Origin of the sequence: Streptosporangium sp. NPDC049078 (assembly GCF_040648855.1) — a bacterium.
Taxonomy (GTDB): domain Bacteria; phylum Actinomycetota; class Actinomycetes; order Streptosporangiales; family Streptosporangiaceae; genus Streptosporangium.
In genome coordinates this window covers 1-44,669 of the sequence record NZ_JBEZEL010000014.1, presented here as the reverse complement: position 1 = coordinate 44,669, position 44,669 = coordinate 1, and the positions used below count along the sequence as shown (strand labels likewise).

The window sequence follows — 44,669 nt, the reverse complement described above, 5'->3', positions numbered from 1 at the left end:
ACGCCCCGCGCGCGGGGCGGAGGGGGCGCCGGCGAGTCCGCCCCCGCCCCCGCCCCGGGCCGGGCGGGCCGCCCCTCCGGCCGGCCCCCCCCCGGGCTCCGGTTCCGCGCCGCCCGCGGCCCCGGCCCGGTGGCCGTGCCGGGCGGGGAGACCCCGCCCGGCGTTCACTTCGAGACGTAGAGGATCTTCCAGCTGCCCGCGTACAGGCAGTTCAGGGAGGGCTTGGAAGCCTTGCGCTCGGAGCAGACCTTGAGCTCGACCTGGTAGAGGTCGTGCTGGGTGAACGAGAACGACTTCGGGGTGCCGTAGGAGCAGTCGACGACGCTGCGGTGCTTGAACGGCAGGTTCTTGCCGTCGGGGGTGCGGTAGGTGAGGCGGAAGACCGCCCAGCCGCAGGAGGAGTCCCTGGTCAGGTCGTAGACCTTGCCGGAGATCTTGCCCCTCTCGGCGGCGGGGATGTCGGCGTGGTCCTCACCGTAGACGGTGATCGAGCCGTGCGTCTTGGCCCTCCTGCCGGGGGCGTAGTAGGTGCCCCACGGGCCGGCGCCCTGCTCCGCCGTCGTGTCGGCGGCCGCCGGGCCGCTCCGCGTCGGCGCGGTCGCCGCCTGGGCGGTCGCCGGGGCGATGGAGACGAGTGCGGTGGCGAGGGCGAGTCCGGTGAGAAGGCGGCTGATCGTCATGGGAGGGATTCCTTTCCTGCTGGTGTGACCACAGTGTGTGATGGGCCGCTTTCAACCGGGTTGACCGCTCACTGCAAACGAGTATCAGCCACTTATAAGGGGGAATGTGGAGTCAACAGGAGGTAAGTGCATGGAAGCGCTGGGAATAGACATCGGCGGGTCGGGGATCAAGGGTGCGCCGGTGGACGTCACGAGAGGGCGGCTGACGCGGGAGAGGCGGCGCATCCCCACACCGAGCCCTGCCAAGCCCGAGGCCGTGGCCGAGGTGGTGGCGGAGATCGTCAAGCATTTCGCCTGGGAGGGGCCGGTGGGGGTCACCTTCCCCGGGATCGTGCTCGACGGGGTCGCCAGGTCGGCCGCCAACGTGGACAAGGACTGGATCGGCACGGACGCGCGGAGGCTGTTCTCCCAGGTCACGGGGTTGCCCGTCACCGTGCTCAACGACGCGGACGCGGCCGGTCTGGCCGAGGTGGCGGCGGGGGCCGCGAGGGGCAGGCCGGGGGTGGTGATGATGCTGACCTTCGGCACGGGGATCGGCAGCGCCCTGCTCATCGACGGCCGCCTGGTGCCCAACACCGAGCTCGGGCATCTGGAGATCAGGGGCAAGGAGGCCGAGAAGCGCGCCTCCGACCACGCGCGCGAGGCGCACGACCTCGACTGGGCAGAGTGGGCCGAGAGGGTGCAGGAGTATCTGGAGCACGTCGAGGCGTTGTTCTCCCCTTCGCTGTTCATCATCGGGGGAGGGGTCAGTAAGAAGGCGGACAGGTTCCTGCCCCTGATCAAGCTGCGCACCCCGATCGTCCCCGCCGGCCTCCAGAACGAGGCGGGCATCGTGGGCGCCGCCATGGCGGCCCTGGCGTAGCGGCGACCTTCCCCCAAGCCGCCCGCCCGGGTGCGCGCTTCGCGCGGGCGGCTCGCGAGACGGCCCTCGCCGGGACACGCGTTTCTCGTGAGAGCTCGAAGGTCGTCCTCAAGACTCGAAGGTCGTCCTCAAGAAAGGCTCCCGGCGGTGCTCACCGGCGGCTATCACGCACGGTCCGGGAGCGGTTTCCGAGAGGAGTCTGAAACTTTCATTTCTCCAGAAAACTGTTCGGTGAGGTCAGAGGCTGGGACGGTCCCATTCAGGGGCCTCCGACGTGCAACAAGCTGTACACATCCTCGAAACATCCGGACTATGGGAGCGCTCCCACCATCGTCCTGGAGATGATTACGAATGACAGTCAATCCGCGCCGCCATACCTGGCGCAACCGGGTGGCGACCATGGCGGCCATGTTCGTGGCCGCCGCCGGTCTTGCCACCGGGCAGGCCGCCACGGCGCACGCCGCGGTCGCCTGCGACGTCGCCTACACCACCAATGACTGGCAGGGCGGATTCACCGCCAACATCACTCTGAAGAACCTCGGTGACCCGCTCACGAGCTGGACCCTGGGCTTCACCTTCGGCGCCGGGCAGACGATCCAGCAGGGCTGGTCGGCCACCTGGGCACAGTCGGGCGCTCAGGTCACCGCGAAGAACCTCGCCTGGAACGGCGCCCTCGCCACCGGTGCCTCCACCAGCATCGGCTTCAACGGATCGTGGAACGGGAGTAACCCCAAGCCCACCTCCTTCACGGTCAACGGCGTGACCTGCGGCGGGCAGACCCCGGTCAACCAGCCCCCCACGGTCAGCCTGACCAGCCCCGCCTCCGGAGCCACCTACCAGGCCGGTGCCGCCGTGCCGCTCGCGGCGACCGCGAGCGACGACGGCTCCATCAGCAAGGTGGAGTTCTACGTCGACGGCACGCTGGTCAACACCGACACCACCGCCCCCTACTCCTACTCCGCCACCGGTCTGGCGAGCGGCTCCCACACCGCGAGTGCCAAGGCGTACGACAACGCCTCCCCGGCGCTCTCCACCCAGACCGCCGCGGTGCCCTTCACCGTGGGCGGCGGCAACACGACGCCGTCGATCGTCGCCTCCCCGACCTCCCTCAGCGTCCCCGAGGGCTCGTCGAGGACGGTTGGTTTCCGGCTCAGCCAGGCGCCGAGTGGCAACGTCACGGTCAGCCTCGCCAAGACGGGTGACAGCGACATCACCATCGCGCCCAGCACGCTGACCTTCACCACCGCCAACTGGAACACGGCGCAGAACGTGACGGTCTCGGCGGCCCAGGACGCCGACCAGACCAACGGCACCGCCACCATCACGGCCACCGCCCCCGGACACACCGCCGCCACCGTGGCCGTGACCGAGGCCGACGACGACGGCCCCACCACGCCGGTGGAGCACGTCGACAACCCCTACGCCGACGCCGACGGCTACGTGAACCCCGACTGGTCGGCCAAGGCCGCCGCCGAGCCCGGTGGCACCGCGGTCTCCAAGATCTCCACCGCCGTGTGGCTGGACCGGATCGCCGCCATCGAGGGCACCTCCTCGGGCAGGGGCCTGCGCGCCCACCTGGACGAGGCCCTGCTGCAGGACGCGGCCAACGGCAGCAAGCCGCTGACGATCCAGGTCGTCATCTACAACCTGCCCAACCGCGACTGCTCGGCGCTCGCCTCCAACGGTGAGCTGCGCGTCTCCGAGAACGGCATGAACCGCTACAAGACCGAATACATCGACCCGATCGCCGCGATCATGGCCGAGTCGAAGTACGCCGGCCTGCGGATCTCGACGATCATCGAGATCGACTCGCTGCCGAACCTGGTGACCAACCTCAACCTGGCGGCGTGCCAGGAGGCGAAGGACAGCGGCGCCTACGTCAACGGCGTCCGCTACGCCCTGGACAAGCTGAGCGCGATCAAGAACGTCTACACCTACATCGACGCCGGTCACCACGGCTGGCTTGGCTGGGACTCCAACTTCGGCCCGTCCGCCGACCTGTTCGCGAGCACCGTCTCCGGCACCCTCAAGGGCTTCGACAGCGTGGACGGCTTCATCACCAACACCGCCAACTACTCGGCGCTGCGTGAGCCGCACTTCACCATCAACACCAACGTCAACGGCCAGAGTGTCCGCCAGTCCAAGTGGGTCGACTGGAACTACTACGTCGACGAGCTCTCCTTCGCTCAGGCGTTCAGGAACACGCTGATCCAGAAGGGCTTCAAGTCCAACATCGGCATGCTGATCGACACCTCCCGCAACGGCTGGGGAGGCTCGGCCCGCCCGGCCGCTCCCAGCACCTCGACGAACGTGGACACCTTCGTCAACCAGTCGCGCGTCGACCGCAGGGTCCACGCCGGCAACTGGTGCAACCAGAACGGTGCCGGACTGGGCGAGCGCCCGCAGGCCAGCCCCGCCGCCGGTCTGGACGCCTACGTCTGGGTCAAGCCTCCGGGTGAGTCCGACGGCTCCAGCAAGGAGATCCCGAACAACGAGGGCAAGGGCTTCGACCGGATGTGCGACCCGACCTACGGCGGTAACGAGCGCAACGGCAACAACCCCACCGGCGCCCTGGGTGACGCCCCGGTCTCCGGCCAGTGGTTCTCCGCCCAGTTCCGCCAGCTGCTGCAGAACGCCTACCCTCCCCTCCCGTAACCCGCTGACCCCGGATCCCGCCCCGGCGGGATCCGGGTGAGGCCCGATGCGACGGCCCCGTCACCCCCTACAGGGGGAGGCGGGGCCGTCCCCTTCCGGGGAAGGGGACGGCGTACGGTCCGATATTGGGATGCGGTGGCGCGGTGTCTCGGGCAGCATGGGCGGTTGGGCCTTCGCACAGGGGCCTTCAGGTGTGGAGCCCCACACGCGTCTCACGACCGCGGGTGAGCCTTCACACGTGGGCCGAAAGTATCCTGGGTTCAGTATGGGAACGCCTCCTTTGACATCGTCTCTCTCCGACCTGCACGCGCGCCTGCCCGAGCTCACGCTGCGTGACCAGCGGCGGCTTCGCCGCAGGCTCGACGGGGCACGCAGGGTCAGAAACCGCGCCGCGCAGCAGAAGATCGCCACGGAGATCACCTCCGACATCGAGCGAGCAGAACGGCGCGTCGCCCGGCGCCGCGCCGGTGTCCCCGCGATCACCTATCCGGAGGCGCTGCCGGTCAGTCAACGCAAGGACGACATCCTGGAGGCGATCCGCGACAACCAGGTCGTGATCGTCGCCGGAGAGACCGGTTCCGGCAAGACCACCCAGCTGCCGAAGATCTGCCTTGAGCTGGGCAGGGGCGTGAGGGGCCTGATCGGGCACACCCAGCCCCGCCGCATCGCGGCCCGCACCGTGGCCGAGCGCGTCGCCGAGGAGCTCGACACCCCGCTCGGCGACGCCGTGGGCTACAAGGTGCGCTTCACCGACCAGGTGGGCGACGGCACCCTCGTCAAGGTCATGACGGACGGCATCCTGCTGGCCGAGCTGCAGAACGACCGCGACCTCGACCAGTACGACACGCTCATCGTCGACGAGGCGCACGAGCGCAGCCTCAACATCGACTTCATCCTGGGCTACCTCAAGCAGCTGCTCCCGCGCCGCCCCGACCTGAAGGTGATCATCACCTCGGCGACGATCGACCCCGAGCGATTCTCCCGGCACTTCGGCGACGCGCCGATCGTGGAGGTCTCCGGCCGGACCTACCCCGTCGAGGTGCGCTACCGGCCGATCGCCGAGGACGACGACCAGATCCAGGCGATCGGCAAGGCGGTCGACGAGCTGTGCGCGGAGGGACCCGGCGACATCCTCGTCTTCCTCAGCGGCGAGCGCGAGATCCGCGACACCGCCGAGGCGCTGTCGAAGCGCAAGGACGCGGAGATCCTGCCGCTGTACGCCAGGCTGTCCGCCGCCGAGCAGCACCGGGTCTTCCAGTCGCACACCAACCGCCGGGTCGTGCTCGCCACCAACGTGGCCGAGACCTCGCTGACCGTGCCGGGCATCAAGTACGTGGTCGACCCCGGATTCGCCAGGATCTCCCGATACAGCCACCGCACCAAGGTCCAGCGCCTGCCCATCGAGGCGATCTCCCAGGCCTCGGCCAACCAGCGCAAGGGCCGCTGCGGCCGCGTCTCCGAGGGCGTCTGCATCCGGCTGTACGAGGAGGACGACTTCGTCACCCGGCCGGAGTTCACCGACCCGGAGATCCTGCGTACCAACCTCGCCTCGGTCATCCTGCAGATGACCTCGATCGGCCTGGGCGACATCGGCGCCTTCCCGTTCGTCGAGCCGCCCGACCAGCGCCAGGTCAAGGACGGCTACGACCTGCTGCTTGAGCTGGGCGCCTTCGACCAGGGGCGGCGGATGACCCCGCTCGGCCGCAAGCTGGCGGGCCTGCCGGTCGACCCGCGACTGGCCCGCATGGTGCTGGAGGCCGACCACAACGGCTGCGTCCGCGAGGTCATGGTCATCGCCTCCGCCCTGTCGATCCAGGACCCGCGCGAGCGACCGGCCGACAAGCAGCAGGCCGCCGACGAGAAACACCGCCGCTTCGCGGACAAGGAGTCCGACTTCGTCTCGTACCTGAACCTGTGGGAATACCTGCAGGAGCAGCAGAAGGAGCTCTCCTCCAGCGCGTTCCGGCGGCTGTGCAAGGCCGAGTTCCTCAACTACCTGCGCGTCCGCGAGTGGCAGGACGTCTACGGCCAGCTCCGCCAGATGTCGAAGACCCTGGGCGTCACCCTCAACAGCACCCCCGGCGACGAGCAGAAGATCCACATCTCCCTGCTGTCGGGTCTGCTGTCGCACGTCGGCGTCAAGGACATCGACAAGAAGACCGCCGACGCCGCCGGCGGCGGTCGCCGCCCCCCGAACGAGCCGCGCAGGCCGTTCACGGAGTATGTCGGCGCGCGCAACGCCCGGTTCGCGATCTTCCCCGGCTCCGCGCTCGCCAAGAAGCAGCCGCTCTGGGTGATGTCGGCCGAGCTGGTGGAGACCTCCAGGCTCTGGGCCCGGGTGAACGCCAAGATCGAGCCCGAGTGGGTCGAGCCGCTCGCCCAGCACCTGATCAAGCGCACCTACTCCGAGCCGCACTGGGAGAAGAAGCAGGGCTCGGTGATGGCCTACGAGAAGGTGACGCTGTACGGCGTCCCGATCGTGGTCCAGCGCAAGGTCAACTACGGCCGCATCGACCCCGAGCTGAGCCGGGAGCTGTTCATCCGGCACGCCCTGGTCGAGGGCGACTGGGAGACCCACCACGCCTTCTTCACCGAGAACCGCAGGCTGCTCGAAGAGGTCGAGGAGCTGGAGGAACGGGCACGGCGCCGCGACATCCTCGTCGACGACGAGACGCTGTTCGACTTCTACGACCAGCGCGTCCCCGCCGACGTCGTCTCCGGACGCCACTTCGACTCCTGGTGGAAGAAGGTTCGCGCCGACCAGCCCGACCTGCTCAACTTCGAGAAGTCGATGCTGATCAGCGAGACGGCGGGCGACGTCAGCAGACGCGACTACCCCGACGTGTGGCGTCAGGGCGGCCTGCGCTTCCCCCTCACCTACCAGTTCGAGCCCGGCACCGACGCCGACGGCGTCACCGCGCACATCCCGCTCGCGCTGCTCAACCAGGTCAACGTCGAGGGTTTCGACTGGCAGATCCCCGGGCTGCGCGAGGAGTTGCTCACCGCGCTCATCCGGAGCCTGCCCAAGCACATCCGGCGCAACTTCGTCCCCGCCCCCAACTACGCCAAGAAGGCGCTCCAGCGGGCCGAGCCCACCCAGGAGCCGCTGCTCGCGGTGCTGGAGCGCGAGCTGCTGAACCTGACCGGTGTCCAGGTGCCGCGCGAGGCATGGCAGCCCGACCTCGTCCCCGACCACCTCAGGATCACCTTCCGGGTGATCGACGGGCGCAGGCACAAGCTGGCGGAGAGCAAGGACCTGGCCGAGCTGAAACGGCGGCTCGCCCCCAAGCTCCGCCAGACCCTGTCCAAGGCCGCAGGGCTGGAGAAGACCGGCCTGACGGGATGGACCGTGGGCGCGCTGCCCAAGACGTTCGAAGAGCGCAGGATGAAGGCGTACCCGGCACTCGCCGACGAGGGCGCCACCGTGGCCGTACGGATGTACGAGACCGAGACCGAGCAGCGCCGGGCGATGTGGGAGGGCACCCGCAGGCTGCTGCTGCTCAACACCCCGTCACCGGCCAAATGGGTGCTCGGCCGCCTCGGCAACCAGTCCAAGCTCGCCCTGAGCCGCAGCCCGCACGCCGGCGCCACCGCGCTGTTCGACGACTGCATCGCCTGCGCCGCCGATCACCTCATGGCCGAGCACGGCGGCCCGGTCTGGGACGAGACGGCCTTCACCGCACTGCACGACAGGGTCAGGGCCGAGCTGTTCGACACCACCGCCGAGGTGGTCGCTCGCGTCGAGAGCGTCCTCAAGGTCTGGCACACCGTCTCGACCCTGCTGCCCGAGTCTCGCTCCACCCCCGCTATCGAGGACATCCGCGACCAGGTGGCCAACCTCGTTTACCCGGGTTTCGTCACCGACACCGGTTACAAGCGACTGCCCGACCTGCTCCGCTATCTCAAGGGGGCCGAACGGCGGCTGGAGAAGGTGCACGAGGACGCGTTCCGCGACGGAGAGCGGATGGACAGGGTGCACGACATCGAGGACGAGTATCACGAACTGGTCGAGAAGCTCCCACCGGCCCGCCGCTCCGACGACGACGTCCGCCAGATCCGCTGGATGATCGAGGAGCTCAGGGTGAGCTACTTCGCGCAGACCCTCGGGACTCCGTACTCGATCTCCGACAAGCGCATCCGCAAGGCGATGGAGAAACTCTGAGGGGCTGTCCCAGGAGGGGCCGTTCGGCTCCGGAGTGATTCCCGCGGAACCGTTGCCGCACGCCGAGGCCCCGTCAAGGGGCGGGAGTCACAGGAAGATCGAGGTGTCGAGGTCGAAGTCGACGGGGGAGGGGATGCGGAGCGGCTTGCCCATCTCGGTGTGGGTCATGGTCCGGTAGGTGCCCTCTTCGGGATCACTCAGGACCGTGACCGCCGGCGGGGAGGCGACCGGATCGACGATCAGCATGATCGGGACGCCGCAGCCCGCGTAGATCCTGGGCTTCGTGGCGCGGTCCATCTCCATGCTCCCGGGTGAGACGATCTCCGCCACCAGAATGAGCCCCGAGGAGAGGATCTCACGCTCACCCCAGAGTGGAGCGTCCACCGGGACCAGACAGTAGTCGGGCACGATGGTGTCACGAGGGCCTTCGACACAGATGTCGACATCGCCGGAGAAGCTTTCCCAGCCGTTCTCGTCCTCCACGGGAATCAGGGCTCTGCTGAGAGATCTGGCTACGCGCGCGTGCCGGGGGGTCGCGGAAGGACTCACGATCAGGTTCCCGTCGATGACTTCGGCCCGAAGGCCGCGGATAGGGGGAAGGGACTCGAAGATCTCCCTCGGGGTGCGAGGGAATGGTTGCTCTTCTGGGACGGAGGGCTGAGCGGGTGGCTGGGGTGCGGTGCGCGGGACGGATCGCTGAGACGCTGTCATAACCATCGGATTTGTATCCCTCCGTGTCCGAACATGCACTCTGAGTGTGTCACAAGGCTTTCCGGGGTGAGAGAAAAATGATCCCTGCGTGCGGGCCGCGGCGGAGTTTCCGGCGCCGGATGTGGAGGCTTTCCGTGAACAGAGAGTCCGCAACGAGCGGAACGGCCGAAGGTGCCGCGGCTGGGCGAGCCGGATGCGGGGGCCTTCCTTGAATGGGGCGCTGAGGTCGCCGTCCGGTGGGTGGCCGGCCGGTCGGGTTAAAGGAGGATCGAGGTGTCGAGGTCGAAGTCGACGGGGGAGAAGATGCGGAGCGGCTTGCCCATCTGGACGCGTGTGACGGTCTGGTAGGTCCCGTTCTCCGGGTCGCTCAGTACCGTGACCGTGGGAGGGGTGGCGATCGGGTCGACGAGCAGCATGACGGGCACCCCGCCCGTGGCGTAGATGCGAGGTTTGTCGTCACGGTCGACCCGCGTGCTCCCGGGGGAGACGATCTCGGTGACCATGATCAATCCAGAGGATCGTAGCTCCAGTGTGCCCCAGCGTGGACAGTCGGCGGGGGCGAGCACGAGGTCGGGGACGAGACTGTCTCGGGGGCCATCGATGCAGACGTTCACCCCACCCACGTGGGCGTGCCACTTCCGCTCCATGACGACCGGCTGCAGCGCGTACGAGAGAAGCGTCGCGCTCCAGCTGTGTTCGGGGGTGCCCACGGGGCTCACGATCAGGTTCCCGTCGATGACTTCGGCGCGAAATCCGGGGGTGGGGGGCAGGATTTCGAGAAGATCCCGCGCCGTATGGGTCGGCGACGGATTCTTCCGGGGAACATGGCGGGCGGGACGGCCGCGTGCCGTTGTCACCATGAAGTCTCTCCCTCCGTGTTCGAGTGATGACTCTAAGTCTCGCATGGTGGTGTGGTGTGGTGCGGCGCGACGCGTATGGTCCGTGGTCGCGGGTCGGCCTGGCGGCGACGTGGCGCGGGCGTGGAGGCGGGGCCGGGAGCATGGCCGGGTTGCGGGTGGCCCCGGTCCCGTTCGGTGAGGGAGGTGGGTGACGCGGTCCCGCTCGATGCGGTCCCGAGTCGCCGGACTACGATCGTGGGCCTGAAAGGGAAAGGGAGGCACCGTGGTCCGGGCGCTGGTGTTCGACGTGGGCGAGACGCTGATCGACGAGACGCGCATCTGGTCGCGCTGGGCCGACAGGCTGGGCGTCACCCGGTTCACCATGCTCGGCGTGCTCGGCGGCATGGCCGCGCTCGACCGGTCGTTCGAGGACGCGTTCCGGCTGCTGAGGCCCGGGTTCGAGGTCGAGGCCGAGCAGGAGGCGTGGAAGCGCGACGACCCCACCGGGCTCCGGGTGAACTTCGACGCCGACGACCTCTATCCGGACGTACGGCCCGCCCTCGCGGCGCTGCGCGACCTCGGATACGAGCTGATCATCGCGGGCAACCAGCCTCCGCAGGCGCGCGACGCGCTCGTCGCGATGGACCTGCCCGTCGACGCGATCCACACCTCCGACGGCTGGGGTGTCTCCAAACCGGCCCCGGAGTTCTTCGCCAGGGTCGTCGCGGTGTCGGGCCGCGAGCCCGGCGAGATCCTCTACGTGGGCGACCGGCTGGACAACGACGTCCTGCCCGCCCGAGCGGCGGGCATGCGGACCGCGCTGATCCGCCGGGGGCCCTGGGGGCATCTCCACGCGGAGCGCCCCCGCGCCGCCGAGGCGGACCACGTGGTCGACGACCTGCACGCCCTGGCCGCCGCCCTCGCCCGCTGACCGCCGGGGACGAGACCGAGCCGGCCCCGGGACCTGACCGCATCGCCGAGTCGCGGCTTCGCGGGGCCCCGGGGTCCTCATGTGTCGCGGTGCCCGAGCGGGTGGCGTGCTCCCGGTGCTCAGGTGTCGCGGTACTCGATGTCCGGCTCGATGTGGACGGCGCGCTCCTCGGCCGACAGGTCGCCGTCGTCGGGGCCCACGTCCGAGGCGTACTCCTCGGACGTCTCGTCGGGGCTCAACCCCTCGTCCGGCGCCACCAGGCGGGTATCGTCGCGCGGGGCCCTCTCGCGGTCCGGTGCCTCGCGCCGGAGGCGCTCGTCGAGGGTGTCACGGTGCTCGTCGTCGTGTTCGACGATCTCGTGGTTGAGGCCGAGGTCGTCGGTCCACTCCTCGACCTCGACCGCCTGCTCGTCGCTCAGACCCTCGCGGTCTGGGGGCATTTCACTCATACCGCGGCCCTACCCGTTTTATCGCCTTGAATCCCAGGTCAGGTGTTCGTCCCCTCCCTGGCGGGGCCCGTGACCGGGTGGCTCAGCCGCCGGTGTCCGAGAGGCCGTTCGGCAGGTAGACGGGACGTTGGTTCTCGCGGGCCAGGCGCCCCGCGGCGAGGCGTGGGGCGATCTCCCCCGGCAGGAGGGACATCGCGATGTCCCAGGGGAGGAACGCCGCCTCGTCGAGTTCCTCGGCCTGCAACCGGATATGGGCGGTGTCGTCCAGGACGCCACCGTCGAACATGAAGTGGATCACCGGGCGGGGACGGTCCCTCGCCGGCGGTGTCCACTGGACCACGAGCAGGTCGCCCGCCTTGACGGACACCCCGAGCTCCTCGGCGACCTCGCGCGTCGCGCCGTCGTGGGGCGCCTCGCCCTCCTCGACGATCCCGCCGGGGAAGTTCCAGCCGGGCCGGTAGTTGGGCTTGACCAGCAGGACGCGGTCCTCCGCGTCGGTGAGCAGCATGCAGGCCGAGACGAACACGGTGGGCAGGGACGCGTACCACTCGGCGGGGTCGAGATAAGGCTTGCTCATCCGCGTCACGTTACCTTCGCCGACGGCCGGTCGTGGCCGGAACCCGCCGACGCGCGGCGGTCGTCTGCCGGCCGCCGCGCACCGTATCGCGATCTCAACCGTGGACGGCCACCTCGGGGTCGGAGGTTTCGCGCCGGGCCAGCCAGATCATGATCATCAGGGGGATGAGCAGGCCGAGTGAGCCGAACAGCCGGCTTCCTGTCATCAGCCGGATGAGGAGTTCGTTGCCTACCGTGAGGAGCACCGGGACCGCGGCCAGCAGGATCGTGCGGCGACCGGTCGGGGTGCGGGCGGCGTATCCGGCGGCGACCGCCAGCACGGTCAGGGGCAACATGAGGAAGGCGGTCTCCGCCTCGTAGCTCAGGAAAGGGGTGAGGAAGGGGGGCAGCGTCTGCGCTATGGCCGCGACGGTGAGCAGCGCCGACCAGCCGATTATCGTCCGATGTGGCAAGGTGGGCCGCTGCGGTCGTAACGTGACAAGAAGCGCGGTCAGTGCGATGGGGGCGAGATAGAGGATGACGGGCAGCGGCTGGCCGGAGTCGAACATATAGGTGCCCGGGTTGTCGGTACCCGAGGCGAATGAGAACACCTGTGTCGGTAGATACCAGGCGATGTAGGCGGTGCCCCACAACCAGGCACTCCCCGCGGCGAGCCAGCGTGGCGCGCGCAGGATCAGCGCGATGACCATCGGCAGGGTGAGGGGGATGATGGCCGAGATGTCCCCGCGGTGTCCGTGCGCGACCCCGATGAGCCGTAGGGCCATGAGGTCGCAGGCCAGGACCAGGGCCGAGACCAGCCCGGCCAGGGCGAACGCGCTCCGCCAGGACGAGGCCGACTCCGGGCCGAAGGCGTTTCGCAGGTGGATCCGTGCCGCGCCCCGGATCAGGTCGGCCGAGTCCGCGAGGCGCGGACGTCGGCGGCCGGGCTCGGTTCGGGTCAGCAGGACGCCGAGCATCTCCTCCTCGTGCGTCGCGCGATGTGTGCGCGGATACCACCGCAGCAACCGCCGGTAGCGCGCTTCAAGTTCGCTCATGACAGTCCCCAAGCGGTGCTGAAGCCCTGGCGCAGGCGGCGGACGGCGGTGGTGGCGTGCCGGGCGAGGCGGTCGGCCTCGGCGGAGAGGCGAAGGGCGCCTTCGCCGGTGAGGCGGTAGTAGCGCCGGACGCGGCCGTTGACGATCTCCTCGCGATCGGACTCGATCAGGCCTTCGGCGCGTAGCCGATCGAGGGCGGCGTAGAGCGTCCCGGCGCGCAGCACGACCCTGCCGCCGGAGATCTCCTCGACGTCGGCGATCACGCCGTATCCGTGCTGTGGCCCGGCCGCGAGGGCGGTCAGGATCAGGAACGTCGGCTCCTGCATCTGTCTCATGTCATCAGCATATATCGATGATCTGTGTATTGTGGCAAACCTGCCCACCTGTTCGATGCGGCCTGCCATCGCCTGTCCCGGGCCGGGGTCGCCGAGCCGCGACCGGTCGTCCGCCTCGGGACAGGCGGGTCCGCCCGCGCCCGGGCGTTCGCTCAGCCGAGTTTCTTGACCAAGATCTCGAATTCCAGGTCGTCCCTGGTCGGCAGGCCGAAGCTCTCGTCGCCGTAGGGGAAGGGGGCCGTCTCGCCGGTGCGGGAGTAGCCGCGGCGTACGTACCAGGCCAGGAGCTCCTCGCGGACCGAGATCACAGTCATGCGCATCTCGCTCGCGTTCCAGGTCTCGCGGGCGAAGCGCTCGGCCTCGGCGAGGAGCGCCTTGCCGAAGCCGCCGTTCTGCAGGGTGGGGCGTACGGCGAACATCCCGAAATATGCGTATTCGCCGCGGTGCTCCACCTGGCAGCAGGCGACGAGTTCGCCGTCCACCTCCATGAGGATCATGTGGTTCTCCGGCTTCTCCAGCTCGGCGGTCACGCTCTCGACGTCCGTCCGCCTCCCGTCCAGCAGATCCGCCTCGGTCGTCCACCCGGCCCGGCTCGACTCCCCCCGGTAGGCGGAGTGGACCAGGCGCACCAGGGCGGGCACGTCCGCGACGGTGGCCGCGCGGAAGACCGGCCGTGTGGTCCGGGAGGGGGTGTTCATCCGAGGAATCCTTTCTGCGCAGGAGAACCCCGCCTTCCGGCGTGAAAGGGAAGGCGGGGGTGATCGTCTGGACAGGCGGTGACACGTGCGGTCATCGAGTCGCCCGATCCTGCGCATCATAGTCAAACGGGCTGCTCAGCTCACTTGGCCGCCTGGAAGGCGCGGCCCGCGGGGGTGGCGACGCCGTTGCTCAGGAACAGGCCGCTGTTCGGCTCCTTGTCCGAGGAGGGCAGGCCGAACCAGGCGTAGCGCTGCACGTACGGCAGGGAGGCCAGCATCGCGGTGGACGCGGTGACGAAGGCGGCCTGCTGGGCGTCGGTGGGGAAGCGGACACCGTTCGAGAAGTCGATCAGGGCGTACTCGGTGAGCCAGATCGGCTTGCGGTAGCGCTCGTACACGGTCTGGAGGTACGACCTGAGCTGGCCGACCGCCGCCTCGGTGCGGAAGTCCCCGCCGTACCAGTGCAGCGTGACGAAGTCGACGCGGTAGTTCCGCTGGGCCGCCCCGGACATGAAGCGGTCCAGCCAGCCGCCCGCCCGGTCACCGCCGTAGGCGACGGCGGGACTGCCGATCTTCTGGCCCGTCGCGGTGAGCCTCGGCCACAGCGACAGCGCCTTCTCCACGGTCATGTTGGACTGTTCGGCCATGTCCGGCTCGTTGAAACCGAGCAGATAGGGGCCGGCGTTCTTCGCCTGGGCGAGATTCTGGTCGGTGACGCTGTCGGCTCCCCAGATCATCGGGACGAACTCGGCCGACTTCGGAGTCGTGACACCGTTGTGGTTCGTGGACCACGTGTAGTACCAGCTCGCACCGGAGGCCGCGAGGGCCGCGCTGACACCGGGCGCCTGCCACACACCCACACCCTTCTTGGCGGAGGTTCCCACGGGAACCTCGGGGACCGGTGTGGTCGGGGTCCTGCTGGGGGCGGGACTCGGCGTCGGTGTGACGGTCGGGGGGCGACTCGGGCTTGGACTCGGCGTCGGCGCGGTCGGGGTGACGCCCGGTACGGGGGTGGCCGAGCCCTTGCCGAAGACCTGGAACTCCCAGAGCGAGACACCGTACCGGCCGGCCCGCTGGGTGGCGTGAAGCCGCACGTACCGGCCGGTGGCCGAGACGTTGATGGTCTGCACGCCGCCCTTGCCCGCGGCCGTGCGGTGGATCGTCTTCCACCGGCCGTCGCCGTTGGACGTCTGGATCCGGAACGCGGTGGCGTAGGCGTGTTCCCAGTTCAGCACGATCTTGCTGATCGCGGTGGGCCTGCCCAGGTCCACCCGCAGCCACTGGGGGTCGCTGAACGCGCTGGACCAGCGGGTGTCGCTCCTGCCGTCGACCGCGGCCGCGGCGGACAGGTCGCCTCGCTCGACCGAGGAGGCGACGGCACTCCGGCCCTGCGACACGGGGGTTTCGGCCGCGCCGGCCGGGAGGGCGCCGTTCACCATCGAGGCGCCCAGGACGGCCACCAGCACGCTCGCGAGCGCGGCGCGGCGTACCCGGCGACCTGTTGCGCGAACCGCTGCGGTACCGCGCGGAACAGTCTCACTCATGTGGATGAGGTCCTTCGTACGAGGGAGTGGGGATCGGATGCTGTCGGTGTACTGGAGGCGTGACGGTCGGGCCGGGTCGCGGATCTCCTGGCCGGACGTGTTCGCTCCCGTACAGGAGACCGGCGGGCGGACCGGGGACAACGGAAACGTGGTGGTCGATCTGGGATACTCCGCGAGTGCGACGTTCGTCCCGCAGCACTCTCCGGTTGATCGCCGACATCGCCGTCTCGCTCGTCGTCGGGCTTTATCTCGTCGCCCTGGTGATGGACGAGGCGGTGGCGCGCCCGGGACCGCTGACGGTCCTCGGGATGATCGCGGGCGCGGCGCAGGGCGTGGCGCTGTGGTGGCGGCGTTCCCATCCGGTGACGGTGATGGCGGTCGCGCTCGCCGGAGGGCTTGTCGTCCACTACCTCGCGCCGCAGGGGCTCTTCCCGTTCGCGGGCCTCTTCGCGATCGGTTCGCTGGCCGCGCTCCGCCCGCCCCGCGTGTCGCTGCCCGCGCTCGCGGCGCTGCTCGCTCTCACCGCGCTGAACTTCCGCACCGCTCCCAGCCAGGACGCGCAGTTCGCGATGGCGTTCCCCGTCCTCGCCTGGGCGCTCGGCGAGGTCGTACGCAACAGGCGTGTGGCGATCGACCAGGAGTCGCGCAGGGCGGTCAGCGAGGAGCAGGCGCGGATCGCCCGCGAGCTGCACGACGTGATCGCGCACAGTGTCTCGGTCATCGTGGTGCAGGCGGCCGCCGCCGACGACGTCTTCGACGAACATCCCGACCAGGCACGCGCCGCGCTGCGCTCGATCGAGGCGGCGGGACGTGAGGCGCTCGGGGAGCTGCGCGGGTTGCTGGCCGTGGTGCGGTCGGCCGAGGATGCCGCTCCGGGATCTCCCCGGCCGGGACTCGACCGGCTCGGGGAACTCGTGGAGCCGTTCCGCGCCGCCGGTCTGCAGGTCGCGGTGCGCCGGGAGGACGTCGGTGCCGACGGCGCGCTGCCGCCGGGGGTCGACCTCGCCGCCTACCGGATCGTTCAGGAGGCGCTCACCAACACGTTGCGCCACGCGGGCGCCGGTCGCGCGGAGGTCACCGTCCGTGCCACCTCGGGGATGCTCGAAGTGGACATTTTCGACGACGGGCACGGTGACGGGAGCGGCGACGGTGTGAACAGCGGTGGTGAGAGCGGCCGAGACGGTGACGGTGCGGACAGCGGTGGCGAGGGGAGCGGCGGAGGCATGGGCGGCGGAGGCGGGAGCGATGGCGGCATGGGAACCGGCGGGAGTGACGGTGGTGGCGGTCACGGGATCGCGGGGATGCGCGAGCGCGCCGTGATGCTGGGCGGCACCCTCGACGCGGGTCCGCGACCCGGAGGCGGATTCCGCGTGCGCGCCCGCCTCCCGTTGGGAGCGCCGCGATGAGCGTGCGGGTGGTCCTCGCCGACGACCAGGCGTTGGTCCGCGGCGGTTTCCGTATGATCCTGGAGGCGAGGGCGGACCTTGAGGTGGTCGGTGAGGCCGGGGACGGCGAAGAGGCCGCGCTTCTGGTCGAGCGGCTGAGGCCCGACGTCGTCCTGATGGACGTGCGGATGCCCGGGGTCGACGGCCTGGAGGCGACCAGGAGGATCGTCGCCTCGGGGAGTCCGGCCCGGGTCATCGTGCTGACCACCTACGACGTCGACGAGTCCGTGTTCGCCGCCCTGCGCGCCGGGGCGAGTGCCTTCCTGCTCAAGGACGTGCGGCCCGCGGAACTGGTGGAGGCGGTCCGCGTGGTCGCGCGCGGCGACGCGCTGCTCGCGCCGTCGGTCACCCGCAGGTTGCTCGACCGGTTCGTCACCGTTCTGCCTGATCCCGGTGCCACGCCGCCCGACCTCGGCTCGCTGACCGGGCGGGAGGTCGAGGTGCTGCGGCTGGTCGCGCTCGCGCTGTCCAACTCCGAGATCGCCGAGCGACTCGTGCTCACCGAGGCGACGGTCAAGACGCACGTCTCCTCGATGCTGCGCAAGCTCGGTCTGCGCGACCGGGTCCAGGCCGTCGTCCTCGCCTACGACGTGGGACTCGTGCGCCCGCGCTCCCTTTGAGATCCTCCTCGGCCGGAATCCGTCCGAGGGGGGAGAGGTACGGCCCGGCTCCGTCCTGGGAGGGGGGTGAAGGCCACTCCCGCGTTCGATGTGCTTGGAGGGCGTCCGGACCTAGCGTCGCCGTCATGACCGGAAATCTTCCCGACGACCGACGACACGCGATCCAGAAGGACCGAACGGCTCGGATCTCCGAGCCCTCCAAGACCTCTGAGGCGGCCCCGACTGTTGAGCCGGTCCCGACACCTCGGACGCCTCAGGCGGCTGAGGCGGACCAAGCAGCCAGGATGGCGCGGCCGGCTCAGGCGGCCCCCGGCGGGCGTCCGGGGCCGTTGCGCCGGGTCGCGCCCGCACTCGGGCTCTTCCTCCTCTCCCCGCTGGTCGCCGAGTACCTTCTCGGCAACGTTCCCCCGTCCGAGATCTGGGGCCTGGTCGTCCTCGCGCCGATGTACGGTGGTGGCGCGATCATCATCCGCGAAGTCGCGCGCCGCGCCGGGCGCGGCTGGCCGACGATCATCCTGCTCGGGTGCGCGTACGGCGTGCTGGAGGCGACCCTGATCGACCAGACCCTCTTCAATCCCGCCCCGCTGTTCGAGGGGGACGTCTCCCGCACCTCCACCCTCATCCCGGCGCTGGGGTTCAGCGCGGTCAACGCCGTGGGATTCACCGCGGGACACGCCGTCTGGAGCATCGGCGTCCCGATCGTCGTCGTCGAGACCCTGGTGCCCCGCCGCGCCACGACTCCCTGGCTGGGTATACCCGGCCTCATCGTCACCTGCGTCGTGTTCGGCCTCGGTTCCCTCGTGCTCTTCGGCGGCATCCGCGACGACAGTGGATTCATGGCCTCGCCGCCGCAGAGGATCGGCGCCGCCGCCGTGGTCGTGCTCCTGGTCGTCGCCGCGTTCCTCGTCGGACGGCGCTCCCGGCCGGCGAAGGGTGGGCGGTCGCCGAAACCCTGGCTGGTGGGTACGGCGGGATTCGTCGCGTCCGCGGCGTTCGTCGTCCGTCCCGAGGACTGGTGGGGGACCGCCGCGGGCATCGCGCTGATCGCCGTGACGGCGGTCGTGGTCGGCCGGTGGTCGCGAGGTGACGGCTGGGACGTCAGGCACCGGCTCGCGCTGGCGGGGGGCGCGCTGCTGACCCAGGCGTTCCTCGGTTTCCTGCTGCTGTTCCTTCACGGCACCGCGACCACCGCCAACCTGATCGGCCAGACGGTCCTCGTCCTCGGCGCGCTCGCTCTCTTCCTCGTGGCCCGCCGTAGCGCGCGGAGAGCGGGCACGGGAGGGTGAGGAACCCGCCTACGGGTCGGTTCCGGCCCCGTGGGGATCCACGCCCCGCGCGTTCTCCGTCACGTGAAGTTATCGTCGATAACGGAACGTGGGGAATCGGGGGATGACGTGGGGAGGCGGGGGATGCGACACACGCGTGCGGCGGTGATGCGGGCGGCGCTGCGGCTGCTCGACGAGGTCGGGCTGGACGGCCTGACCACGCGAGGGCTCGCGCAGGAGCTCGACGTACGCTCACCGGCCCTGTACCGACACTTCGGCAGCAAGCGGGAACTCCTCGACCACATGGCCGCGACCATGATCGAGGACGCGTTCGCGCACCTGGCCCGCCCGGGACCGGGCCAGGACTGGGCCGACTGGCTCGCCGAGCGGGGGCGGGCGCTGCGCCGGAGCCTGCTCACCTATCGCGACGGCGCGCGGCTGCACGTCGGTGCCCGGCCGGTCGGGAACCAGGTCGTGATCTCCGACTCGGTGGTCGAGGTGCTGGGCGAGGCGGGGTTTCCTCCCGAGGAGGCCCGGCGGGTGATTCTCGTCATCGGCCGCTACATCGTCGGGTGGGTGGTCGAGGAGCAGGCGAGCGCCGGTCGTCCTGTAGAGGGGGAGTCGCGCGAGGCGGCCGACGCCGACTTCGAGTACGGGCTGAACGCGATCCTGGCGGGTCTGCGCGCGAGCCTGGACGGTGTTCGCGCGAGCCCGGACGGGGAGATCCGCTGAGGGGCGTCCCCGTCCGGGCTCGCGTGGCACCGAGCGTGGACGGCGAGACCCGCCGAGGCGGGCGACTCCCTGTCCGGGCTCGTGCGACGCCGAGCGGTCACCTGGCGCGGCCAGGCCGTCGCCGTACGGGGACGCGATCCGTAGTCCTTTCAGGCGGGAGTTTCTCGGCTCTCTCCGAGCCAGACGAGATCGGAGTGGAGCCGGTACGCGGCGCTGTCGGCGCTCCGCCAGCTGCCGAACCCCCGAGCGGTCACCCCGACGGTGGCCACCTCTCCGCCCGGCAGCGCCAGCCCGTACGCCACCACCTCGGGGACGTCCTCGCCGAACTCCTGGACCAGGGCGAACACCCGAGGCAGACCACCGGCCAACGCCCTCACGTCCTCCCTGGTGGTGCCGATCTTCCCGGGAAAGGTGTCTCCCGTGCTTCCGTTTGCCGCCTTCTGAGAGCCTGTGCCGTGGTAGACAGTCGGGTGGTTGGAACCGTCGAAGTGCTCCATCTTGAGTGTTTCCTTTCCGGTCCGGCCGTCGGGGCCGGGGCGGGCCTGCCGTCCAAGCGAAGCCCGTCTCGGTCCCTTTTTCTTGGACTCTGTGCGACTCCGTGGCGATTTCTCGGTCGCCCTCTTGCGATCTCTTATACCTGCTGTCACCGAGTCGCTACTTTGGGTATGCTGACACACGGTAACGATGGTTCACAAGCTGTGTAGTCCAAGTGGCGAAATCTTGAACTGTGCAGCACAGTCCGAAGGGGGCTGGGTATGGCTGCTCCGAAGTGGGTGACACTCCGAGCGCAGTGGCTCGGTCAGCAGCTCCGCGATCTTCGTGAGGCCAACGGCATATTGCTCAAGGACGCGGCCGAATATCTGCAGCGTGACCCATCTACTGCGGGCCGCTTCGAATCCGGTGAGTACCCGATCCGCAGGCCCGACTTGCTTGCCCTGCTCGATCTCTATGGTGTTGCCGACGGTCGTCGGCGCGAAAGCCTGATGAAACTGAGTCAAGAGGTATGGCAGAAAGGATGGTGGGATGGCTATGCGGGAGAGGTTGCGGGTGAATTTGTTGACTATGTGTGGTTGGAGTCCCGGGCGCGGGAGATCCGCGCGTTCGACAACACCTTGCTGCTCGGTTTGTTTCAGACGGAGGAGTATGCGCGAGCGGTGATCGCGGCGGCCGAGTTCGGTGCGGAGGAGCGGCAGGTCGACCGATGGGTTGAACTGCGTATGACTCGTCAGAGGATTCTTGAGAGTGACGACCCACCCCGGTTGTCGACGATCATCGATGAGGGGGTGCTGCGCCGCGAGGTCGGTGGTTCCGGGTGTCTGGCGGCGCAGCTGCAGCGTTTGGCTGAATATGCCCTGAATCCGAATATTGAGATTCGGATACTCCCGTTCAAGGCCGGCGCGCATGCCAGTCCCACAGGCGCATTCCGCATACTGGGGATGAAGGATCCTTACCCTGAGGTCGCCTATGCAGAGACTCCGAAGGGTGCTATCTATGTGGAATCACCCGATAGTCAGCACTTCATCCTTGCATACGATAAATTGCAGAAGCTTGCCCTCGGATCCGAAGAGTCGGCCGAGCTTATCTCCGCGATGGCGAAAGAGATGCGGTGAACGCGATGGAAGGGCATGGCGCGCTCAATCCCGGTGAACGGGCCGGTATTGCCTGGCGTATCAGTACGAGAAGCGAGAACGGTGGCGGGAGCTGCGTTGAGGTTGGTCCGTTGGGTGACGGTAGTGGGCGGGTCGCGGTGCGGCATAGTCATCGGCCTGATGGCGAGGTGATCGTCTATAGCCGTGCGGAGTGGGAGGCGTTCGTCGGTGGCGTCAAGGACGGGGAGTTCGACTTCTCCGTCACATGAGACATCGCCGTGGTGCGGGCGACGTCACGGGTGCCGAGCGTGTCGGGAGAAGGCCCGAGGTTAAGGCGATCCCGCGTTCGTGCCGAGCGGAGGGCGTTCTCCGGCGACGGGATTCGACGAGCGCGGACCCATGATTTGCTTACCCCCATGGACGACTCGCAGATCGCTCTTTATCTGGACAGATTAGGTGTGACCCGGCCCGTGGAGCCGGGCGTCGAGAGCCTGCGGACCCTGCAACTCGCGCACCTCAGGGCGGTGCCGTTCGAGAACCTGAGCATTCATCTCGGTGAGCCGATCTCGCTCGACCTCGACGCCCTGTACGACAAGATCGTCGTCCGCCGTCGCGGTGGCTTCTGTTACGAGCTGAACGGATTGCTCGCCGAGTTGCTGACCGCGCTCGGCTACCGCGTGACGCTGCTCGCCGCCCGTGTCTTCGGCGGTGGTGGCGTGCCGGGGCCGCTCTTCGACCACCTCGCGCTGCGCGTCGATCTCGACGAGCCGTGGCTGGTCGACGTCGGATTCGGCGACTTCTCCGACGAGCCGCTGCGGCTCGACGGGCGCGCGGAGCAGAAGAACGGCGGTGGCACTTTCCTGGTCGGGCTCGCCCCCGGCGACCACGGCGACCTCGACGTCACGCACAACGGCGACCCGGGTTACCGGTTGACCGCCCGGCCCTACGAGCTGGCGGACTTCGTCCCGATGTGCTGGTGGCAGCAGACCTCTCCGAAGTCGCACTTCACCAAGGCGCCGGTCTGCTCGATGCGCACGGCCGAGGGCCGGATCACGCTCCGCGACCGCAAGCTGATCCACACCGTGGACGGCGAGCGCACGGAACGCGACCTGGACGAGAACGAACTTCTCCCCGCCTACCGCGACCACTTCGGAATCACCCTCGACCGGATCCCGTCCGCCAAGGCGTGACCTTCCGCTCCCGGTCTGGCCGGTGACGAGCGGGGAAGGGGTGTCAGGCGGTCTGGCGGTCCTCGTTCCTGCTCGTGCGGATCTGCTGGATCCGCTGCTTGCTCAGTCCCAGCAGCTCCCCGATGTCGGGGTCGGACAGGCCGAGCCCGGCCAGTTGGTCGACACGGGCCCTGGCCGTCCTGGTGTAGTCGTCGGCGATCGCGGCGGCCCGTCGCTGGAGCTCGGCGAAGTCGTTCAGGTCGTCCTCGGTGAGACCGGGCAGGGTGTAGTGGAACACCGGGGCGGGCGGCTGGTCGCGGTCGGCGAAAAGGAAGGGAAACCCTTCTGCGATGTCGCCGTGCAGCTCTTTCAGGGACCGTGCGGACATGCCGCCCGCCACGCCCTGCACGGTCGCGAGCCACAGCGTGCCGGTTTTCGTGACGTGAACGTCAACGCTGTCCTGGGCGCCCATCAGTCCTCCAGCCAGTCATCACCGAAGAGGAAAGCGAGCCCTCGTTCGAGATCGTCCACAACGTGAGGTGTCTCGCCCGGATACAGCGGGACGATCGCGCGGGCCACGACGCGGCCCTCGGTATCCCACAGCAGCAGGAAGCGTTGCCTTCTGGTCGTCTCGGCCCAGTCGCAACGCAGACCGTGGTCGCGGGCGAGAGCCGTGATGCGGTCGCGGATGGCCGCGTAGTCGTCTCGTTCCACCACACGCGGCAGACTATATCCCTTGCTTACCAGCGACAATGCCCCTTGTCGGCATGTTCGTTATGGTGTGTCGCCCTCTACGGCCGGTCATTCCGGGACAACCGGATCATTTTTTGGTCGCAAGATTCCCGCTGGGGCCGACAGCTTCGATCGATCACGCGAGACCGGAAACGGGTGTGGTGGCCGAGGCGGGAACGACCGGCCTGGCGGGCTCCAGGAGGGCGAACACGGCTCGGGTCAGGCGGAGGTGAGGGAGCGGTCGCGGTTGACGAGGGCGGCGTAGGGGCCGTCGGCGGCGAGGAGTTCGTCGTGGGTGCCGCGTTCGACGACGCGGCCGTGGTCGAGGACCACGATCTGGTCGGCGTCGCGGATCGTCGACAGGCGGTGGGCGATCGTGATGGTGGTCCGGCCCCGCGACAGGGTGTCCAGGGCTTCCTGGACGGCGCGTTCGGTCTGGGTGTCGAGGGAGCTGGTGGCCTCGTCGAGGATGAGCACGGGCGGGTCGCGCAGCAGGGTCCTGGCGATGGCGAGGCGCTGCTTCTCGCCGCCGGAGAAGCGGTAGCCGCGCTCGCCGACCACGGTGTCGTACCCGTCGGGCAGTGCGGCGATGTGGTCGTGGATCCGCGCGGCCCGCGCGGCCGCGACGACCTCCTCGTCGGTGGCGGAGGGGTTGGCGAACCTGAGGTTGTCGGCGATGGAGGAGTGGAACAGGTAGGTCTCCTGCGAGACCACGCCGACCGTCTCGGCGAGCGCCTCGAAGGTGAGGTCGCGCACGTCCACCCCGTCGATCGTGACCCGGCCGCCCGTCACGTCGTACAGGCGGGGCAGCAGGTAGCTCAGCGTGGTCTTGCCGGAGCCGGTCTCGCCGACCACGGCGAGGGTGGTGCCGGCGGGGACGGTGAGGTCGATGTCGGAGAGGGTCGGGGTGTCGCCGTAGGCGAAGTCGACGTGCTCGAAGCGGATCTCGCCGCGTACGGTCTCCGGTGTGCGGGTGCCGGGGTGGATGTCCACCGGCAGGTCCAGATACTCGAAGATCCGGGCGAACAGCGCGAGGGAGCTCTGCACGTCGACGCCGAGCCGCAGCAGCGACACGGCGGGCCGGAACAGGTTCATCTGCAGCGTGGTGAAGGCGACGACGGTGCCGATGGAGACGACCGAGGTGAGCCCGGTGGCCCAGTAGATCACCGCGGGCATCGCCGCCATGATGATCTGGATGGTGGACTGCCGCCAGCGCCCGGCCATGCTGGAGCGGACCTCCAGGTCGGCGAGCTCGTCGGAGGCGGCGGAGAACCGCCCGGCGAGCTCGGGGCCGCGGCCCATCGTCCGGCCCAGCAGGATGCCGCTGATCGAGAGCGACTCCTGGACCATCGACGACATGGCGGCCATCTTCCGCTGCCGCTCGGAGGTGATCTTTCTGCGTTCCCTGCCGACCCTGCGGCTGATCGCGACGAAGACGGGGAGCAGCAGCAGCGACACGATGGTGAGCCGCCAGTCCAGCACGAGCATCGCGATGATCGTCGCCACCACGGTGGTGAGGTTGGAGACCATCGAGGCCGCGGTGGAGGTGACCACCAGCTGCATGCCGCCGATGTCGCCGGCGATGCGCGACTGCACCTCGCCGGTCCTGGTGCGGGTGAAGAAGGCCATGGACATGCGCTGCAGGTGGCCGTAGACGCTGGTGCGCAGGTCGTGCATGACGCGCTGGCCGACCCCGGTGGAGATCAGCGTCTGGACGACGTCGAGCACGCTGGTGACGACGGCGACCGCGACCATGCCGAGCGCGAGCAGCGTGAGCAGGCCGGTCCTGCCGTGCGGGATCGCGTCGTCGAGCACCGCGCGGAGCATGAACGGCGAGGCGAGCGAGACGAGGGAGGACAGTCCGATGAGGATGCCCACGATGGCGAGGCGGCCCCGGTAGGGGCGGAAGAGGGCGATGACGCGTCGCAGGGGGGCGCGAGGTTCGTCGTTCACCTCAGGTGTTTCGTGCCGTATGGCACTTTTGGTTTGTTCCTCCACGGAACTCCTTTCTGATGTAGTCTCAAACAGAGGTTAACTCACATTCATTCCCTATGGCACTGGGATAGGTTCGGCGCTGTGGAGACGGAACTGGCCGACCTGGTGCACGGCGTCGGCCGTCGGCTGCGGCAGGGGTACGGTGAGCGGCTCGGGCCGCTCGGCCTGAGCCCCGGTCAGGCGCGGGCGCTTCGGGTCATCGTCGACTCCGAGCCGCCGCTGAAGATGGTGCAGCTCGCCGAGAGGCTGAGGATCGTGCCCCGCTCGGTGACCCCGGTGGTCGACGCGCTGGAGGAGGCCGGGCTGGTCCGTCGCGAGGTCGATCCCGCAAACCGCCGCTCCACCCTGCTCACGGTCACCGGTGAGGGCAGGAAGCGGTACGAGCAGGTGCGCGAGGCGCGCAGGCGGGTGGCCGAGGAGCTGTTCTCCGTGCTCACCCCCGAGCAGCAGGACCGGCTCGGGGAGCTGCTCGGCACGGTCGACGCGCAGTCCGTCTGACCCGGCCGCCACCGGGGGGCGCGGGTGGTGGGCCTCGGTTCTCCTGCGTTTCGGTGGGAGCGGGTGACAACCTTTCAGCTGGTTTTCAGCCGGTCCGGTGAAAGCGGCTGACGGGTTCAGCCGGTCCGGTGGAGGTGGCCGGCCGGTTTCAGCCGGTCCGGTGGAAGCGGGCGACGGCGAGGGCGAGCATGAGCAGGCCCGCGCCGCCGACCAGCAGGAGTTCGAGCGCCATCGGGACGGCCCATCCCGACCAGGACACCCCGGGACCGTACACGGCCATCACCTCGGGCGGGACGGACAGGTGGGCGAAGACGACCTGACGCGCGGGGTCGACCGCGTACGTCAGAGGGTTCAGCAGCGTCACGGTGCTCATCCACCCAGGCAGGTTGGTGAGCGGGAACAGCGCCCCCGACAGGTACATGAGCGGCATGATCGCCATCTGGGCGATCCCCTGGAACGACTCCATGCTCGTCATCCGCGCGGCGACCAGCACGCCGAAGGCCGACATGGTGAAGGCGGTCAGGAACATCACCCCGACCAGCGAGACGATGAGAACCGGGTCGTAGGGTACGCCGACCAGTCCCGCCATGGCCACGATCACCAGGCTCTGCAGCGTCGCGACCAGCGCGCCGCCGAGTATCTTGCCGACCACGATCGCGGTACGGCTCACCGGGGCGACGAGCATCTCCCGCAGGAAGCCGAACTCGCGGTCCCAGACGATCGACGAGGCGGAGAACATCGCCGTCAGGATCACCGTCATCGAGATCACGCCGGGGAACATGAAGGTCTTCAGGTCCACGCCGTCGGGAACCCCCGGCATCAGGGACCCGAATCCCGTGCCGATGATGAAGATCCACATGAATGCCTGGAAGAGCATCGCCGTGACCCGCTTGCCGTCGGTGGCGAAGCGGATCAGCTCCCTGCGGAGCACCACCTTCACCGCGCGCAGGTTGTGGGCGGCGCCGCGCAGCGGGACGCGGGGCGTGGCCGTCTCAGCCGCGACCATGGGCCGGCACCTCCTCGTCGTGGGCCTTCCCGCCCACGGAGCCCACAGAGCCCTCGCCGTCCCTGCCGTCCCCGGTCTCCGCGTGGGTCTTCGTGCCCGCGGTGTCGTCGCCTTCGGCGTTCGTGCCGTCCTCGATCTTCGCGTGGGCCTTCCCGCCCACGGCGCCCTCGCCGTCCCCGGTCTCCGCGTGGGCCTTCGCGCCGACCTGTTCGGGGCCGCCGGTTCTCCCGTTCCCCCCGGTGTCCTCCGCGTCGCGGATGGTCGAGCCTGTGTAGGAGAGGAAGACGTCGTCCAGGGAGGGGCGGGTCATCTGGACGGAGAGGATGGGGACACCCAACTCGGCGAACAGGCGCGGGACGAACTCCTCGCCGCTGGGGACGGAGAAGGTGAGTCCCCCGTCGCGGGCCTCGGCCTCCACCGAGAGGCGTTCCCGCAGCATGACGGTGGCGGCCGGGTCGTCGCCGGTCTGGATGCGGATCCGGTCCCTGCCCACCGTGGCCTTGAGCGCTTCGGGGGTGTCCAGCGCCACGACGGAACCGTGATCGATGATCGCGATGCGGTCGCAGTGCTCGGCCTCCTCCAGGTAGTGCGTCGTCATGAAGATCGTGATCTTCTCCAGGTCGCGGAGCTCGGTGATGTACCCCCAGATGGCCGCGCGGGTCTGCGGGTCGAGCCCGACCGTCGGCTCGTCGAGGAAGAGCACCCGGGGGGAGTGCAGCAGGCCACGGGCGATCTCCAGGCGCCGCCGCATGCCGCCGGAGTAGGTGTGCACCCGGTCGTCGCGGCGCTTCCACAGGCCGACGATGTCCAGGACCCGCCTGATCCGGTCGTCGATGGCGTTCTTGGGCAGGCCGTACAGCTCGGCGTGGAAGCTCAGGTTCTGCGCGCCGGTGAGGTATCCGTCGACGGTCGGTTCCTGGAAGACCAGGCCGATGTCGCGCCTCACCTCGTCGCGCCGCCGCACGATGTCGTGCCCGCCGACGGTCGCGCTGCCCCCGCTGGGCCGGATCAGCGTGCACAACATGTTGATCGTCGTGCTCTTGCCGGCCCCGTTGGGACCCAGCAGGCCGAACACCTCGCCGGGGGCGACGTCGAAGTCGACGCCCCTGACGGCCTCGATCTTTCCGTACTCCTTGCGCAGTCCCCTCACGGACACCGCCGCGCCGTCGTCCACCTCACCGCCCCCCGCGAGGGGAGAAGAACGGCAGGAAGGGGGCAGTGCTCCCAGTGCTCCCAGTGCTCCCAGTTCCCCCGGTGCTTCCGGTGCTTCCGGTGGCCTGCGACATGGCGAGCAGGACGCCCGCGCCACCCGTCGCCAGGTCCATGGAGATCCGGAAACCCCTGGTACCGGTGAACGCGAGGTGCCCCTGGAAGGAGACGGCGTGCTCGCACAGGTCACGCAGCCGCCGGTCCTCCGCCGCGTCACCCCTCATGTCGCCCGTCATGTCGTTCGTCCCGCCGTCGGGTGTGCCGTTCGCGAGCCGGGAGAGTACGGCCACCTGCCCGGCCATGCCGCGGAAGAGGTCGGCCTGCAGCGAGACGCGTGTCCGGCAGGCGCGCAGCAGGCCGGGGAGGCTCGCGCGCACCCGGTCGTCCTCGCGGTGGGCGAGGAGTTCGGCGGCGACGAGGGCGATGCCCGCGCTGCCGACGTCGAGGTAGGGCATCGTGCGCACGCCCGCCTCCTCGACCACGAGCCAGCCGTCCGCGGTCGTCACGCACCGGTCGAGGTCCAGCCCGACGGCTCGGGCGGCGTGGTCGAGGAGGGCGGGGTCGCCGGTCCGCTCGAACAGCCGGACGAGGAAGAGGGCCACTCCGCACCAGCCCCGCATGAGGCCGGCCTCCAGGGGCCGGGTGGGGGCCGGGAGCCCCGGGCCGCGTGCCGTGCCGGGGTCTCCGCGTTCCACCGCGTCGGCCAGCCGGTCGGCGACGGCGAGTGCCGCGGTGAGATGCTCCGGCCTGCCCTGGGTGCCCGCGAGGTGCGCCAGCGCCGCCCCGATGCCGGCGTACCCGGAGAACATCGAGATGTTCGCGCGATCGGGTACCGGCTGCCGGTCGAGCAGCTCGGCCGCCTCCTGTGGGTATCCCAGGTGGTCGAGGGTGTAGGCGATGCCGGCGGTGCCGTCGTAGAAGCCGGGGCGGCGCGGTCTGTCGCGCCGTACGGCGTCGAGCAGCCACCTCTCGTGCTCCGGATGCCTGCCGTGGCCGGTCGCCTCCAGTGCCCACAGCACCCCGGCGGCGCCGTAGGCGAACCCGAGCCCGCCGGACACGAACTGGTGCACGTCGCCGGGGAACAGGCGGTCCTCGCGTTCGGGGGTCGCGGAACTCAGGATTCCCCTGGCCAGGGACTCGCGCACCGCCCGCCAGTCCACGGCGGGGGCGTCAGGACCGGCGGGCCCCACCTCCACCTCCACCGGTTCGGTGGCGGGGGAGTCCGGGAGCCCCCGCGAAGGAGCGAGGTGGGAGAGGATCGTCTCGGCCCAGCCGGCGGGAACCGGGAAGTTGTCGCACATCGTGCGTACGAGCCGGTGGACCCGGTCGGGCCGCAGTGCGGTGATCTTGCTGAACGGCAGGAACATGGCAAGGCGTAACGCGGCGAGGGCGTACAGGTCGCGGGCCACACCGTTGGTGTCCCGGCCGGCGAAACCGGTCGCGGCCAGTCCCGGCCGCCAGTCGGTGTCCGTGGCATCGAACGCCAGTTCGAAATCGACCAGGGCCACCGTCTCGTCGGGCCGGACGATGACGTTGCCCAGGTGCAGGTCGCCGAAGACCACCCCGCGGGCGTGTATCTCGGCGATCAGCGCCTCGACGCGGTCGGTGATCTGCACGGCCCTGCGGGTGTAGGACTCGATGTCCTCGGCCGTGGGCTCGGCCATGACCACCCAGGGATGGGCGGTGCCGCACCACACGTTCAGCGGCTGCCCCTCGACGTACTCCTCGACCAGGAAGCGGTGCCCCGCCACGTCGAGCTCGTCGTACAGGGCGGGGACCCCGGGGATGCCGCGCAGCGCGGTGAGGGCCCAGCTCTCGCGTTCCATCCTCGTCGTCGCGTCGTGATGGTTGGCGTCCACCGCCGCGTGCGGGCGGGCCTCCTTGAGCACGACCTGGCTGCCGTCGGTGCGGCGGGTGGCGAGGTAGACGCCCCCGGCGTTGGAGAAGTGCAGGGCCCGGCGCACCAGGTAGGGGAGCTCTGCGCCCGCACCGTCGCGACGGGAGTCCAGGTGCGGCTGGAGGAAACCGGGCAGTTCCACCCATTTGGGCGGGTCGAAGAACGGCCTGCGCCGGTCGGGCAGCAGGGTGCCGTCGGGGTGACGGATCGCGAAGACGGTCTCGCCGTGCTCGTCCACGCACGTCATCTCGGTGAAACCGCCGTAGCGGACGTACAGCGGGCCGTCGCCCCAGCGCAGGTCGCTGAGGATGTACGGCCCCTGCTCGCCCTTCAGTTCCACCGACAGGTCCGTCAGCACGGCCCGCAACTCCTCCTCGTCGCGCGGGTAGACGGTGACCAGCTTTCCGCTGGAGCCGCGCGGCGAGTACTTGGCGTTGAAGACGAGCAGCATGTTGCGGTCGCGCAGGTGCTTGAAGGGGATGCCGCGCTCGACGCAGTAGTCCCAGGCGGCGGAGCAGAGCCGGTCGGCGTTCTCCAGCGTCGCGGACAGGTGGACCTTCCAGCCCTGCTCGGCGGTGGTCCGGCCCTGCGGGCGCAGGGACACCCAGACCCCGCGCTCCTTGCGCACCCACCCCTCGGGAACGGCCGTGCCCGACACGGTGAACGCGTGCTCCCGGATGAAGCCCACCCCACCCGACCAGCGGGTGGGCTCCTCGAAGAAGAGGGGGTCGGCCAGGGTGTAGATCTGCATCATGTCCTGCACGCGTGGTGCTCCTCGCCCGTGCTCGTCGCTCCCGCGCCGTCCCCGCCGCGCTCGCCGCCACCGTCGCGCTCGCGGTCCCCGTTGCTCTTGCCGTCCGCTTCGCTCTCGCGTTCCCGGTTGCTCCTGTCGTCCGTGTCGCTCTCGCCGTCGGCGGAGAGGGACCCGCGCAGTCGTTCCAGAAGGCCGATCATCGTCGACAGCGGGGGCGCGCCCGCCGCGTCCTGGCGTCCGGTGCTGAGGCTTCTCGTCGCCCGTACCGGTGCCACCACGACGTTGCGCCGTTCGGAGAGGGTCCGCAGATGGCCTTGCAGCGTCGGGTTGTCCAGCGCTCCGGGGGGCAGCGAGGGCGCCAGCGCGATGGGGGCGGAGGTGCACTGCAGGGAGAGCAGCGCGGGGGTGTCGGCGAGCCCGAGCGCGAGCCTGGAGATGAAGTTCACGCACGCCGGATAGACGATCACGCTGTCGCTCCACTCGGTGAGCCGCACGTGCAGCGCGTCCGGCCGCGCCTCCTCGGGCCACCGGTCCCGCACGACCTCCCGGCGGACGAGCACGCTCAACGCCTCCCCGCTCACGAAGCGCTCCGCGCTCGGGGTGAGGACGACCTGCACCTCGAGGTCCCGGTACGCCGTGATCAGCCAGTTCAGCCAGAACGGCAGGTACATCGCGGCGATGGCGCCGGTGCCGATCACGAGCAGGCGCTCGCCGCCGAACTCGGGGGGCCGGCGGTCGGCCGGTGTGCCGGTCACCGCGCGTACTCCTTCGGGCTCGTGGCGGGCTTCGGCCTGGTGACGAGCCACCTGAGGTGGTGGATGAGCGCCCTGATGCCCCTCGGGCGCTCGGCCTCGGGACCCCGGACCAGCCGGGTGAGAACATCCGCGCCCTGCTTTTCCCACATATGCCGATAAATGGCGTAGAAATGCACGTCCCAGAGGCATCCCCGGAAGAACATGTGCTTGGGGAGGGTCGCCTCCTTGGGAATGAGGTCACCGACCCAGCCGATCCGGTCGATACTGGCGTCCGTGGTGACGAAATATACTTTTCTTATGTCTTCCCAGGTGGCGAACGCGTAATTCACCAGAAGCATCATCGCCTCGCCGCCGAGGCCGTATCTGGCCTTGTCGGTGTCGGTGAATATGCCGACCTGGATGTGTCCGGCCGGGTCCATCTCGTGCAGGGTCCCGAATCCGACGGTCTCCCCGCTGTGCCGCAGCCTGATCGCGAAAATCGCGGAGATGTCCTGCTTTTTCAGCTGGTCAACGAATACCTTGAGCGGCGGCATGCTGTGCAGTCCCAGGCCGAGAAGGAGCTCGTAGAGGGCGACCCCGTCCGACGGGTCGGCGATGGTGAGCGCCGTCCGCTGAGTCTCGACATGGGGAATGAGCACGACTGTGTCACCTTGAATTCTTTCGGCGGCGATGGTTTCCGGACCCGATGGTCCCGTGGGGATCGAACCGTCCTGAGCTCGTCGATATCTGGACACTAGGTTTGGCGTTCCCGGGTCGTCAACGTTTCGCTATCCGCGGCTATGAGAAAGCGGCGCGCCCGTGAAATGCGGAATCGTTATCCGGCGTTGTCTCGCCGGCGGGACGGGACAGCCAGCCGAGTTCCTGAGCCCGCAACGCCAGCTGAAACCTGCTGGTCGCGCCCGCCGAGCGCATCAGCCCGTTCACCTCGCGCCTGACCGTCCGCTCCGCGACGCCCAGCCGGGCCGCGATGCCGCCATCGGTCAGTCCCTCGGCCAGGAGGCTCAGCACGGCGCCGCGCCGTTGCCCGGCCCCGGTCTCCTGGGGTGGTGGAACGTGCGCGGTGCCCCACAGATGGCCGAAGATGGCCAGCAGCGTGGAGAGGTGACCGGCCCGCGTCACCAGGGTCACGGACGCCACCTCCCCAGGAGGGGGCCGCAGGCTCAGCAGCGCCACCCGCCGGTCGGCGATCACCGCCGACAGCGGGACCGAGGCCAGCGTCCTGGTCCGGGCGTACGGGGGATCGAAGGAAGGGGCCGCGAGAGGTTCGGTCTCCTCGCCGCCCCCGGCGCGCACGACGCACACCGGGCAATTCCCCTCGACGAGCAGCTCTCCCACCCGGCCGGACAGGAGGCGCCCCAGCGGATCGTCGGAGAGCACCGCCAGGACTTCCCGATACCGGCTCTCGGCCATCCGGGAAAACACTTCACGCAGTTCCTGTGGTGTGATTATCCGATCCTCGCTGCTGTTTGTATCGGCGTGGCGCATGAAAATATAATGTCATGGCTAAAGTCTCGGGACCGTCGTCGTTTCCGACTTATGGAAACGCCGGGCATGGCCGTTTTAGGACAGGCCGTTGCGCATTCCGGGGTTCCATAACTATGTTTCGTCAGCGGAACGGCCGGGATTAACGCCTTTATGGCGCTTTCGCTCGTCATCGTTTTTCGGTGCAGGTGTCACGGTGCAGACTCCGTGAAATCCGTGGAATGCGCGCGGTTCACCCTCCGAAGCCGGCGAGGGCGGCGGTGTGTCAGAGAGGAAGACCCGGCCGGCCCGGGGCCGCCACACGGCCGGTCTGACTTTCGAGCCCTCGAAGGAGGTGTCTTAATGGACCTGTCCAACATTCTTGAGCTGCAGGAGATCGACGTCGCACCCGAGTACGCCGATCTCCCCAGTAGCACCATCAGCAACAGCACCTGCTGATTCCTCCGTGTTCGCGGGGGGCGGTCTCGTGCCTCCCCCCGCGTTCGCGGTCACCGGCACACCCGGTGGACGCGGATCTCGCGGCCGGGCGCCGGGTGCAGGGTGCCCTCCCCGGGGCGGGGCACCACACTCCGTGACGGGCCGCGCGACCGCCGATGAGACGGCAAAACGCGCCGCGATCCTTTCCGATTTTCTCTCGCCTTGTGCCCCGAGAAGGGGCCGTGTTCAATTGGGCCCCATGAGCGACATCATTCTGGCGTGCGAAGGACTGCGTAAACGTTATGGCCAGATGGTCGCGGTCGACGGAGTCGGTTTTTCCATTGCGGAGGGCGAGGTCTACGGCCTGCTCGGTCCGAATGGGGCGGGAAAGACGACGACGATTTCGATGATTGTCGGAGTTGTCGAGCGCGACGAGGGAACGGTTCTCGTCGACGGGCAGCCGCACGACGCGCGGAACACGAAGACGAAAGCGCTGATCGGTTACGTGCCCCAGGAGCTCGCGCTTTACCAGGATCTCACGGCACGTCAGAACCTCTGGTTCTTCGGGCAGCTGTACGGCCTTCGAGGACGCCAGGGCAGGAGCAAGGTGGGCGAGGTGCTTGAGACGATCGGGCTGGCCGACCGCGCCGACGAGGCGGTCTCCGCCTACTCGGGAGGCATGGCCCGCCGCCTCAACATCGGGATCGGGCTGCTGAACCGGCCACGCCTGCTGATCCTGGACGAGCCGACCGCCGGAGTCGACCCGCAGAGCCGCAACTCCATCCTGGAGAGCGTGCGGCGCCTGGCGGGGGAGGGGGTGGCCGTGCTCTACACCACCCACTACATGGAGGAGGCCGAGCGGCTCTGCGACCGGGTCGGCATCGTCGACGAGGGCCAGATGAAGGCCGAGGGCACCCGCCGCGAGCTGGTGGACATGGTGGGGGAGAACGACCAGGTGGTCCTGCAGGTGGACGGCGACCTCGACCGGGTGAGGCGCGCGCTCGCCGAGCTGCCGCGGGTCCGCAAGGTGAGCGGCGAGGGCCCGCACATCGAGCTGCTCGTCGAGGGGGCGAGGGCGATCCTGCCCCGGCTCTTCGAGGCCGTGGCCGGCCAGGACGCGGCGATCCGGTCCGCGGAGGTGCGCGAACCCGACCTGGAGGCGGTCTTCCTGCACCTCACCGGTAAGGCGCTTCGGGACTGAGTGGGACGGGGCCTACGGTGCGTGGAATGATCATCATCCTGCTGAAGGACCTGCGCCAGCGGGCGAAGGACAGCACCCTGATCGTTTTCGCGATCGTGCTGCCGCTGGGCATGGCGTTCATCCTCAACGCGGTCCTGGGCGGCACGGGCGGCGACTTCACGGCCCGCTACGCGGTGGCCGACGCCGACCGCGCCGCCGGCGGCGGGTTCGTCCAGCAGGTCCTTGAGCCGATGCGCGACTCGGGCATCGTCACCCTGCGGCCGGTGGCGACGGCCGAGGAGGGACGGGCGCTGACGCAGCGCGGCGAGGTGGAGGCCACCTTCGTCATCCCCGCCGGCTTCTCCGCCGACGTGCGGGCGGGACGCGCCGCCACCCTGGAGATCATCGGAAGTGTCGCCGCGCCCGTCGCGGTCCAGGTCGCCCGCGAGGTCGGGCAGGCCTACGCGACCGGGCTGCGCTCGGTCCAGCTGGCCGTGGCCGTGGTCTCCCCCTCGGGGACGGCGCCGGACGCGGAGCGGGCCGCCCGGCTCGCGGAGCGGGCCGGCGCGCTCCCGGTGCCGGTGTCGGTGCGCGAGGACGCCTCCGCCGTACGGCGGCAGCTGGACGTCACCACCTACTACGCCGCCGGCATGGCGATGTTCTTCCTCTTCTTCGCCGTCGTCTTCGGCATCACCAGCGTCTTCGACGAGCGCAGGGCGGGGACGCTGACCAGGATGCTGGCCGCCCCGATCTCCCGGCCGGCGATCGTGCTGGGCAAGCTGCTCAGCGGCGTCCTGGTGGGCATCGTGAGCATGACGATCCTCGTCGTGGTCACCACCCTCGTCATCGGCGCCCGCTGGGGCGATCCGCTCGGCGTGGCCGCGCTGGTGGTCTCCGGCGTGCTCGCCGCCACCGGACTGATGGCCGCGCTCGCCACGTTCGCCCGTACCGCCGAGCAGGCGTCGAACTGGCAGTCGGTGGTGGCGATGGTGCTGGGCATCCTCGGCGGGGTGTTCTTCCCCAGCGCGCAACTCGGCGGGCTCACCGCGCTCGGCTATCTCACGCCGCACAAGTGGTTCATGCAGGGGCTGGCCGACCTGGCCGGCGGAGGGTCGGTGCAGGCCGTGGCGGTCCCGGTCGCGGCACTGCTCGGCTTCGCCGTACTGGGCGGCGCCCTCGCCCTGTCCCGTGTCGGAAGGATGGTGCACGCGTGAAGGCCCTCGCCATAGGGATGGTCAACCTCCGCCGGGTCTTCAGCGACCGCACCAACATCTTCTTCGTGATCGTCGCGCCGTTCCTGATGGTCTTCGTGCTCGGGCAGATGTTCGGCGTCGACCAGCAGCTGAGGCTGGGCGTGGTGAGCGGTTCGGGACCGCTGACGCAGCAGCTGGTCGGGGCGCTGGGCTCCGGCGAGCGCGTCACGGTCGAAAGGATCGGGGACGAGTCCGCGCTGCGCACCGCGGTGGAGCGCGGCGAGCTGCGGGCCGGCGTGGTCGTCCCGGCCGACTACGACGCCCGGATCCGTGAGGGCGGCCAGGTCGAGGTGCGCTACCTGACCCGGCAGCAGGATCCGGGAGCGGCCGAGATCGGCACCTGGGTCCGCTCCGTCGTCCCCCAGCAGGCCGCCCTGCTGCGGGCCGCCCGCTTCGGGCAGCAGGAGGGGGCGGGAAGCTTCGACGAGAGCCTGAGCAGGGCGGGGCAGGCGAGCGTCGCCGAGGTCCAGGTGCGCGTCACCACCACGGGCCGGAGCCTGTTCCCCGAGGGGTTCAACCCCTTCGCCGCCTCGGCTCCGCCGCTGCTGCTGCTGTTCACCTTCCTCACCTCGCTGACCGCCGCGATCGGGCTCGTCGAGACCCGGCTGCTCGGAGTGGCGCGCCGGATGTACGCGACCCCGATCTCGGCCCGCGCCATCGTCGCCGGAGAGGCGCTCGGCCGGATGGTCATCGCGCTGACGCAGGCGCTGCTGATCATGCTCGGCTCCGCGCTGATCTTCGGGGTCGACTGGGGCGACCCGCCGGCGGCGGCGGCGCTCGTCGTCGTCTTCTCCCTGGTCGGGAGCGGGGCCGCCATGCTCCTGGGGTCGGCGTTCAAGACGCCGGGAGCGGTGATCTCCGTCGCCATGATCCTCGGACTGGGGCTCGCCGCGCTCGGCGGCTCCATGCTGCCCCTGGAGTCGTTCGGCGGCGTGATGCAGGTCGTCGCCCACCTGACTCCGCACGCCTGGGCCTACGAGGCCTTCGCCGAACTGGTCAGGAACGGCGGCACCATCGTCGACATCCTGCCCCAGTTCGGTGTCCTGAGCTGCTACGCGGCCGTCCTGTTCGCCCTCGGCGTCTGGCGCCTGCGCCGTGTCCTCACCCGGTAAAGCCGCGACCATTGGAGATGACATGCGTTTCCTGCCCGATCGGGAGAACATCACTGCCGCGGTCCTCGGCCTGGGATACGTCGGCTCGTGCGTCGCCGCCGTCCTGGCCGACCGCGGCGTGAACGTGATCGGGGTGGACACCGACCCCGTACTCGTCGAGGAGCTCAACGCCGGGCACTGCCGGTTCAGCGAGACCGGGCTGCCCGAGCTCGTGGCCCGCCACGCGGGCACCGGCCGCCTGCGCGTCACCACGAGCTACGAGAGCGTCTCCGAGGCGGACGTCGTCATCGTCGCGGTCGGCACACCCACCGGTGAGCGCGGGGTGATGAAGGAGAGCCAGCTGCGCGGCGCCTGCGAGGAACTGGGCCGGCACATCAGGCCGGGCCAGCTCCTGGTGTTCAAGAGCACCGTCCCGCCGGGGGTGACCCGCTCGCTCGCCCTGCCGCTGCTGGAGCGCGGTGGCCTGGTCTGCGGTGCGGACTTCGGCCTCGCCTTCTGCCCGGAACGCCTCTCCGAGGGGACCGCGCTGCGCGAGCTGCTCAGCTTCCCCATCATCGTCGGCGGGTGGTGCGCCGACAGCACCCAGGCGGCGGTGACGTTCTGGCGCCGGGCCGTCGGGGTGGAGGTGATCCCGGTGGCCTCCCTGGAGGCGGCCGAGATGGTCAAGCTCGCCGACAACTGGTGGATCGACCACAACATCGCCCTGGCCAACGAGCTCGCCCGGCTCTGCGCCGCGCTGGAGGTCGACGTCCTCGACATCATCTCCGCGGCGAACTCGATCCCCAAGGGCAACGGCAACGTCAACATCCTGCTGCCGAGCGTGGGAGTGGGCGGCTCCTGCCTGACCAAGGACCCCTGGATGGTCTGGCGAGCCGCCAGGCAGCGCGGCATCGACCTGCTGACCATCCCGGCCGCCCGCGAGGTCAACGACTCCATGCCGCACTACACCAGCGACCTCATCGTGCAGGAGCTGGCCAAGCTCGGCAGGTCGCCGGTGGGCGCGAAGGTGGCGGTCCTCGGGCTCGCCTTCAAGAACAACACCGGCGACCTGCGCGAGACACCGGTCAGACCGGTCGTCGAGGAACTACGCAAAGCGGGCGCGGAGGTGAGCCTGTACGACCCGCTGGTCGACGGCGACGAGGCGGAGAAGCTCTTCGGGCTGCCGAGGGCCTCCTCGCTGGAGGAGGCCGTGCGCGGAGCCGACTGCCTGGCGGTGCTCGCCTGGCACCGGGAGTTCGAGGACATCGACCTCGCCGCGCTCCGCGAGCGGGTCGCCCCCTCGTGCGCGGTGGTCGACGGCCGCGCCTACTATCCGCGCGAGACCATAGAGCTGCTGCGCGAGGCCGGGTTCGCCTACCGCGGGATCGGGAGGTAGGGGCCGTGGCGAACGTGGTGGTCACCGGCGGTCTCGGTTTCCTCGGCGGTCATCTCGCCGACGCGCTCTCCCGGCGCGGGGACGAGGTGACGGTCTTCGACGCGGTCTTCGACGGTGGGCCGCCCCCGCCCGGCCGCGACGGCGGCGCCCCCCGCCACGTCGGCGGCGACATCAGGGACGCGGAGGCGCTCGCGGGCGCGATCACCGGCGACGTGGACACCGTCTACCACCTCGCCGCCGTGGTCGGCGTCGACCGCTACATCGACCGGCCGCTCGACGTCATCGACATCAACCTGTCGGGGACGAAGAACGTCCTGGAACTCGCCGAGAAGGCCGGTGCCCGGGTCGTCCTGGCCAGCACCAGCGAGGTGTTCGGCAAGAACCCGGCCGTCCCGTGGGCCGAGGACGACGACCGCGTCCTCGGCAGCACCGCCACCGACAGGTGGAGTTACTCCTCCAGCAAGGCGCTGGCCGAGCACCTGACGTTCGCCTACATGCGCCAGCGCGGGCTCGACGCCACCATCGTGCGCTACTTCAACGTCTACGGACCCGGCCAGCGGCCGGGCTTCGTGGTCAGCCGCAGCGTCCACCGCGCCCTGCGCGGCCTGCCGCCGATCCTGTACGACGGCGGCGGGCAGACGCGCTGTTTCACCTTCGTCGACGACGCGATCGAGGCCACGATCGAGGCGGGCACCGCCGCCGCGGCGCTGGGGGAGTGCTTCAACATCGGCAGTTCCGTCGAGACGACCATCCGCGCGGTGATCGAGCTCGTGGTCGAGCTGACGGGCGGGGACGAGGCGGTCCCCGTCGACCCGCGCGACGGCTTCGGCGACGCCTACCAGGACCTGTCGCGGCGCGTTCCCGACACCTCCAAGGCGCTCGCCGTGCTCGGGTGGCGCAGCACCACCACCCTGCGGGACGGCCTGGCCAGGACGATCGACTGGGCGCGGGCCAACCCCTGGTGGCTGGAGCAGCCCGACAGCGGTTCCGGCTGACCGGCGGCCTGCCTCCGCTCAGAGGCAGGCCGCGCGGGTCGCGGCGACGACCGCGTCCACCGCCCGGTCGTCGAGGTGCGGGCCGATCGGCAGGCTCAGCACCTCGTCGGCGAGCCGCTCGGCCAGCGGCAGCGATCCGGGCGCGTACCCCTCGCGGGCGTAGGCGGGGGAGCGGTGCACCGCGATCGGGTAGTGCACGAGCGTGCCGATCCCGGCGGCGGCGAGCCGCTCCTGAAGCTCCCGCCGGCGGGCGGTGCGCACCACGAACAGGTGCCAGACCGGCTCGGCCCACGGGGCCGGCACGGGCAGCAGCAGGTCGCCCACGCCCTTGAGCTCGTCCAGGTAGCGCGCGGCCACGGCACGGCGGCGATCGTTCCACTCGTCCAGCCACGCCAGCTTGACCCGCAGCGTGGCGGCCTGCATCTCGTCCAGCCGGGAGTTGGCGGCCACGACCTCGTGCCGGTACTTCTCGCGGGCCCCGACGTTGCGCAGCAGCCGCACCCGCGCCGCCAGCTCCGCGTCCCCCGTCACGACGGCGCCGCCGTCGCCGAGGGCGCCGAGGTTCTTGCCGGGATAGAAGCTGAACGCGGCGGTGGCGCCCGACCCCACCCGGCGGCCGTGCTCGCGGGCGCCGTGGGCCTGTGCCGCGTCCTCCAGGACGCGCAGGCCGTGCCTGGCCGCTATCTCCTCGACGGCGCCCAGGTCGGCGGGGTGGCCGTACAGGTGCACCGGCATGATCACCTTGGTGCGGGGGGTGACCGCCTCCTCGATCCGCGCGGGGTCCAGGGTGCAGGTGCGCTCGTCCGGCTCCACCGGCACCGGCCGCGCGCCGACCCTGGAGATCGCCACCCAGCTCGCGATGAACGTGTGGGACGCGACGATCACCTCGTCGCCCCGGCCCACGCCCATCGCGCGCAGGGACAGCTCCAGCGCGTCGCAGCCGCTGCCCACCGCCACGCAGTGCGCGTTGCCGCAGTAGGCCGCGAACTCCGCCTCGAACGCCTCCACCTCGGGACCCATGAGATACCAGCCCGAGCTCAGCACCCGCTGGAGCGCCGCGTCGAGGTCGTCCCGCAACTCCTCGTACGGGGCCCGCAGGTCGAGGAAGGGGACCTTCACGCCCCGCTCCGCGCGTCTCGCAGGAACTCGTCGTAGTCGCGGTAGTAGTCGCCCTCGTCGTAGGGCTCGGAGACCAGCCACAGACCGACCGTCCCCGGTGCGAAGTCGACCATGTCCCGCCAGACCATCGGGGTCATGTAGAGCCCCAGCCGGGGGTGGTCGAGCACGAACGTGCGCCGGTTGAAGCCGTCGTCCACCTTCACCTCGAAGCGGCCGTGCACGGCTATGATCAGCTGCCGCAGGCGGCGGTGGCCGTGCCCGCCGCGCCGGGTGCCCGGCGGCATGTCGAACATGTAGTAGGCCCGCTTGACGTCGAAGTCGATCTCCTTGCCGGACTCGACCACGCACAGACTGCCCCGAGGGTCGACGATCTCCGGAAGCTCGACGAGGCGGCATGGCTCGACCCTGCCGACCGCGAGGTCCTCGCCGCCGTTCACCGAAGAACTCATCGAGCCTCCACCCTCCCTCGGACGAGGGGTCGTTCCGCCCCGTCCCGTCTCGCCAGCGGGACAAACGCTATTTTTCGAGAACCTGGCGGTCAAGTGATTCTCGGCGCCTTGGAAGCCCTCCGGAAGAACGAATGCAATGGACTAACGAGATTTATATAATTACTCTCCGGCGAAGGCCGTGCGATCCAAAGACCGGAGGGTCGGAATATGACCAGCCTCCCCCAGATATCACATTCTCTGCGCCGGGAGAATAACGAATTCAGAGCCCGCCTCACTAAATCGTCCATGGCCAGGGACAGCGCCGTCCTGCCGCTCGCCGAGTTCAGGGAGTGGTTCGCCGAACGCCACCGCACGGAGCGCGCCGAGGTCACCAGGATCCCCTTCGCCGACCTCGACGGCTGGAGCTTCACGCCGGGCAGCGGCAACCTGGTCCACCGCAGCGGACGGTTCTTCTCGGTGGAGGGGCTGCGGGTCAGCACCCGCTCGGACCCGGCGGAGGGCTGGTCGCAGCCGATCATCAACCAGTCCGAGATCGGCATCCTCGGCATCCTCGCCAAGGAGATCGACGGCGTCGTCCACTTCCTCATGCAGGCCAAGATGGAGCCGGGGAACGTCAACTCCGTGCAGCTGTCGCCCACGGTCCAGGCCACGCACAGCAACTACGTGGGCGTGCACCGCGGCGCGGGCGTGCCCTACCTGGAGTACTTCACCCGGCCCCGGCCCGGCAGCGTGCTCGTCGACGTGCTCCAGTCCGAGCACGGCTCCTGGTTCTGGTGCAAACGCAACCGCAACATGGTCGTCGAGGTGACCGAGGACGTCGAGGTCCGCGACGGCTTTCGCTGGCTCACCATCGGCCAGCTGCAGGAACTGCTGCGTGTCGACAACCTCGTCAACATGGACTCCAGGACCGTGCTCGCGTGCGTCCCCTTCGACGGCGCGATCCTCGCCGACGGCGACCGCGAGGATTGCGATGACTTTCTGGGAGCGCTGCGCCGCTCGGTGGTGAGCGGCGGGGCCGCCCTGCACACCACCTCCAGCCTGCTGAGCTGGTTCACCGCGGCGAGAAGCAGCAAGCTCGTCGACCGCTGGTGCGTGAACCTGGAGCAGGTCACCCGCTGGAAGCGGTCCCGCGACGAGATCGCCCACGAGGAGGGAAAGTACTTCACGGTCGCCGCGGTCGCGGTGAGCGGGGCCGGCAGGGAGGTCGGCTCGTGGAGCCAGCCGCTGTTCGTGCCGGTGGGCCAGGGCGTGGTCGCCTTCGTCGTCAAGCGGATCCACGGCGTGCTGCACGTGCTGGTCCACGCCAGGATGGAGGGCGGCCTGCCGGACATGGTCGAGCTGGCCGCCACCCTGCAGTGCGCGCCCGAGAGCTACGAGGGGGTGCCCGCCGACCGGCGCCCGTACTTCATGGACTACGTGCTGAACGCCGACCGCTCCCGGATCCGCTTCGAGTCGCTGCTGTCGGAGGAGGGCGGGCGCTTCATGGGCGCGGTGATCAGATACCTGGTGATCGAGGCCGACGACGACTTCCCCGTCGAGGTGCCCGAGGACTACACCTGGGTCACCGTCGGCCAGCTGTCCGGGCTGCTGCGGCACAGCTACTACCTCAACGTCCAGGCCAGAACGCTCGTCGCCTGCCTGCAGGGACTCTGGGGAGGAGAGCGTTGACGACGACCTCACCCGTGCGCATGGGCGTGCTCTCCTGCGCGGACATCGCCTGGCGGCGCACGCTCCCGGCGATGGCGGAGGCCCCGGCCGTGCTGCCGGTCGCGGTCGCGAGCCGCGACGCGGCCAAGGCCGAGACCTTCGCCCGGCGCTTCGGCTGCGACGCGGTGACCGGGTACGGAAACCTCCTGGAGCGCCCCGACGTGGAGGCGGTCTACATCCCGCTGCCCACCGGGCTGCGCGCCGAGTGGGTCGACCGCGCGCTGCGGGCGGGCAAGCACGTGCTGGCCGAGAAACCGCTGGCCACCAGCCGTGCCGAGGCCGAGAGGCTGCTCGCCCTCGCCGAGGAGCGCGACCTGCTCCTCGTGGAGAACCTCGTCTTCCCGCACCACTCCCAGCACGAGGAGGTGGGCCGGCTGCTCGACGACGGGACGATCGGGCGGCTGCGCTCCTTCACCGGCGACTTCGGCATCCCCCCGCGCGACCCCGGCGACTTCCGCTACCGGCCGGAACTCGGCGGCGGCGCCCTGTTCGAGGTCGGCGTCTACCCGATCCGCGCCGCGCGGCTCTTCCTCGGCGACGACCTCGAGGTCTGCGGCGCGTTCCTGCGCTACGACGCCGCCAGCGGTGTGGACGTCGAGGGAAGCGCGCTGCTGTGCTCGCCCGGGGGCGTCACCGCGCAGATCAGGTTCGGGTTCGAGCACTCCTACCGCAGCTCGTACGCGCTGTGGGGCTCGGAGGGGTCGATCCTGCTGGACCGCGCCTACACCCCTCCGGACTCGATGCGCCCCGTCGTGCGGATCGAGCGGCAGGACCTCGTGCAGGAGCGGACGCTCGCCGCCGACCGCCAGTTCGTCAACATCCTGGAGTCCTTCGCGCGATCCGTGCGGGAGGGCGACGGGCAGGCCGGGCACACGAAGCCGGCCCTCGCCCAGGCCGAGCTCGTCGACGCGATCCGCGAGCGGGCCCGGCGGATAACGATATGAACATGAAAAGCGAGGAAAGTGGCCGCCGGCCGCGTCCCCGTGCCCTGATAAAACGCCCCCGCGCCTCTTTGTCTCGCACGCAGGCGGCGGGCCGCGCTGCGATTTACAGCTGATTCACCCCGTGCCATCCAGAATCGAGGAGCAAAGTATGTCTGCCACGTCGCGGTGCCGTGTCTGCGCCGGATCCCTCGCTGAATTCTTCGACTTCGGGCGCCAGCCGCTCTCCGACGCGTTCGTCCGCCCCGGCGATTTCGCGGACGAATTCTTCGTGCGGCTCGCCGTCGGGATATGCGAGGCGTGCACGATGGTTCAGCTCATGGAGGAGATCCCCCGCGACCGCATGTTCCACGAGGACTACCCGTACGTGTCCTCGGGGTCGGCCGTCATGCGCGCGCACTTCGAGAAGCTGGCCAGGCGGCTGCTCGCCACCGAGCTGACCGGCGAGGACCCGTTCGTGGTCGAACTCGGCTGCAACGACGGGGTGATGCTGAAGGCGATCGCCGACGCCGGGGTGAGGCACCTGGGGGTGGAGCCGTCCGGAGGGGTGGCGGAGATGGCGCACGCCAAGGGCATCCGCGTCCGCAAGGACTTCTTCGAGGAGACGACCGCGAAGGACATCCTCGCCGTCGACGGCAGGGCGGACGTCATCTACGCCGCCAACACCCTGTGCCACATCCCCTACATCGAGTCGATCCTGCGCGGGGTGACCGCGCTGCTCGCCCCGACCGGCGTCTTCGTGTTCGAGGACCCCTACTTCTCCGAGATCGTCGAGCGCACGTCCTTCGACCAGATCTACGACGAGCACTTCTACTTCTTCACCGTCCGCGCGGTCCAGGCGATGGCCGCACGCTTCGACCTGGAGCTCGTCGACGTCGAGAGGCTCCCGGTGCACGGCGGCGAGGTCCGCTACACGCTGGCCCACGCGGGCACCAGGACGCCGACGGCCGCGGTGGCCGAGCTGCTGGCGGACGAGAACAAGCGCAACCTCGCGGCCATGCCCACGCTGAAGGGCTTCGCGCGCAACGTCGAGCGGATCCGCGACGACCTCGTCGCCCTGCTGCGCGACCTGCGCGACGACGGCAAGCGGGTCGTGGGCTACGGCGCGACCGCCAAGAGCGCGACGGTGACCAACTACTGCGGCATCGGCCCGGAGCTGGTCCCGTTCGTCTGCGACACCACCGTCGCCAAGCAGGGCAGACTCACCCCCGGATCGCACATCCCGGTCCGCGAGCCCTCGGCGTTCGCCGAGCCGTACCCCGACTACGCGCTGCTGTTCGCCTGGAACCACGCCGAGGAGATCATGGCCAAGGAGCGCGCCTTCCGTGAGGCGGGCGGCAGGTGGATCCTGTACGTGCCCGAGGTCCACGTCGTCTGATCGCCCGCGCCCGGCCTCAGCCCGCCGTGTCGCGGTGGTGGGCGGTGAGTCTTTCCAGTTCGGGGACGAGTTGGTTGGGGCCGGGGGTGGTGAGGGTTTCCTGGCGGAGTCGTTGGGCG

At 69.7% G+C, this 44,669-nt stretch carries 42 protein-coding genes and 2 pseudogenes; 23 read left to right on the top strand and 21 right to left on the bottom strand.

Translation table 11 applies throughout. From position 1 onward, the window contains the following. A pseudogene (locus tag AB0B90_RS24135) lies at positions 1 to 180 on the top strand (hypothetical protein); the annotation flags it as partial. On the opposite strand, the gene AB0B90_RS24130 reads toward AB0B90_RS24135, so the two are convergent. Further along, positions 165 to 680: a hypothetical protein gene (locus tag AB0B90_RS24130; protein WP_362924901.1), complete on the bottom strand. Its 516-nt coding sequence runs from the start codon at positions 678 to 680 to the stop codon at positions 165 to 167. The pseudogene AB0B90_RS24135 and the gene AB0B90_RS24130 overlap by 16 nt on opposite strands. Before the next feature lie 130 nt (positions 681 to 810). Between AB0B90_RS24130 and ppgK the strand changes: the two genes are divergently transcribed. The 4 genes and pseudogenes from ppgK to hrpA all read left to right on the top strand — a co-directional run bounded on the left by ppgK (position 811) and on the right by hrpA (position 8,359). Beyond that, on the top strand, positions 811 to 1,542 hold the full coding sequence (ppgK, locus tag AB0B90_RS24125; RefSeq protein WP_350946064.1) for a polyphosphate--glucose phosphotransferase: 732 nt from the start codon (positions 811 to 813) through the stop codon (positions 1,540 to 1,542). A 351-nt stretch (positions 1,543 to 1,893) separates the two neighbouring features. After that, a pseudogene (locus tag AB0B90_RS24120) lies at positions 1,894 to 2,298 on the top strand (cellulose-binding domain-containing protein); the annotation flags it as partial. A gap of 3 nt (positions 2,299 to 2,301) precedes the next feature. Next, entirely contained in the window at positions 2,302 to 4,197 is a 1,896-nt protein-coding gene (locus tag AB0B90_RS24115; protein ID WP_350946113.1) for a glycoside hydrolase family 6 protein, read from the top strand. Between the two features lie 265 nt (positions 4,198 to 4,462). After that, on the top strand, positions 4,463 to 8,359 hold the full coding sequence (gene hrpA, locus AB0B90_RS24110) for an ATP-dependent RNA helicase HrpA (protein ID WP_362924898.1): 3,897 nt from the start codon (positions 4,463 to 4,465) through the stop codon (positions 8,357 to 8,359). An 87-nt stretch (positions 8,360 to 8,446) separates the two neighbouring features. Here hrpA and AB0B90_RS24105 read toward each other — a convergent pair whose 3' ends face one another. Together AB0B90_RS24105 and AB0B90_RS24100 are read right to left on the bottom strand one after the other, a co-directional pair. Then, complete coding sequence (locus tag AB0B90_RS24105; protein ID WP_362924896.1) at positions 8,447 to 9,070, bottom strand: Uma2 family endonuclease; 624 nt, start codon at positions 9,068 to 9,070, stop codon at positions 8,447 to 8,449. Positions 9,071 to 9,327: 257 nt separating this feature from the next. Continuing rightward, positions 9,328 to 9,930, bottom strand: coding sequence for a Uma2 family endonuclease (locus AB0B90_RS24100; RefSeq protein WP_362924894.1), 603 nt, complete (start codon positions 9,928 to 9,930; stop codon positions 9,328 to 9,330). Positions 9,931 to 10,192: 262 nt separating this feature from the next. On the opposite strand from AB0B90_RS24100, the gene AB0B90_RS24095 reads away from it, so the two are divergent. Then, entirely contained in the window at positions 10,193 to 10,840 is a 648-nt protein-coding gene (locus AB0B90_RS24095; protein WP_350946068.1) for an HAD family hydrolase, read from the top strand. A 119-nt stretch (positions 10,841 to 10,959) separates the two neighbouring features. Here AB0B90_RS24095 and AB0B90_RS24090 read toward each other — a convergent pair whose 3' ends face one another. The 6 genes from AB0B90_RS24090 to AB0B90_RS24065 all read right to left on the bottom strand — a co-directional run bounded on the left by AB0B90_RS24090 (position 10,960) and on the right by AB0B90_RS24065 (position 15,476). Beyond that, positions 10,960 to 11,289: a DUF5709 domain-containing protein gene (locus AB0B90_RS24090; RefSeq protein ID WP_350946069.1), complete on the bottom strand. Its 330-nt coding sequence runs from the start codon at positions 11,287 to 11,289 to the stop codon at positions 10,960 to 10,962. Between the two features lie 82 nt (positions 11,290 to 11,371). Further along, on the bottom strand, positions 11,372 to 11,866 hold the full coding sequence (locus AB0B90_RS24085; RefSeq protein ID WP_362924892.1) for an NUDIX hydrolase: 495 nt from the start codon (positions 11,864 to 11,866) through the stop codon (positions 11,372 to 11,374). Between the two features lie 94 nt (positions 11,867 to 11,960). Beyond that, the gene (locus AB0B90_RS24080) at positions 11,961 to 12,899 is read right to left on the bottom strand and encodes a hypothetical protein (protein ID WP_350946071.1); all 939 of its coding nucleotides are present in this window, start codon (positions 12,897 to 12,899) and stop codon (positions 11,961 to 11,963) included. Further along, positions 12,896 to 13,234, bottom strand: coding sequence for a helix-turn-helix transcriptional regulator (locus AB0B90_RS24075; RefSeq protein ID WP_350946072.1), 339 nt, complete (start codon positions 13,232 to 13,234; stop codon positions 12,896 to 12,898). Before AB0B90_RS24075 ends, AB0B90_RS24080 begins: the two co-directional genes overlap by 4 nt. A 152-nt stretch (positions 13,235 to 13,386) precedes the next feature. Further along, positions 13,387 to 13,932: a GNAT family N-acetyltransferase gene (locus AB0B90_RS24070; RefSeq protein WP_350946073.1), complete on the bottom strand. Its 546-nt coding sequence runs from the start codon at positions 13,930 to 13,932 to the stop codon at positions 13,387 to 13,389. 140 nt (positions 13,933 to 14,072) lie between these two features. Next, positions 14,073 to 15,476 carry a glycosyl hydrolase gene (locus AB0B90_RS24065; RefSeq protein WP_362924888.1) on the bottom strand — a complete coding sequence of 468 codons (1,404 nt, stop codon included), beginning with the start codon at positions 15,474 to 15,476 and terminating at the stop codon, positions 14,073 to 14,075. Between the two features lie 176 nt (positions 15,477 to 15,652). Between AB0B90_RS24065 and AB0B90_RS24060 the strand changes: the two genes are divergently transcribed. The 4 genes from AB0B90_RS24060 to AB0B90_RS24045 all read left to right on the top strand — a co-directional run bounded on the left by AB0B90_RS24060 (position 15,653) and on the right by AB0B90_RS24045 (position 19,538). Then, positions 15,653 to 16,882, top strand: a complete 1,230-nt coding sequence (locus AB0B90_RS24060) for a histidine kinase (protein WP_362924886.1) — start codon at positions 15,653 to 15,655, stop codon at positions 16,880 to 16,882. Beyond that, complete coding sequence (locus AB0B90_RS24055) at positions 16,879 to 17,541, top strand: response regulator transcription factor (protein ID WP_362924883.1); 663 nt, start codon at positions 16,879 to 16,881, stop codon at positions 17,539 to 17,541. The genes AB0B90_RS24060 and AB0B90_RS24055 overlap by 4 nt, the downstream gene beginning before the upstream one ends. Positions 17,542 to 17,825: 284 nt before the next feature. Further along, entirely contained in the window at positions 17,826 to 18,827 is a 1,002-nt protein-coding gene (locus AB0B90_RS24050; protein WP_362924881.1) for a hypothetical protein, read from the top strand. A gap of 123 nt (positions 18,828 to 18,950) precedes the next feature. After that, a complete protein-coding gene (locus AB0B90_RS24045; RefSeq protein ID WP_350946078.1) occupies positions 18,951 to 19,538 on the top strand; it encodes a TetR/AcrR family transcriptional regulator C-terminal domain-containing protein in 588 nt (195 codons plus the stop codon). Between the two features lie 149 nt (positions 19,539 to 19,687). Here the strand turns inward: AB0B90_RS24045 and AB0B90_RS24040 are convergent, their stop codons facing one another. Continuing rightward, a complete protein-coding gene (locus tag AB0B90_RS24040; RefSeq protein WP_362924878.1) occupies positions 19,688 to 20,035 on the bottom strand; it encodes a hypothetical protein in 348 nt (115 codons plus the stop codon). A gap of 258 nt (positions 20,036 to 20,293) precedes the next feature. On the opposite strand from AB0B90_RS24040, the gene AB0B90_RS24035 reads away from it, so the two are divergent. From AB0B90_RS24035 to AB0B90_RS24025, 3 genes are all read left to right on the top strand, one after another. Further along, positions 20,294 to 21,148: a helix-turn-helix transcriptional regulator gene (locus AB0B90_RS24035; RefSeq protein WP_362924876.1), complete on the top strand. Its 855-nt coding sequence runs from the start codon at positions 20,294 to 20,296 to the stop codon at positions 21,146 to 21,148. A 5-nt stretch (positions 21,149 to 21,153) separates the two neighbouring features. Next, positions 21,154 to 21,396, top strand: a complete 243-nt coding sequence (locus tag AB0B90_RS24030) for a DUF397 domain-containing protein (RefSeq protein ID WP_362925081.1) — start codon at positions 21,154 to 21,156, stop codon at positions 21,394 to 21,396. Positions 21,397 to 21,543: 147 nt separating this feature from the next. Next, positions 21,544 to 22,317: an arylamine N-acetyltransferase gene (locus tag AB0B90_RS24025; protein ID WP_350946082.1), complete on the top strand. Its 774-nt coding sequence runs from the start codon at positions 21,544 to 21,546 to the stop codon at positions 22,315 to 22,317. 43 nt (positions 22,318 to 22,360) lie between these two features. On the opposite strand, the gene AB0B90_RS24020 is transcribed toward AB0B90_RS24025, so the two are convergent. From AB0B90_RS24020 to AB0B90_RS24010, 3 genes are all read right to left on the bottom strand, one after another. Beyond that, positions 22,361 to 22,768 carry a hypothetical protein gene (locus tag AB0B90_RS24020; RefSeq protein ID WP_362924874.1) on the bottom strand — a complete coding sequence of 136 codons (408 nt, stop codon included), beginning with the start codon at positions 22,766 to 22,768 and terminating at the stop codon, positions 22,361 to 22,363. Beyond that, complete coding sequence (locus tag AB0B90_RS24015; protein WP_362924872.1) at positions 22,768 to 23,013, bottom strand: hypothetical protein; 246 nt, start codon at positions 23,011 to 23,013, stop codon at positions 22,768 to 22,770. The genes AB0B90_RS24020 and AB0B90_RS24015 overlap by 1 nt, the downstream gene beginning before the upstream one ends. A 234-nt stretch (positions 23,014 to 23,247) precedes the next feature. Then, positions 23,248 to 24,981: an ABC transporter ATP-binding protein gene (locus AB0B90_RS24010; protein WP_350946085.1), complete on the bottom strand. Its 1,734-nt coding sequence runs from the start codon at positions 24,979 to 24,981 to the stop codon at positions 23,248 to 23,250. Between the two features lie 123 nt (positions 24,982 to 25,104). Between AB0B90_RS24010 and AB0B90_RS24005 the strand changes: the two genes are divergently transcribed. Next, positions 25,105 to 25,521, top strand: a complete 417-nt coding sequence (locus tag AB0B90_RS24005; RefSeq protein ID WP_362906831.1) for a MarR family transcriptional regulator — start codon at positions 25,105 to 25,107, stop codon at positions 25,519 to 25,521. A gap of 148 nt (positions 25,522 to 25,669) precedes the next feature. On the opposite strand, the gene AB0B90_RS24000 is transcribed toward AB0B90_RS24005, so the two are convergent. The 6 genes from AB0B90_RS24000 to AB0B90_RS23975 form a co-directional block, all read right to left on the bottom strand. Continuing rightward, positions 25,670 to 26,527 (bottom strand): ABC transporter permease, encoded by an 858-nt coding sequence (locus tag AB0B90_RS24000; protein WP_350946087.1) that lies wholly within the window; start codon positions 26,525 to 26,527, stop codon positions 25,670 to 25,672. Further along, positions 26,514 to 27,701 (bottom strand): ATP-binding cassette domain-containing protein, encoded by a 1,188-nt coding sequence (locus AB0B90_RS23995; RefSeq protein WP_362924869.1) that lies wholly within the window; start codon positions 27,699 to 27,701, stop codon positions 26,514 to 26,516. Before AB0B90_RS23995 ends, AB0B90_RS24000 begins: the two co-directional genes overlap by 14 nt. Before the next feature lies 1 nt (position 27,702). Next, on the bottom strand, positions 27,703 to 30,387 hold the full coding sequence (gene lanKC, locus AB0B90_RS23990) for a class III lanthionine synthetase LanKC (protein WP_362925079.1): 2,685 nt from the start codon (positions 30,385 to 30,387) through the stop codon (positions 27,703 to 27,705). After that, a complete protein-coding gene (locus tag AB0B90_RS23985) occupies positions 30,384 to 31,142 on the bottom strand; it encodes a flavoprotein (RefSeq protein WP_362924867.1) in 759 nt (252 codons plus the stop codon). Before AB0B90_RS23985 ends, lanKC begins: the two co-directional genes overlap by 4 nt. Then, entirely contained in the window at positions 31,139 to 31,780 is a 642-nt protein-coding gene (locus AB0B90_RS23980) for a GNAT family protein (protein WP_350946090.1), read from the bottom strand. The genes AB0B90_RS23985 and AB0B90_RS23980 overlap by 4 nt, the downstream gene beginning before the upstream one ends. A 139-nt stretch (positions 31,781 to 31,919) precedes the next feature. Beyond that, positions 31,920 to 32,552, bottom strand: a complete 633-nt coding sequence (locus AB0B90_RS23975) for a LuxR C-terminal-related transcriptional regulator (protein WP_350946091.1) — start codon at positions 32,550 to 32,552, stop codon at positions 31,920 to 31,922. A gap of 414 nt (positions 32,553 to 32,966) precedes the next feature. On the opposite strand from AB0B90_RS23975, the gene AB0B90_RS23970 reads away from it, so the two are divergent. The 6 genes from AB0B90_RS23970 (at position 32,967) to AB0B90_RS23945 (ending at position 38,956) form a co-directional block, all read left to right on the top strand. Beyond that, positions 32,967 to 33,062, top strand: a complete 96-nt coding sequence (locus AB0B90_RS23970) for a class III lanthipeptide (protein ID WP_350946092.1) — start codon at positions 32,967 to 32,969, stop codon at positions 33,060 to 33,062. A gap of 238 nt (positions 33,063 to 33,300) precedes the next feature. After that, positions 33,301 to 34,242 (top strand): ABC transporter ATP-binding protein, encoded by a 942-nt coding sequence (locus AB0B90_RS23965; protein ID WP_350946093.1) that lies wholly within the window; start codon positions 33,301 to 33,303, stop codon positions 34,240 to 34,242. Between the two features lie 26 nt (positions 34,243 to 34,268). Then, positions 34,269 to 35,435, top strand: coding sequence for an ABC transporter permease (locus AB0B90_RS23960; RefSeq protein WP_362924864.1), 1,167 nt, complete (start codon positions 34,269 to 34,271; stop codon positions 35,433 to 35,435). Then, positions 35,432 to 36,586 carry an ABC transporter permease gene (locus AB0B90_RS23955; protein ID WP_362924862.1) on the top strand — a complete coding sequence of 385 codons (1,155 nt, stop codon included), beginning with the start codon at positions 35,432 to 35,434 and terminating at the stop codon, positions 36,584 to 36,586. Before AB0B90_RS23960 ends, AB0B90_RS23955 begins: the two co-directional genes overlap by 4 nt. A 22-nt stretch (positions 36,587 to 36,608) precedes the next feature. Next, entirely contained in the window at positions 36,609 to 37,961 is a 1,353-nt protein-coding gene (locus AB0B90_RS23950) for a nucleotide sugar dehydrogenase (protein ID WP_350946096.1), read from the top strand. A 5-nt stretch (positions 37,962 to 37,966) separates the two neighbouring features. Continuing rightward, a complete protein-coding gene (locus AB0B90_RS23945) occupies positions 37,967 to 38,956 on the top strand; it encodes an NAD-dependent epimerase/dehydratase family protein (protein ID WP_362924860.1) in 990 nt (329 codons plus the stop codon). Between the two features lie 18 nt (positions 38,957 to 38,974). On the opposite strand, the gene AB0B90_RS23940 is transcribed toward AB0B90_RS23945, so the two are convergent. Together AB0B90_RS23940 and AB0B90_RS23935 are read right to left on the bottom strand one after the other, a co-directional pair. Continuing rightward, entirely contained in the window at positions 38,975 to 40,075 is a 1,101-nt protein-coding gene (locus tag AB0B90_RS23940) for a DegT/DnrJ/EryC1/StrS family aminotransferase (protein WP_350946098.1), read from the bottom strand. Then, positions 40,072 to 40,524 (bottom strand): FdtA/QdtA family cupin domain-containing protein, encoded by a 453-nt coding sequence (locus AB0B90_RS23935; RefSeq protein WP_350946099.1) that lies wholly within the window; start codon positions 40,522 to 40,524, stop codon positions 40,072 to 40,074. Before AB0B90_RS23935 ends, AB0B90_RS23940 begins: the two co-directional genes overlap by 4 nt. 285 nt (positions 40,525 to 40,809) lie before the next feature. Between AB0B90_RS23935 and AB0B90_RS23930 the strand changes: the two genes are divergently transcribed. The 3 genes from AB0B90_RS23930 (at position 40,810) to AB0B90_RS23920 (ending at position 44,550) form a co-directional block, all read left to right on the top strand. Further along, the gene (locus AB0B90_RS23930; RefSeq protein ID WP_350946100.1) at positions 40,810 to 42,192 is read left to right on the top strand and encodes an NDP-hexose 2,3-dehydratase family protein; all 1,383 of its coding nucleotides are present in this window, start codon (positions 40,810 to 40,812) and stop codon (positions 42,190 to 42,192) included. Further along, positions 42,189 to 43,175, top strand: a complete 987-nt coding sequence (locus AB0B90_RS23925; protein ID WP_350946101.1) for a Gfo/Idh/MocA family oxidoreductase — start codon at positions 42,189 to 42,191, stop codon at positions 43,173 to 43,175. Before AB0B90_RS23930 ends, AB0B90_RS23925 begins: the two co-directional genes overlap by 4 nt. 148 nt (positions 43,176 to 43,323) lie before the next feature. After that, positions 43,324 to 44,550: a class I SAM-dependent methyltransferase gene (locus AB0B90_RS23920; RefSeq protein WP_350946102.1), complete on the top strand. Its 1,227-nt coding sequence runs from the start codon at positions 43,324 to 43,326 to the stop codon at positions 44,548 to 44,550. The last annotated feature ends 119 nt before the right edge of the window (positions 44,551 to 44,669 follow it).

Bases quoted from the DNA above. Each gene is read 5' to 3' on its own strand.
- AB0B90_RS24020 (WP_362924874.1), bottom strand. From the start codon at position 22,768: ATGGGCGCCCAGGACAGCGTTGACGTTCACGTCACGAAAACCGGCACG.
- AB0B90_RS23950 (WP_350946096.1), top strand. From the start codon at position 36,609: ATGCGTTTCCTGCCCGATCGGGAGAACATCACTGCCGCGGTCCTCGGC.
- AB0B90_RS24000 (WP_350946087.1), bottom strand. From the start codon at position 26,527: ATGGTCGCGGCTGAGACGGCCACGCCCCGCGTCCCGCTGCGCGGCGCC.
- AB0B90_RS24050 (WP_362924881.1), top strand. From the start codon at position 17,826: ATGGCGCGGCCGGCTCAGGCGGCCCCCGGCGGGCGTCCGGGGCCGTTG.
- AB0B90_RS23935 (WP_350946099.1), bottom strand. From the start codon at position 40,524: ATGAGTTCTTCGGTGAACGGCGGCGAGGACCTCGCGGTCGGCAGGGTC.
- AB0B90_RS24105 (WP_362924896.1), bottom strand. From the start codon at position 9,070: ATGACAGCGTCTCAGCGATCCGTCCCGCGCACCGCACCCCAGCCACCC.
- AB0B90_RS24040 (WP_362924878.1), bottom strand. From the start codon at position 20,035: ATGGAGCACTTCGACGGTTCCAACCACCCGACTGTCTACCACGGCACA.
- AB0B90_RS24085 (WP_362924892.1), bottom strand. From the start codon at position 11,866: ATGAGCAAGCCTTATCTCGACCCCGCCGAGTGGTACGCGTCCCTGCCC.
- ppgK (WP_350946064.1), top strand. From the start codon at position 811: ATGGAAGCGCTGGGAATAGACATCGGCGGGTCGGGGATCAAGGGTGCG.
- AB0B90_RS23930 (WP_350946100.1), top strand. From the start codon at position 40,810: ATGGCCAGGGACAGCGCCGTCCTGCCGCTCGCCGAGTTCAGGGAGTGG.
- hrpA (WP_362924898.1), top strand. From the start codon at position 4,463: ATGGGAACGCCTCCTTTGACATCGTCTCTCTCCGACCTGCACGCGCGC.
- AB0B90_RS23920 (WP_350946102.1), top strand. From the start codon at position 43,324: ATGTCTGCCACGTCGCGGTGCCGTGTCTGCGCCGGATCCCTCGCTGAA.
- AB0B90_RS24075 (WP_350946072.1), bottom strand. From the start codon at position 13,234: ATGAGACAGATGCAGGAGCCGACGTTCCTGATCCTGACCGCCCTCGCG.
- lanKC (WP_362925079.1), bottom strand. From the start codon at position 30,387: ATGATGCAGATCTACACCCTGGCCGACCCCCTCTTCTTCGAGGAGCCC.
- AB0B90_RS24055 (WP_362924883.1), top strand. From the start codon at position 16,879: ATGAGCGTGCGGGTGGTCCTCGCCGACGACCAGGCGTTGGTCCGCGGC.
- AB0B90_RS24130 (WP_362924901.1), bottom strand. From the start codon at position 680: ATGACGATCAGCCGCCTTCTCACCGGACTCGCCCTCGCCACCGCACTC.
- AB0B90_RS24100 (WP_362924894.1), bottom strand. From the start codon at position 9,930: ATGGTGACAACGGCACGCGGCCGTCCCGCCCGCCATGTTCCCCGGAAG.
- AB0B90_RS24025 (WP_350946082.1), top strand. From the start codon at position 21,544: ATGGACGACTCGCAGATCGCTCTTTATCTGGACAGATTAGGTGTGACC.
- AB0B90_RS24045 (WP_350946078.1), top strand. From the start codon at position 18,951: ATGCGACACACGCGTGCGGCGGTGATGCGGGCGGCGCTGCGGCTGCTC.
- AB0B90_RS24030 (WP_362925081.1), top strand. From the start codon at position 21,154: ATGGAAGGGCATGGCGCGCTCAATCCCGGTGAACGGGCCGGTATTGCC.
- AB0B90_RS24035 (WP_362924876.1), top strand. From the start codon at position 20,294: ATGGCTGCTCCGAAGTGGGTGACACTCCGAGCGCAGTGGCTCGGTCAG.
- AB0B90_RS23975 (WP_350946091.1), bottom strand. From the start codon at position 32,552: ATGGCCGAGAGCCGGTATCGGGAAGTCCTGGCGGTGCTCTCCGACGAT.
- AB0B90_RS23965 (WP_350946093.1), top strand. From the start codon at position 33,301: ATGAGCGACATCATTCTGGCGTGCGAAGGACTGCGTAAACGTTATGGC.
- AB0B90_RS24080 (WP_350946071.1), bottom strand. From the start codon at position 12,899: ATGAGCGAACTTGAAGCGCGCTACCGGCGGTTGCTGCGGTGGTATCCG.
- AB0B90_RS23970 (WP_350946092.1), top strand. From the start codon at position 32,967: ATGGACCTGTCCAACATTCTTGAGCTGCAGGAGATCGACGTCGCACCC.
- AB0B90_RS23960 (WP_362924864.1), top strand. From the start codon at position 34,269: ATGATCATCATCCTGCTGAAGGACCTGCGCCAGCGGGCGAAGGACAGC.
- AB0B90_RS24070 (WP_350946073.1), bottom strand. From the start codon at position 13,932: ATGAACACCCCCTCCCGGACCACACGGCCGGTCTTCCGCGCGGCCACC.
- AB0B90_RS24065 (WP_362924888.1), bottom strand. From the start codon at position 15,476: ATGAGTGAGACTGTTCCGCGCGGTACCGCAGCGGTTCGCGCAACAGGT.
- AB0B90_RS24090 (WP_350946069.1), bottom strand. From the start codon at position 11,289: ATGAGTGAAATGCCCCCAGACCGCGAGGGTCTGAGCGACGAGCAGGCG.